This is a genomic window from Brevundimonas sp. SGAir0440, assembly GCF_005484585.1.
Lineage (GTDB): Bacteria > Pseudomonadota > Alphaproteobacteria > Caulobacterales > Caulobacteraceae > Brevundimonas.
On the sequence record NZ_CP039435.1, the window covers coordinates 2183525 to 2239315 of the forward strand.

The 55791-nt window shown below is 63.7% G+C and carries 58 protein-coding genes and 1 tRNA gene (2 of these 59 only partly in view); 38 read left to right on the forward strand and 21 right to left on the reverse strand.

Annotation, left to right across the window (positions count from 1 at the left end; all coding sequences use genetic code 11):
- The 8 genes from E7T10_RS10780 to terL form a co-directional block, all read left to right on the forward strand.
- Nucleotides 1-2362, forward strand: partial view of a hypothetical protein gene (locus E7T10_RS10780; protein ID WP_137721792.1) — the 3' portion only. It extends 1553 nt beyond the left edge of the window; only the last 2362 of its 3915 coding nucleotides appear in the window; the start codon falls outside the window, past its left edge; it ends in the stop codon at nucleotides 2360-2362.
- A gap of 80 nt (nucleotides 2363-2442) precedes the next feature.
- The gene (locus E7T10_RS10785; protein ID WP_137721793.1) at nucleotides 2443-5001 is read left to right on the forward strand and encodes a phage tail fiber protein; all 2559 of its coding nucleotides are present in this window, start codon (nucleotides 2443-2445) and stop codon (nucleotides 4999-5001) included.
- 72 nt (nucleotides 5002-5073) lie between these two features.
- A complete protein-coding gene (locus E7T10_RS10790) occupies nucleotides 5074-5301 on the forward strand; it encodes a hypothetical protein (protein ID WP_137721794.1) in 228 nt (75 codons plus the stop codon).
- 6 nt (nucleotides 5302-5307) lie between these two features.
- The gene (gene pilV / locus E7T10_RS10795) at nucleotides 5308-7710 is read left to right on the forward strand and encodes a shufflon system plasmid conjugative transfer pilus tip adhesin PilV (RefSeq protein WP_137721795.1); all 2403 of its coding nucleotides are present in this window, start codon (nucleotides 5308-5310) and stop codon (nucleotides 7708-7710) included.
- A gap of 3 nt (nucleotides 7711-7713) precedes the next feature.
- The gene (locus tag E7T10_RS10800) at nucleotides 7714-8154 is read left to right on the forward strand and encodes a hypothetical protein (protein WP_137721796.1); all 441 of its coding nucleotides are present in this window, start codon (nucleotides 7714-7716) and stop codon (nucleotides 8152-8154) included.
- A 26-nt stretch (nucleotides 8155-8180) separates the two neighbouring features.
- Nucleotides 8181-8411, forward strand: coding sequence for a hypothetical protein (locus E7T10_RS10805; RefSeq protein ID WP_137721797.1), 231 nt, complete (start codon nucleotides 8181-8183; stop codon nucleotides 8409-8411).
- A complete protein-coding gene (locus E7T10_RS10810) occupies nucleotides 8408-8686 on the forward strand; it encodes a hypothetical protein (RefSeq protein ID WP_137721798.1) in 279 nt (92 codons plus the stop codon). The genes E7T10_RS10805 and E7T10_RS10810 overlap by 4 nt, the downstream gene beginning before the upstream one ends.
- A 65-nt stretch (nucleotides 8687-8751) precedes the next feature.
- The gene (gene terL / locus E7T10_RS10815; protein WP_137721799.1) at nucleotides 8752-10506 is read left to right on the forward strand and encodes a phage terminase large subunit; all 1755 of its coding nucleotides are present in this window, start codon (nucleotides 8752-8754) and stop codon (nucleotides 10504-10506) included.
- On the opposite strand, the gene E7T10_RS10820 is transcribed toward terL, so the two are convergent.
- Genes E7T10_RS10820 through E7T10_RS10835 form a run of 4 tightly spaced genes read right to left on the reverse strand, consistent with a single transcriptional unit; the run spans nucleotide 10503 to nucleotide 12273 of the window.
- The gene (locus E7T10_RS10820; RefSeq protein WP_137721800.1) at nucleotides 10503-10886 is read right to left on the reverse strand and encodes a hypothetical protein; all 384 of its coding nucleotides are present in this window, start codon (nucleotides 10884-10886) and stop codon (nucleotides 10503-10505) included. The two genes, terL and E7T10_RS10820, sit on opposite strands and share 4 nt — an antisense overlap.
- Nucleotides 10886-11293 (reverse strand): hypothetical protein, encoded by a 408-nt coding sequence (locus tag E7T10_RS10825; RefSeq protein ID WP_045811623.1) that lies wholly within the window; start codon nucleotides 11291-11293, stop codon nucleotides 10886-10888. Before E7T10_RS10825 ends, E7T10_RS10820 begins: the two co-directional genes overlap by 1 nt.
- A complete protein-coding gene (locus E7T10_RS10830; protein ID WP_137721801.1) occupies nucleotides 11293-11757 on the reverse strand; it encodes a hypothetical protein in 465 nt (154 codons plus the stop codon). Before E7T10_RS10830 ends, E7T10_RS10825 begins: the two co-directional genes overlap by 1 nt.
- A gap of 3 nt (nucleotides 11758-11760) precedes the next feature.
- Complete coding sequence (locus tag E7T10_RS10835; RefSeq protein WP_137721802.1) at nucleotides 11761-12273, reverse strand: hypothetical protein; 513 nt, start codon at nucleotides 12271-12273, stop codon at nucleotides 11761-11763.
- Between the two features lie 123 nt (nucleotides 12274-12396).
- Between E7T10_RS10835 and E7T10_RS10840 the strand changes: the two genes are divergently transcribed.
- The gene (locus E7T10_RS10840) at nucleotides 12397-12888 is read left to right on the forward strand and encodes a hypothetical protein (protein WP_137721803.1); all 492 of its coding nucleotides are present in this window, start codon (nucleotides 12397-12399) and stop codon (nucleotides 12886-12888) included.
- Here the strand turns inward: E7T10_RS10840 and E7T10_RS10845 are convergent.
- Together E7T10_RS10845 and E7T10_RS10850 are read right to left on the reverse strand one after the other, a co-directional pair.
- Nucleotides 12880-13287 (reverse strand): hypothetical protein, encoded by a 408-nt coding sequence (locus E7T10_RS10845; protein ID WP_137721804.1) that lies wholly within the window; start codon nucleotides 13285-13287, stop codon nucleotides 12880-12882. The genes E7T10_RS10840 and E7T10_RS10845 overlap by 9 nt on opposite strands.
- A gap of 50 nt (nucleotides 13288-13337) precedes the next feature.
- Complete coding sequence (locus tag E7T10_RS10850) at nucleotides 13338-13547, reverse strand: hypothetical protein (protein WP_137721805.1); 210 nt, start codon at nucleotides 13545-13547, stop codon at nucleotides 13338-13340.
- A 172-nt stretch (nucleotides 13548-13719) separates the two neighbouring features.
- Between E7T10_RS10850 and E7T10_RS10855 the strand changes: the two genes are divergently transcribed.
- Together E7T10_RS10855 and E7T10_RS10860 are read left to right on the forward strand one after the other, a co-directional pair.
- A complete protein-coding gene (locus tag E7T10_RS10855) occupies nucleotides 13720-14058 on the forward strand; it encodes a helix-turn-helix domain-containing protein (protein WP_137721806.1) in 339 nt (112 codons plus the stop codon).
- 509 nt (nucleotides 14059-14567) lie between these two features.
- Nucleotides 14568-14975: a response regulator gene (locus tag E7T10_RS10860; RefSeq protein ID WP_082064492.1), complete on the forward strand. Its 408-nt coding sequence runs from the start codon at nucleotides 14568-14570 to the stop codon at nucleotides 14973-14975.
- 651 nt (nucleotides 14976-15626) lie between these two features.
- On the opposite strand, the gene E7T10_RS10865 is transcribed toward E7T10_RS10860, so the two are convergent.
- Nucleotides 15627-15842 (reverse strand): hypothetical protein, encoded by a 216-nt coding sequence (locus E7T10_RS10865; protein WP_045811629.1) that lies wholly within the window; start codon nucleotides 15840-15842, stop codon nucleotides 15627-15629.
- A 527-nt stretch (nucleotides 15843-16369) separates the two neighbouring features.
- Here E7T10_RS10865 and E7T10_RS15765 point away from each other — a divergent pair.
- The 4 genes from E7T10_RS15765 to E7T10_RS10880 all read left to right on the forward strand — a co-directional run bounded on the left by E7T10_RS15765 (nucleotide 16370) and on the right by E7T10_RS10880 (nucleotide 19446).
- Nucleotides 16370-16543 (forward strand): hypothetical protein, encoded by a 174-nt coding sequence (locus tag E7T10_RS15765; protein ID WP_161639019.1) that lies wholly within the window; start codon nucleotides 16370-16372, stop codon nucleotides 16541-16543.
- Between the two features lie 33 nt (nucleotides 16544-16576).
- Entirely contained in the window at nucleotides 16577-17995 is a 1419-nt protein-coding gene (locus E7T10_RS10870) for an ArdC family protein (protein ID WP_137721807.1), read from the forward strand.
- Nucleotides 17992-18441, forward strand: coding sequence for a hypothetical protein (locus tag E7T10_RS10875; protein ID WP_137721808.1), 450 nt, complete (start codon nucleotides 17992-17994; stop codon nucleotides 18439-18441). The genes E7T10_RS10870 and E7T10_RS10875 overlap by 4 nt, the downstream gene beginning before the upstream one ends.
- 309 nt (nucleotides 18442-18750) lie before the next feature.
- Complete coding sequence (locus E7T10_RS10880; RefSeq protein WP_210416084.1) at nucleotides 18751-19446, forward strand: hypothetical protein; 696 nt, start codon at nucleotides 18751-18753, stop codon at nucleotides 19444-19446.
- 356 nt (nucleotides 19447-19802) lie between these two features.
- Here E7T10_RS10880 and E7T10_RS10885 read toward each other — a convergent pair whose 3' ends face one another.
- Nucleotides 19803-20303, reverse strand: coding sequence for a ferritin-like domain-containing protein (locus tag E7T10_RS10885; protein WP_137721810.1), 501 nt, complete (start codon nucleotides 20301-20303; stop codon nucleotides 19803-19805).
- 261 nt (nucleotides 20304-20564) lie between these two features.
- On the opposite strand from E7T10_RS10885, the gene E7T10_RS10890 reads away from it, so the two are divergent.
- The 4 genes from E7T10_RS10890 to E7T10_RS10905 are packed head-to-tail and all read left to right on the forward strand — an operon-like array spanning nucleotide 20565 to nucleotide 21939.
- Complete coding sequence (locus E7T10_RS10890) at nucleotides 20565-21035, forward strand: HNH endonuclease (protein WP_137721811.1); 471 nt, start codon at nucleotides 20565-20567, stop codon at nucleotides 21033-21035.
- Nucleotides 21035-21214, forward strand: coding sequence for a hypothetical protein (locus E7T10_RS10895; protein ID WP_137721812.1), 180 nt, complete (start codon nucleotides 21035-21037; stop codon nucleotides 21212-21214). Before E7T10_RS10890 ends, E7T10_RS10895 begins: the two co-directional genes overlap by 1 nt.
- On the forward strand, nucleotides 21207-21437 hold the full coding sequence (locus E7T10_RS10900; protein WP_137721813.1) for a hypothetical protein: 231 nt from the start codon (nucleotides 21207-21209) through the stop codon (nucleotides 21435-21437). The genes E7T10_RS10895 and E7T10_RS10900 overlap by 8 nt, the downstream gene beginning before the upstream one ends.
- Complete coding sequence (locus E7T10_RS10905; RefSeq protein ID WP_137721814.1) at nucleotides 21421-21939, forward strand: hypothetical protein; 519 nt, start codon at nucleotides 21421-21423, stop codon at nucleotides 21937-21939. Before E7T10_RS10900 ends, E7T10_RS10905 begins: the two co-directional genes overlap by 17 nt.
- On the opposite strand, the gene E7T10_RS10910 is transcribed toward E7T10_RS10905, so the two are convergent.
- Together E7T10_RS10910 and E7T10_RS10915 are read right to left on the reverse strand one after the other, a co-directional pair.
- On the reverse strand, nucleotides 21936-23807 hold the full coding sequence (locus E7T10_RS10910; RefSeq protein WP_137721815.1) for an AIPR family protein: 1872 nt from the start codon (nucleotides 23805-23807) through the stop codon (nucleotides 21936-21938). The two genes, E7T10_RS10905 and E7T10_RS10910, sit on opposite strands and share 4 nt — an antisense overlap.
- A 247-nt stretch (nucleotides 23808-24054) precedes the next feature.
- Nucleotides 24055-24146: transfer RNA gene (locus E7T10_RS10915), tRNA-Ser, on the reverse strand.
- A 139-nt stretch (nucleotides 24147-24285) separates the two neighbouring features.
- On the opposite strand from E7T10_RS10915, the gene E7T10_RS10920 reads away from it, so the two are divergent.
- The 4 genes from E7T10_RS10920 to E7T10_RS10935 are packed head-to-tail and all read left to right on the forward strand — an operon-like array spanning nucleotide 24286 to nucleotide 29091.
- Complete coding sequence (locus E7T10_RS10920) at nucleotides 24286-25770, forward strand: exopolysaccharide biosynthesis polyprenyl glycosylphosphotransferase (protein WP_137721816.1); 1485 nt, start codon at nucleotides 24286-24288, stop codon at nucleotides 25768-25770.
- Nucleotides 25767-27227: a polysaccharide biosynthesis C-terminal domain-containing protein gene (locus E7T10_RS10925; protein WP_371275491.1), complete on the forward strand. Its 1461-nt coding sequence runs from the start codon at nucleotides 25767-25769 to the stop codon at nucleotides 27225-27227. The genes E7T10_RS10920 and E7T10_RS10925 overlap by 4 nt, the downstream gene beginning before the upstream one ends.
- On the forward strand, nucleotides 27224-28156 hold the full coding sequence (locus tag E7T10_RS10930; RefSeq protein ID WP_137721817.1) for a glycosyltransferase family 2 protein: 933 nt from the start codon (nucleotides 27224-27226) through the stop codon (nucleotides 28154-28156). Before E7T10_RS10925 ends, E7T10_RS10930 begins: the two co-directional genes overlap by 4 nt.
- A gap of 2 nt (nucleotides 28157-28158) precedes the next feature.
- Nucleotides 28159-29091 (forward strand): glycosyltransferase family 2 protein, encoded by a 933-nt coding sequence (locus E7T10_RS10935; RefSeq protein ID WP_137721818.1) that lies wholly within the window; start codon nucleotides 28159-28161, stop codon nucleotides 29089-29091.
- Here E7T10_RS10935 and E7T10_RS10940 read toward each other — a convergent pair whose 3' ends face one another.
- From E7T10_RS10940 to E7T10_RS10955, 4 genes are all read right to left on the reverse strand, one after another.
- Nucleotides 29092-29595 (reverse strand): DUF1543 domain-containing protein, encoded by a 504-nt coding sequence (locus E7T10_RS10940; protein ID WP_137721819.1) that lies wholly within the window; start codon nucleotides 29593-29595, stop codon nucleotides 29092-29094.
- An 11-nt stretch (nucleotides 29596-29606) separates the two neighbouring features.
- The gene (locus E7T10_RS10945) at nucleotides 29607-31271 is read right to left on the reverse strand and encodes an FAD/NAD(P)-binding protein (protein WP_137721820.1); all 1665 of its coding nucleotides are present in this window, start codon (nucleotides 31269-31271) and stop codon (nucleotides 29607-29609) included.
- 121 nt (nucleotides 31272-31392) lie between these two features.
- A complete protein-coding gene (locus tag E7T10_RS10950) occupies nucleotides 31393-32094 on the reverse strand; it encodes a hypothetical protein (RefSeq protein ID WP_045811613.1) in 702 nt (233 codons plus the stop codon).
- Between the two features lie 47 nt (nucleotides 32095-32141).
- Nucleotides 32142-33581, reverse strand: coding sequence for a Wzz/FepE/Etk N-terminal domain-containing protein (locus E7T10_RS10955; protein ID WP_137721821.1), 1440 nt, complete (start codon nucleotides 33579-33581; stop codon nucleotides 32142-32144).
- Nucleotides 33582-33702: 121 nt separating this feature from the next.
- Here E7T10_RS10955 and E7T10_RS10960 point away from each other — a divergent pair, with 121 nt between their 5' ends.
- Nucleotides 33703-34452 (forward strand): polysaccharide biosynthesis/export family protein, encoded by a 750-nt coding sequence (locus E7T10_RS10960; protein ID WP_137721822.1) that lies wholly within the window; start codon nucleotides 33703-33705, stop codon nucleotides 34450-34452.
- A gap of 8 nt (nucleotides 34453-34460) precedes the next feature.
- On the opposite strand, the gene E7T10_RS10965 is transcribed toward E7T10_RS10960, so the two are convergent.
- The gene (locus E7T10_RS10965; protein ID WP_137721823.1) at nucleotides 34461-34766 is read right to left on the reverse strand and encodes a sel1 repeat family protein; all 306 of its coding nucleotides are present in this window, start codon (nucleotides 34764-34766) and stop codon (nucleotides 34461-34463) included.
- A gap of 314 nt (nucleotides 34767-35080) precedes the next feature.
- On the opposite strand from E7T10_RS10965, the gene E7T10_RS10970 reads away from it, so the two are divergent.
- Both E7T10_RS10970 and E7T10_RS15945 read left to right on the forward strand, forming a co-directional pair.
- Complete coding sequence (locus tag E7T10_RS10970) at nucleotides 35081-35665, forward strand: RcnB family protein (RefSeq protein WP_137721824.1); 585 nt, start codon at nucleotides 35081-35083, stop codon at nucleotides 35663-35665.
- 162 nt (nucleotides 35666-35827) lie between these two features.
- Nucleotides 35828-36922 (forward strand): RcnB family protein, encoded by a 1095-nt coding sequence (locus E7T10_RS15945; protein ID WP_246845990.1) that lies wholly within the window; start codon nucleotides 35828-35830, stop codon nucleotides 36920-36922.
- Between the two features lie 726 nt (nucleotides 36923-37648).
- Here the strand turns inward: E7T10_RS15945 and gatB are convergent.
- The 4 genes from gatB to E7T10_RS11000 all read right to left on the reverse strand — a co-directional run bounded on the left by gatB (nucleotide 37649) and on the right by E7T10_RS11000 (nucleotide 41552).
- Nucleotides 37649-39142, reverse strand: a complete 1494-nt coding sequence (gene gatB, locus E7T10_RS10985) for an Asp-tRNA(Asn)/Glu-tRNA(Gln) amidotransferase subunit GatB (protein WP_137721825.1) — start codon at nucleotides 39140-39142, stop codon at nucleotides 37649-37651.
- Nucleotides 39143-39144: 2 nt separating this feature from the next.
- Complete coding sequence (gene gatA, locus E7T10_RS10990) at nucleotides 39145-40623, reverse strand: Asp-tRNA(Asn)/Glu-tRNA(Gln) amidotransferase subunit GatA (RefSeq protein ID WP_137721826.1); 1479 nt, start codon at nucleotides 40621-40623, stop codon at nucleotides 39145-39147.
- 2 nt (nucleotides 40624-40625) lie between these two features.
- Nucleotides 40626-40913, reverse strand: a complete 288-nt coding sequence (gatC, locus tag E7T10_RS10995) for an Asp-tRNA(Asn)/Glu-tRNA(Gln) amidotransferase subunit GatC (RefSeq protein WP_039247681.1) — start codon at nucleotides 40911-40913, stop codon at nucleotides 40626-40628.
- A gap of 93 nt (nucleotides 40914-41006) precedes the next feature.
- A complete protein-coding gene (locus E7T10_RS11000) occupies nucleotides 41007-41552 on the reverse strand; it encodes a hypothetical protein (RefSeq protein ID WP_137721827.1) in 546 nt (181 codons plus the stop codon).
- Nucleotides 41553-41625: 73 nt separating this feature from the next.
- Between E7T10_RS11000 and ruvX the strand changes: the two genes are divergently transcribed.
- The 4 genes from ruvX to pyrC are packed head-to-tail and all read left to right on the forward strand — an operon-like array spanning nucleotide 41626 to nucleotide 45319.
- The gene (gene ruvX, locus E7T10_RS11005) at nucleotides 41626-42105 is read left to right on the forward strand and encodes a Holliday junction resolvase RuvX (protein WP_017506485.1); all 480 of its coding nucleotides are present in this window, start codon (nucleotides 41626-41628) and stop codon (nucleotides 42103-42105) included.
- Nucleotides 42102-43025, forward strand: coding sequence for an AEC family transporter (locus E7T10_RS11010; RefSeq protein WP_137721828.1), 924 nt, complete (start codon nucleotides 42102-42104; stop codon nucleotides 43023-43025). The genes ruvX and E7T10_RS11010 overlap by 4 nt, the downstream gene beginning before the upstream one ends.
- Before the next feature lie 39 nt (nucleotides 43026-43064).
- Nucleotides 43065-44048: an aspartate carbamoyltransferase catalytic subunit gene (locus E7T10_RS11015; protein ID WP_137721829.1), complete on the forward strand. Its 984-nt coding sequence runs from the start codon at nucleotides 43065-43067 to the stop codon at nucleotides 44046-44048.
- A complete protein-coding gene (gene pyrC, locus E7T10_RS11020) occupies nucleotides 44045-45319 on the forward strand; it encodes a dihydroorotase (protein WP_137721830.1) in 1275 nt (424 codons plus the stop codon). The genes E7T10_RS11015 and pyrC overlap by 4 nt, the downstream gene beginning before the upstream one ends.
- An 8-nt stretch (nucleotides 45320-45327) precedes the next feature.
- Here the strand turns inward: pyrC and E7T10_RS11025 are convergent, their stop codons facing one another.
- Complete coding sequence (locus E7T10_RS11025) at nucleotides 45328-46260, reverse strand: glycerophosphodiester phosphodiesterase family protein (protein ID WP_137721831.1); 933 nt, start codon at nucleotides 46258-46260, stop codon at nucleotides 45328-45330.
- Between the two features lie 128 nt (nucleotides 46261-46388).
- Between E7T10_RS11025 and plsY the strand changes: the two genes are divergently transcribed.
- Nucleotides 46389-47027, forward strand: coding sequence for a glycerol-3-phosphate 1-O-acyltransferase PlsY (plsY, locus tag E7T10_RS11030; RefSeq protein ID WP_137721832.1), 639 nt, complete (start codon nucleotides 46389-46391; stop codon nucleotides 47025-47027).
- Complete coding sequence (gene dprA / locus E7T10_RS11035; protein WP_137721833.1) at nucleotides 47024-48097, forward strand: DNA-processing protein DprA; 1074 nt, start codon at nucleotides 47024-47026, stop codon at nucleotides 48095-48097. Before plsY ends, dprA begins: the two co-directional genes overlap by 4 nt.
- Here the strand turns inward: dprA and E7T10_RS11040 are convergent.
- Nucleotides 48094-48288 (reverse strand): hypothetical protein, encoded by a 195-nt coding sequence (locus tag E7T10_RS11040; RefSeq protein ID WP_137721834.1) that lies wholly within the window; start codon nucleotides 48286-48288, stop codon nucleotides 48094-48096. The genes dprA and E7T10_RS11040 overlap by 4 nt on opposite strands.
- Before the next feature lie 138 nt (nucleotides 48289-48426).
- Between E7T10_RS11040 and topA the strand changes: the two genes are divergently transcribed.
- The 6 genes from topA to E7T10_RS11070 all read left to right on the forward strand — a co-directional run.
- Nucleotides 48427-51051 carry a type I DNA topoisomerase gene (topA, locus tag E7T10_RS11045; protein ID WP_137721835.1) on the forward strand — a complete coding sequence of 875 codons (2625 nt, stop codon included), beginning with the start codon at nucleotides 48427-48429 and terminating at the stop codon, nucleotides 51049-51051.
- A 199-nt stretch (nucleotides 51052-51250) separates the two neighbouring features.
- Nucleotides 51251-53149 carry a DNA mismatch repair endonuclease MutL gene (gene mutL / locus E7T10_RS11050; RefSeq protein WP_137722615.1) on the forward strand — a complete coding sequence of 633 codons (1899 nt, stop codon included), beginning with the start codon at nucleotides 51251-51253 and terminating at the stop codon, nucleotides 53147-53149.
- A gap of 365 nt (nucleotides 53150-53514) precedes the next feature.
- On the forward strand, nucleotides 53515-53943 hold the full coding sequence (locus E7T10_RS11055) for a hypothetical protein (RefSeq protein WP_137721836.1): 429 nt from the start codon (nucleotides 53515-53517) through the stop codon (nucleotides 53941-53943).
- Entirely contained in the window at nucleotides 53940-54695 is a 756-nt protein-coding gene (locus E7T10_RS11060; protein WP_137721837.1) for a hypothetical protein, read from the forward strand. Before E7T10_RS11055 ends, E7T10_RS11060 begins: the two co-directional genes overlap by 4 nt.
- A gap of 37 nt (nucleotides 54696-54732) precedes the next feature.
- Nucleotides 54733-55185 (forward strand): low molecular weight protein-tyrosine-phosphatase, encoded by a 453-nt coding sequence (locus tag E7T10_RS11065; protein WP_137721838.1) that lies wholly within the window; start codon nucleotides 54733-54735, stop codon nucleotides 55183-55185.
- Between the two features lie 221 nt (nucleotides 55186-55406).
- Nucleotides 55407-55791, forward strand: the 5' portion of a protein-coding gene (locus tag E7T10_RS11070) for a hypothetical protein (RefSeq protein ID WP_137721839.1). It continues 68 nt past the right edge of the window; 385 of the gene's 453 nt are visible here — the first part of the coding sequence; its start codon is at nucleotides 55407-55409; the stop codon falls past the right edge of the window.

Here is a 55791-nt window from a genome sequence, read left to right on the forward strand (position 1 = left end):
CGTGATGTTCGACGCCATGGCGGCGGGCGCCAAGTCGGAGATCGGCCGCGCCCTCAACATCATGAAGATGGCGAAGCAGCGGACCCGCATCCTCAACGACATTCAAGGTCAGATGGACCTTATGGCTGACGCGCTCGGCACGGGCGATCTGGACCCGAAATCACTGGCCGAAGCCCTTAAGAAACTGCGCGAAGCCTACGGCTCGGGCGGCGAACGCGCCCTCAAAGACGAACTCCGCAAGGGCCGTCACATGGGGTTCGGCGACTACCTGTCTTACTACATCGTGGCTGGCTATCTGACGACGCCCGCGACCGCTGTCCGCAACGCAGTCGGCTCCGTCCTTCACGCGAGCATGACAGTCGGCGAACGCTACATCGCGGCGGGCATCACCAGCCCGCTCCGTCGTGGCCTCGGGGGGAAACGCACCTCGGCCGAAGGCGTGACCTTCCGCGAAGCCAACGCCTACCTCTTCGGCATCCACCAGTCTTTCGTCGATGCGACGAAGGCCGGGTTCAAAGCTTTCGTCCACGCCGCCCCCCAGACGGACATCGAAACGAGCGTCGGTCGCTATGCCATGGCCCAGCCGTTCGAGTTCAACGCCGAGCGGGCGGCAAAATGGAAGAAGGGCGGCCTCATGGTCATCCCCGACATGGCGATGACCGGGCTGTTCGGAACCCTTCGCACCCTTGGCATTCGACCGTCCCTCGGGATGGACGAGTTCACCAAGGTCATGACGCGCCGGATGCAGATCAACGCACTGGCCGCTCGCGAAGCGTCCTATCGTTCGGCCCGACTGCGCGGCAAGGAAGCGGATCGCGTCTATGCCAAGACCCTCGACGCCGTGACGCAGCGGCCGACCGCAGAAGCTTTCGTGCGGGCGAAGAACGAGTTCGAGGCGGTCGGCGCAGAATATGACCCGGCCAAATCCTACGCTGGCGACACTCGCCTTGAGGAAGCCGCCGACATTCTGGCGTCTGTCGATCTGCACGAAATGGCGAACGACTATGCGCGGCTGATGGCCTTCCAAAAGACCGGCCCGGCCGTCGAGGCTTTCGAGAAAGCGATGAAATACATCCCAATCGTGAAGGCACTCTACGTCCCGTTCCTCCGCACTCCGCTCAATCTGGTCCGCGCCGGTATGGTGGACCGCAACCCGGCTCTGGCATGGATCACGAAAGAGAACCGGGCGGCGTTCAAGACCTACTTCGCTGCCCTTGATGGACAGGAGAAAGCCCTGTCACGCGGAGGCGCAGAAGCCGACATCGTGATGGCTCGTATGGTCAGCGGCATGGCCCTCATGGGGTCGGCCGCCATGCTGTTCGCCAACGGCGATCTCGTCGGCAAGCGCAGCCCGGCCGAAGAACAGGACGGCATCAAATCCTATTCGATCCGCCTCGGGGGCCGCTGGTATCAATACAGCACCCTGTCGCCGGTCGCGGAAATGATCGGCATTACGGCCGACCTCTATCAGACCATGCGTGACCGCGATCTCGCCGACGACCAATCGACCGCTCTGGCGGGCGGGGTCATGGGCGCGATCATGAACAACATCGTCAACAAGGCCGCACTGCAAGGCGTCGGGGATTTCTTCGACCTGCTGGACCCGTCGTTCTCCAACACGGAATCCTCTCGCGGAGAGGCGATCACAAAGGCCGCGTTCAAGAAGCTGGGCGACTCCCTTGTCCCGGCCATCGTCCGCAACACGGCACAAGCTCAAGACCCGGTAATGCGCGAGGCGTCGGAATTCCTCGACTACTTCGCGCGCAACATTCTGATGTTGTCGGACAGTCTGCCCGAACGTCGGGACTGGCTCGGCCTTCCCATCGTCCGCAAGGACAAGGACGGCGGCTTCATCGAAGCTCTGGTCCAACCGCTCCGCGTGTCGGAACGGGAGGACGACATGGTGCGTCTGGAAATCTCGGCTCTCGCCCAAAACGATCCCGACCTGCTGATGGCGACCCGCCCCGCCGCTCGCTTCAACGGCCAGAAGATCACGCCGAAAGAACATGCCCGCGTTCTGGCGATCCAAGGTCAGGAGTGGCGCGATCCGTCCACCGGCCTGAACATGCATGAAGCCTTGGCTGAACTCGTGAACAGCGAGGACTACGCCAGCTACAGCGACCCGCGTCGCGCCCAATCCATCAAGGACACCGTGTCCCGCTACCGCCGACTGGCGACGGCGGCGATCAAGCGCGGCGACTATCCCGACATGGACCAAATGCTCGACCGCACCGGCGCCGCACAGGCGCAGGACATGGGCGAGAAGAAGGGTTGGGAGCCATACCGGATTGAGAACAAGGCCCGGTCCTACGGCGTCTCGGAGGATGCTCTCGCGAACATCATGAGCTTCGGCGCCGACTAAAACACCCCAGACAATCCACCCGGATCAGCCCGGTCGCTTTCAGCGGCCGGGCCTTTCGGCGTGGCTCAACGAAAGGATCAATGAGCTACCAAACCCGCGTCATCTACAACGTCGTGGAAGGCCAGCGCGAGTTCGACCTCGCCATTCCCTACCTCGACAAGACCCACATCAAGGTCACGCTCAACGGCTCCGCGTCGTTCTTCGAATGGGTCTCCGATAGTCGCATTCGGCTGACCTACCCGGCGATCACGAACAGCATCCTCAAGATCAGCCGCGTCACGCCGATCTCGGCCGCAGCCGTCGAGTTCCAGAACGGCGCCACCCTGACGAAAGAAGAACTGAACCGCGCCGTTCAACAGCTTCTCTACCGGCTCCAAGAGCAAGACGACTTCCTGAACGACAGCCTCGACCGCGCGATGGTCAGGCTCGGGGATCACCTCGGCGTCGTCACCACGCCCGACGCGATCATGGACGAACTGCTCCGGGTCTCGGAGTTGGGCGACGATCTCCTTGACCGTTTCCGAGACGCCCTCGCCAGCATCGACCTTTCGGCCGAACGCATTCTCGAACAGGCGTTTCAGCTTACCGATCAGGCTTTCCGAACCGACACCCTCGACGGCATCGTGTCGAACACGACGGCCCGCACCAACAGCCTCGAACTTCGCGTCGATACGATCACCGATCTGGTGGACTCGCTCGTCAACTTTGAGGACGGGACAGGGATTGCCACGGTCATCCAGAACGAGGCGCAAGAGCGCGTCGCTGGCGATACCGCTCTGGCATCGACCCTCGCCCTCATCGGGGCAAGGAACGGCGCAAACAACGCCTTCGTGCTGGACCTCAACACCGTTCGGGTCTCCGGCACAGAGAGCCTTGCACAACGCCTGTCGGCGATCACCGCCAAGGCCGACGACAACGCCGCCAAGATCATCACGGAATCGACGACGAGGGCGACCGCGATCTCGGCGGAAGCTGCCAAGATCGATGTTCTCATCGCGCGGGCGAACGGCATCGATTCAAGCATCACGGCCGAGCAAATCGCACGGTCGAACGCCGATGGCGCGCTGGCTCAAACCTTGTCGCTGCTGGGCGCCAAGAACGCCAACAATACCGCCTTCCTGCTGGACCTGAACAAGGTTCTCGTCGGTCCCACGGAGTCCTTCACCCAACGCCTGAACCAGATGGTGGCGACGGCCGGGACCAACGCACAGGCCCTCGTCACGAGCGAGGCGACCACGCGGGCCAGCCAAGACCAATCTTTGTCCCAACGCATTGATAGCGTCGGGGCGAAGACTGACGACAACACTGCCGCCATCGCGACCGAAGTCACGGCCCGGACCGACGCGGTGTCAGCAGAAGCGGCGCAGCGAACGGCATTGGCGACGAAGATCGCCGGTGACATCGCGGCGGCGGTCCTGACCGAAACGAACGCTCGCGTTGCGGCCGATCAGGCGGAAGCTCAAGCTCGTCAATCGCTGGCCGTTCAGGTCGGTCAGAACTCGACGGCCATCCAAAACGAGGCCACGGCTCGGGCAACCGCAGACGGGGCCATCGCCCAACAGTTCGCCGTCCTTGGCGCCTTCCGCAACAATCAGTCCATTTTCACGCTGGACCTCAACCGGGTCGAAGTCGGGCCGGGCTGGACGCTCGGCACTCGCCTGTCTGGCATCGACACATCCATCGGAAACGTCTCGGCCTCCGTGGTCGATGAACGCACCGCACGGATCAACGGTGACAACGCGCTCTCCCAGACGCTTCAGACCGTGCAGAACACGGTCGGAGCGCACACGGCGTCGATCACCACGCTTTCGGAGGTGACGGATGGGCTGAACGCACGGTGGAGCATCGTCCTCAACTCCAACGGCCACATCACGGGGATCACAGCGAACAACAACGGTTCGTTTGGATCACTGGCTTTCGTCGCTGACGAGATGTCGTTTGTCGCCCCCGGCGGCGGATCGCCCGTCAAGATCATGTCGCTGGTCAACGGCCGGGTTCGCTTCAACTCGAACGTCGAAATCTACGGCGACCTTCTTGTCACTGGCTCGATCAATCACACGCGACTGGTCAACAACACCGTCAGCAACACCGAAGCCGCCTACAACGCGGCCACGATCACGCTCAACAACACCACGCCGACCCGTATTCACGGCGTTTGGATCGGGGTCGAAAAGGCGGACAGCCCCATCGACATCGACTTCAACGCTTATGGGACATTCACCCACAACGCGGGCGGATCGTTCGTGGCCGTCGTCCAGCTTGTCCGGTCTCGCGGGACTGAAGGCGGGACCGTCATCCAGTCCGTTCAGTTGAACGGCAGCGGCATGGCGAACGACACATGGCAGGGCGCGCTTCCAATGAAGTTCCTCGACCGTCCGGGCGAGGCTGGGAACTGGCACTACTACGTCCAAATCTACTTCAGTTCCGGCATGTCCACCCAGACCGTGACCGCCCGCTACGGCAAGGTCACGGAGATGAAGAACAACACCTCGTCGCTCGGCGGCGGCACTGGCTCGGGCGGCGGCGTCGGATCAGGTGGCGGATCATCGGGAGGCGGCGGCGGCGGTGGCGGCGGCTACGATCCCGACCCCGGCGGCGGCGGCGGCGGCGGCGGCGACCAACCCATCATTACGGCATGACCATGAGACCGGCCTTAACGGGCCGGTCCCACGGCTAAATATCACTACCCCTTCAAAATATTCAGGAGACGCATGGCCCAGACCCAAACCGCTGCGGAGCAGTATCAAACCCTCGTCACTCAAGAAGCCGGTCTGCTGACCGCGAAGGCTCGCCTTCTCGAACAACTTGAGACGACCAACGCCCAACTGACCGCGATCCGCGCGGCCCTCCAAGGCGCCCAACTCGGTTTCAACGTCGCACAGGAAGCCGTCGATAACCCGGCGCCGACCGAACCCGACGCGGCTCCCGTCGAGGAGTAAGTCTGGATGAGCGGGCTGACGATCACCACTCTCGCCCAGCAAGTCCAAGTTCTCCTTGATAAGACGAAGCAGCAGAACTCGAATCTCGCTGCTTGGCTGGGTGGGTCCGCCACGGGTGGACCCAACAATGACGGCCGCTATCCCTTCGTGGATTTGAGCGGTCACGAAATCCTCGTTCCATCGCCCGCATCGTTCAGCGACATGACCTCCGGCCCGGCGGCGCAAGCCTCCGTCGCCAAGGTCGCGGCCGAACTCGCGCGCGATCTGGCACAAGGTCACGCCGACCGTGCAGACGCCCAGCGCATCCTTTCGGAAGCGGCTCGCGGCGCGGCGGTCGATGCGAGAAACCTCGCGCAGGAACATCGCAATCACGCTGGCACTCATGAGGCCAACGCTCGCTATTGGGCGGAACTCGCTCAAGGCTCGGGTCAGTCCACATCGCAGGATCGCGAGATCGTCGAACAGCTTGCAGAGAAGGTTTCCGAAGACGCCGCGCTTGCGACGCAGAAGGCTACCGCAGCCGAAGCCTCGGCCGCGCTTGCGGCGACGTTCGATCCCAACCTGTTCGACAAGAAATCCGACACGCTGGCCGCGTCACGTCTGGACGGCATGATCGACCCGGCTCGCATCCCTGTTCTCGTCGGCCAGACGCCGGTCGTCTCGACGGGTGGGATCGCCAACCTGACCGCTGCACAGCAGAACGGTGTGAAGGCTGGGACATTGGTTGCAACGACAAATGGTCGTCGCTGGGTCTATAGCGGGTCAGGCGCGAAGAATGCCGAAGCCAGCTACATCGAGCAAGGCGACGTGACGCCGGTCTGGTCCGTCATCGCGGACAAGCCGTCCTTCTACCCCTCCAACATCACCAATGTAGCGGGTCTGCAATCGGCTCTGGATGCGAAATCGAACACGGGCCACGGCCACGGCATCGCCGATGTTACGAACCTTCAGGCGGCTCTCGACGCTCGCGCCCTGATCGGCCACGTCCATGCGTGGACGACCATTACGGATCGCCCGACGATCTTCCCGACCGACATCGCCAACGTCAGCGGCCTACAGGCTGCGCTCGACGGCAAGTCGAACACCGGCCACGCTCACGCATGGACTGCCATCACGGATCGCCCGTCGATTTTCCCCACCGACATCGCCAGTGTCAGCGGCCTTCAGGCTGCTTTGAATGCCAAGGGCAACCTTGCTGGCGGGAACACATGGACCGGCGGGCAGACACTCAATGGCGGGATCACCGTCAAGGACAGTCTGACCATGACCGGCTCTGACCCCTATTTCCGACGAGACAGCAACTCGGCGGCTTGGGTTCTGGCTGGCGGACAGGGCTGGACCGACACGGGTGCAGTCATCGTCCTGCATGGCAAGGACCACGCCACAAGGCCCGGTCATGTGCTGATCAACGGCGTCGTTGGCGCCGCGACTTCAAGCCTTCAGATCGACGGTTTCAAAGACATCATCATGAACCGTCGCCCCACCTTCGCCGGGGCTACGCCTTGGGACACGTCCAACTTCACTCCCTCAAGCAAGGTTAGCTGGACTGACACGAACATGGACGGCGGGGCCTACACGGTCGTTCGTCGAAACGGCGACGGGCGCGGCTTCTTCACGGGCCGACTTCACGCCTATTCGCAGACCGCTACAGTTGATGTCTGGAACAGCGGGATGGAAATCCAAGAAGTTCAGAACGTCGGCAATACACAATCCGGCCATGCCTATGCTCCGGCCCTGACCTTCCATTGGAAGAACGTCGCGGCCCGATCCCTCTTCATGGGTTCGGACGCTTGGCTCTACATCGGTGTCCAAGGGGACAAGGGAAACTTCGGCAACCTCGGGGTCAACCGCCTCTCGTCGGACGGCAACGAACTCTGGCTCCAAAAAGCCAAGGTCACGAAGCTGAAAATCCACGAATACGGCATCAACGCCATCGGGAACTGCGACGTGGATGGGGGTGTCTTCATCCGATCCAACGCGCCCACTATCACCCTGCAAGACAGCGATCACCGCTCGGCGATGATCCACGTCAACAGCAACCGTTTCTATGTCCTGCGTGGATCGGGCACGAATGCGACCGGCTGGGAAAGCACGGGCGGTGGCTGGCCGCTGGAAATCAACCTCGACAACAACGACGCCTATTTCGGGGGTCAAATCTACGGCGGCAACAACAGTTGGTTCAGGGTCCGTGGCTCCGGCAACGGCATCTATTGGGAGAACCACGGCGGCGGCTGGTTCATGCAGGACAGCAGTTGGATGCGCGTCTATCAGGACAAGAACATCTACACTGGCGGTCAAATGCGGGCGGTTGATTTCACCTACCCGGACGGGGGACGTGTCGCCCGAACAACCAACTCGCAGTCGGCTCCCTCGGGCGGCAACGACGGCGATGTTCACATCGTGTGGTGACGCATGAGCATCACCGTCAGATCGGGCGGAAGCTGGCGCACCGCCACAGCCGTCCACGTCAAAAACAACGGATCTTGGAAGCCCGCGAAAGAGGTCTGGGTGAAATCGGGAGGGACATGGCGCAAGGGCTGGTCGGCCCGCACCGTCACGATCTTCGTCCAATCCTCCGAACAGGTTCGGACGAATTGGGGCCAATGGAACGAGCAACAGTATGACCGGATCACCTTCGGAATTTCGGTCAATCCCTACCTCGCTCCCTCATCCTATTCGTGGGGCAACGAGGTCTCTGGGACGGCATCAACCGCCGTCTTCACCGGGCCGACCTACAACACCAACGGCTTCATGTATCAGAGCTTCGGCAACGCCTACTGCTCGGTAGTGATCGGCGGTCAGACCTACGAACTATCGCTCGATTTTCAATACACCTCCGGCGATCAAATCTAATCCTCCCCCCACAATCGAAAGGTCTAATGGACCCCACTCACAACACATCGAACTCCGACCCAGCCTTGGTGCTGATCCTCGGGGAAATCAAAGGCCAGCTTGGCACCTACATGAAGTTCATGGAGACCTTGCAGGGAAAGCACGACAACCTCGAAACCCGGACGCGCGCACTCGAAAACGCGAAGTTCTGGCTCATGGGCGTCGCCGCCGCGCTCGGCGGTCTGGCGGGCTTCCTCGTGGACCTCTTCAAGTCATGAGCAACCGCGCTTCTGAAAAGGCGATGGACCAGCTTCATGCCGTCGTCGCCCTCCTGCTATCGAACGAACTCTCCCGCGCCTCCATCCGCGCCGAAGAGAACCCAAGCGACCCCAGCAAGGCGATCTCGCCTCAACTGATCGCCCAAGCCATCAAGTTCCTCAAGGACAACGGCGTCGCAGCCTCGGCGACATCGCCGCGCCTCGACGATCTCACGGCGAAACTCGCAGACCTCGACCTCGACGACGAGGTGCTGTGGGGGATGACGCCCCAATAACCCAAGCCCCTCGCAGACCGACCGCTCGCCTTCACCGGCGGGCGGTTGGGTCATGCCATGACTGATTGAAACAACGCCCCGAAACGCCTCGCGAAAAGCTCCAGCGATCCTTCATCAACTTCGTCCGTTACGTCTGGCGATACGTCCTCGGCCTCCCCAAGCCGACCCGCATTCAAGAGGACATCGCTCGCTACCTCGAAAGCGGCCCGACCCGCCGCGCCATCGAGGCCCTTCGCGGGATCGGCAAGTCCTTCATCACCTGCGCCTATGTCGTCTGGTGTCTGTGGCGCGATCCGCAGAAAACCGTCCTGATCGTCTCGGCCGGTGAAAGCGGTGCCGCAGACAACGCCAACCTCATCAAGTCGATCATCTTCCACGAGGCGGGCGACCAGCTATGGGCCGAACTGCGCCCCGGCCGGGACCAGCGATCCTCGACGCTGGCGTTCGATGTCGGCCCGGCCAAGTCGAACAAGCAGCCCTCGGTCAAATGCCTCGGGATCACCGGACAACTGGCGGGCAACCGCGCCGACATTTTGATCGGCGACGACGTTGAGAACCAGCGGAACTCCGCGACCGAGGATCAGCGCGACAAGCTGCGCCACGCCACGTCCGAATTCGGCAAGATCATCAAGCCTCTCGATACCTCCGAGATTATCTACCTCGGGACGCCGCAGACCGAAGAGTCGATCTACAATGACCTTCCCAAACGCGGCTACGACATCCGCGTCTGGCCCGCGCGCTACCCACTGAAATCCAAGCTCCCGAACTACGGCGACACCCTCGCACCGCTGCTCCGGGCTGACATCGAAAAATGCGGGACGCTCTGTGATCCCACGGGCCTGTCGCTTCTGGGCGGCGCCCCGACCGACCCTGACCGCTTCACCGACGCCAAGCTGCTCGAAAGCGAGATGGACGGCACGGCGGCCGAGTTCATGTTGCAGATGATGTTGGACACGTCGCTGTCCGACGCCGAGCGGTTCCCGCTGAAGACCTCCGACCTGATCGTCATGAACGTCGATAAGAGTCGGGCGCCGGTCGCACTCTCCTACACGTCCGCCGACGATAAGCAGATCAAGGACGTGATGCTTCCGAACGTCGGCTTCACCGGCGACAGGTTCTTCTCACCCTTCAACGTCAGCGAACATTGGGCCGACTACACTGGCAGCGTCATGCACATCGACCCTTCGGGCACGGGTGCGGACGAGACGGCGTTCGTCGTCACCAAGTTCCTCAACGGCAAGGTCTTCGTCACCAAGTGGGGCGGCGTCGCCGGTGACGGCGGCTCGCCCGAAACCCTGTCCAAGCTTGCGACCATCGCGGCCGAACAAGAGGTCCGTGCCCTCATCGTGGAGGACAACTTCTCGGACGGCATGTTCCGCCGACTGCTGACCCCCGTCCTGCTCGCCAAGCACACCTCGAAATGGCGGTGCGGCATCGAGGGCGTGAAGGTCCACGGCATGAAAGAGCGGCGCATCGTCGGCGCCCTTGAGCCGGTGATGAAGCAACACCGTCTGGTCATCGACCGAGAGGTTCTGAAACTGGACCTCGCCGTCCCCGACCGGATCAAGTCAGGCGTTTTCCAGATGACCCACATAACCGCCCAGCGCGGTGCATTGAAGCACGATGATCGGATCGACGTGCTGGCCTTGGCGGTGGACTATTGGAAGCAGCACATGGCTATCGACGCCGCACAGGCCGAGGCCGACCATCGCAAGAAGCTGGATCGCGAGTTCGAAAAACGCTTCTTCGCGGGCACCGCGAGCGGCCAGCTATTGAATAAAACTGGACGACAGCGCGGCGCCGGAAGGCGGATGATTTAGGTAGCGATCACGCGCTCGGAGAAAAACATCTTGAACAGCGTAGCGGCCTCCTTCTTGCGGATGCGGACCACGAAATAAAGCAGGTTCGTGTGGGGATAGGCGAGATTGAAGGTCCGCATGGTCGATGGCGGATCATTCGCGTTCAGCCAGTCAAAAGCCTCTTGGATCAGTTCATCATCATCGGTCACGAACTCGATCAAAGTCGATGGCGACGTGTCCTTCGCAATCTCGGCCATCCATTGGCGGGCGGTCTCGATATTGTCGATCATGAGAGACGGATAGTTTGGACTGGTCGGATCGCTGGAAGTCGTCGCATCGGCAAATGCCAGATTGATGCGGGCCTCCAGCCAGCCCTGCGTGTCGTAGAAGCCGTCCTTCATCACTTTCCTCCCCGCTCAATAAGAGGGTGGTTGCCGTGCAGGACTTTGCTGACCGTCGTGTCGGCCAACCCGAGTTCGGCGGCGACATGCTTATTTTTCCGGCCCTCGTCAGAGAGCATAAAGATTTTCAGGATGATGTCGTCCGTCATCCTTGCGCGATGCGGCCAGTTCTGACGGACCTGACGGGGCGTCAGCGACAGAAGTTCGGCCACCTCACTGATCGTCATTCCCTTGTCACGGGCGTTCTTGATTTCCAGAGTGACGGACGACCGAACCGAACCTTCCTCCGCGCCTTGTCGCGTGGTCGCTTCGATCACGAGTTTCAGGAGTTCGGCTTGGATGGTGTGCGGGCAGTCATGCCGCGTCGCGATCACCGCGATCTTGGCCGCAAGGGCTTGGGCTTCCATCATCGTTCTCCAAAAAGTTTGAGAATGGTTCCGGTGCGCTTGGCCCAATCAAGATAGCGGCGGGTGTCCTTGCCCCTAACGATCTCGATATCAAAGGACCAGTCTTCATCGCCGTAGGGTCCGGTGAATGCGCGAAAGCGTTCGTAGTCCCGCTGGATCACGCGAACTTCGAACCATGGACCTTTGAAGAAGAAATCCGTGAAGTAGCCGTGGTGGACGGTGACGACGCCATTGTTGAACTTCGCACGGGTGACGCCTCGAAACGGTTCTTCGAGGTCGAAGCGGTCGTCGCTGACGATGACCGTCTTCCAAACGCCGTCTCCAATCTCGGGGTAGACGGCTTTCGCCAGCTTCGAGATCGCGGGATCAGGATTGAAAGGGTCGAGCGACCGCAGCGTCTTGATTAGATCAAGCGTCGTGGCGAGAGTCGGGTGAAACGGACTGGTGATCTGGTAGGCTTCCATGTTTCAGCCCTCCGCTTTCGAAGGGTTCACGGTCGTCCACCACCGGGCCATCTTGCCGAAGGCGTCAGCGTCGTCGGCGTTCATGCCGCAGAAGATCGCCACCGCTTGAAGATGGTCAGACAGACGAATTTCATCCTCGTCGTCGTCATAGCTCTCACCGAATTCGACGACCGAGACGACGACAAGTCGGGTCCACCAACCGTCACCCTCAACCTTCACGGTGAAGCGCGTGTTGAACTCACAGGCAGGGTTAGGGTCTTTGTAGGCTTCCCATTTGGACACGCTGTATCCGCGCTTGCCCTTGAACGCATTGCGGTAGACCGTGAGGACATCACCCATCCCGAAGCCGGAGCTTTGATGATAGATCATGCCCTCTTCGGACCAGTCGAACGCGACCGCCGCGATGGCCGCCATACGCTCGAAAATGATCTGGTTGATGATGCCTTGGTGGTAGCTGTTCGGCTTAAAGCCTGAAGCGAACTGATTTTCGGGCACGGGTTCGTAGTAGGTCGTCAAAGTTGGGCCTCCGTTCGAGTGGACGTATGACCAGATTAAAACTCACCCTCCCGAAATTGGCCGGGTTAACGTCGCATTAAGCAAGCAAACCCATGTTATGATTAGTATTTCAGGCGAGCGGTCATGGATTTAGAACAACATTGGAGAGAGGCTCGGCGCCTCCGCGCTAAACGAAAACCTGTTCCGAACTCGCCGGAACTCAACGCTCTATTTCGCGAAGCCATTCTCGAAAAGCTCCGAAATCCTCGTCGCGACCTGTCCAACGCGGCCTTCGCCAAGCACCTGAACGAACTCGGTCTGATGACCTTCCAAGGACGGTCGTGGGACGCTGACAGCGCGCGCCATTACCGTCAGGCCCTTGAGACCGACATCGCCCGTGCTGGCGCCGAAATGGATGAGGAAGACCAGAAAGAGCCGCGCCGCATCAAGGCGATCCGCGACTATGCGCTGGCCGCACTCGCCCGATCAAACACTCCCGGCCAGACGCTTCAGGAACTGGACAACGACATCATACGACTGCGCCTCGATCTTGTTGAGGATCGAAACGCCGGAATGCATGAGATCGAGAGAGCGGTCTCGCTTCTTGAACGGAAGCGCGCCAGCCGGTCAGCCTGATTTCTTCGGAGCCTTGCGGGCCTTCACCTCCGATAGCTTCGCAGCCGTCAGGGCTTCGACCTGTTTCTTCAATGCTTCGATCTCGCCAGCTTGGCGATAAAAACCAATTGAGAGGTCCGACACGACACCGGACAGGCCGCGCGGCGTGAAGCCATCCTCACGCTCCCGCGCGTCGCCGAACGTGCAGTTCCCAATCTCACTGTCCAGACGATCCAGCTTCATGCGAAGCGTCTCGACATTGTCCGATACGACGCCCTCGATGGTCGTCATGCGAGCATTGGCCTTCACGATGTGGTCAGCCAAGGCCGCATTGGTTTCCTCGACAGCGAGACGCAGCGAGGCGACTTCGGTCGAGAGTTTCGGCAGGTCGATGCCGCCGGTCAGAATGGAAAGGATCATGCTGATATTTAGTCAGCGGCGATCCGACTAATGCCCGACCAGAACGTCAGTCAGAGAGGCAGGATCACAGCCCGCTCGTAGCCGGTATGCCCGTCACTCGTCGGCAGAATGACGAACTCGTCCGTAGGCCGATTGATGAGGGCGCGAACAAGGTTCGTGAACTCTTCCGCATGTTCGATGTCGCGAACGAGTATGAAGCCGCCGTCGCCGGTCGGCTCCACATTGTAGGCGGTTGACCCCGCCTTAAGGCGTTCAAGCAAGCACCCCATAACGGCGGCTATTAAAACTTCAGGTTGGCCAAAAAGTCCAGTCCCATATCAATCGCCAATTCGCCACTACGCTTGTGACGAAAGCTTTCGAAGTTGCTGTGACCAATATGCCAAGGTATCGAATGCAGCGACTTTAGTGCTGGAATCGGCATACATACGGATCATGTCTCGCATCACCCTGTCACCTATCGATATTCAAATTGGCAAAACAATACGCGACCGCCGCGTAGCTCTGGGCCTTACTCAGTCAGAACTTGGGGGGGCTATTGGCGTCTCGTTCCAGCAGGTTCAGAAATATGAGCGCGGGGCAAATCGAGTTGCTGTTTCAACGCTGTTGCAAGTCGCCGGTGCTTTGAGATGTAGCGTAGCCGACCTCTACGGCGATCCCGTCTTAACAGGGCAATCACCCTCGGAACGAGCCATTTTGAAACTGTGGTCGCAGTTGAATCAGAAGCAGAGCGATGCTGTCGCAGCTATGCTTCAACAGTTCCTGACGCGCTAAACATGTTGTTCTCGGCTCGTAGGAGCGGGTCGTAAGAATGAAGATGTGAGACCATTTGTTAGCTGCCACTCGATATGCTAACAGTATCGCCGCACTTTGGTTCAGTCTCCATAGTCGTAGTCTTTCTGAGAGGAAACTACCTATGATCGGCTTATTATCGCGCCTTCGCAATCCGTCAGAGATACACTCCGTCGAGCCGGGCGGGGACGGTTTTGGTATTATAGCCAAGCCTGACCGCTTGTCCGATTTCTCGATGCTCGTTCGAGACGCCATCAACGATCCAGACCCATCTTACGCGGTTTTTGCTACCCGGATGACGGAAGGCACAGAACGATTATATGAGCGCGCATATATTCTCCCCTTCGACGAATAGGCTTGGCCTGATCGTCGCGGGCCTCGATTGCAAGGCGTTGTTTTAACGTAGGTTAATGACGCGCTCGGTATTCCGAGACACATCGCGAAACTGCCGAGGCACTTTTGCGTTATGGCAGGTTCCGAATGGTGTTGTCATGACCGAAGTTGTCTGTGTTTTCGTCGTTGACGACGATCCACTTGTGATGATGACACTCGAACATGCGCTCGAAGACGGGGGTTTTGTTTTTAAGACGGCTTGCTCGGCAATCGAAGCGAAAGCCCTTTTCGACACCTGCGGCGCCGAATGCCGCGCTCTGATTACAGATGTAAACCTTGGGAGCGCGGCAACAGGTTGGGATGTCGCCAGATCAGCGCGGGAAATGAACGGCACTTTGCCCGTCGTGTATGTGACTGGCGACAGTGCTCATGAGTGGCGGGCACAGGGCGTCCCCGATAGCATTCTCATCGAGAAGCCATTCGTTTCTGCACAAATCACAAACGCGGTAGCGTTCCTACTAAATGCTCAAAGCCAGCTTAGCCAAACTTTCCCTCAACGGCCTTGAACCGACCCGCTTCTGTCGCGGCTATATCGCATATGCTCGCACCTCTTGGTGGAGCGAAACGCGGTGAATAGCGACGACGACAAGATCAAACGCGAGTATATACGCAAAGTGTGGGCTTTATCCGCGAAGCCCTTCTTGAAAAGAATTTATTTTGCCGAGCTAAGCTACTGGGGAAGGCAGTCTACTGGAATTTGATGGCTTTGAAAGCTGACCCTAACGTCATGGTTGTCAGGGGCAAGCCTATCCCACCCGATGACTACATCAAACCAGAGTAGATTAACTGATTATCCATTTAGCTCGGTTCGCTCACGATGACGCTTCAGTTTCGAATGGAACGACCACAGCACGGACATACCTCCCGAGCGCATCAGTGACGGGCTGCGCGACCACTTTATCACAGTGACCGACAGTAAGCTCGTCTACAAATTTTACAAAGGCACTCTCCTGACCATCCTTCGGAGAGATTACCCAGCACTTTCCAAGTGGCTGAGCTTCAAATATTACCGAACCTTTTCCAATGGATTTAAGTAAGTTAATCATCGGCACCCAACAACGCGACACTCTCGACACTCGTAGATAACCGGCCGATCCTTAAAGATTCAGCTAATGCGAAAGGCCCTCGCGCAATGCGAGCCGCTCGATCCGGCACAGTCAGAGTGGCATTACCGTAGCGCGTTCGTAGCCTAACTTGCCGTCAGTGATGGGGAAGATGGCGTATTCATCGCTTTGATGAAACGTTAGTTCATCAATCATCTTGGCGAACTCCGCTTCCTGCCCCCGTTTTGGGACAATAACGAATCCCTCGCCGAAGACCTCGACATCGAAGATCGGCGATCCGCTTTTAATGTTTGCCAAAAGGTTCTTCATTGGCGTGATTATAAGTTTCGGGGGTCATGCCTGTCGAGAGCTTAACAGGACAATGAGAGTTATGACCCGGATTGAAATTTGGGTCACACATCCGAAGTGGGGAATATACGCATCCCGCAACTGTCAGCCCCCCCCGTGGGGGCATCGTCCGGGGACCGTCAGGGCCGACGCTGGCCAGCATAGGACCGTATAGGAAATGCGCGGGGAGACTCGTTTCCGATTCCGACGCGATGCCTTGGCACGGTTTCGGGCACGGTCTGCACTACTCTCTCGCTAACCGCTTGAGATCGCTTGCCCTCGTTCCCGTAAGACAGGGCACACAGGGCGATCACGCATCGTCAGGCCCGATGCTCCAGCACATCGAGCGACGATCCTCGCGCGTGATCTAAACGCGCGCGCGATGGAGCCACGACCGTTCGCGGGTTAGACCCTGCCTTTTTTCGTTGACGACATTTTTTGCGTTGACAGTGCCTATTCGTTGATTCACGTTTGGGGCATCGAATGCATAAACGCAAAGGTTGACCTCAATGCTTACTGAACTGCCCGGCGACTTCACCCGCCTGATCGAACTGACCGGCGGCCACTATGACCTGACTCTCTGGATCCGCCCCGATGTCGATCTCGACTCCACCTTCGAAGCCATCTGCGACGTGACCGGCGACCGCCTGTCGGTCAACGGCTGGCTGTTCTGCGAAGCCTAATACCCGCGTCAACGCAAACAACGGATTAGAACAATGAAAGCTGACATCTACCAAACCGTCACGGATTCCATTGTCGCCATGCTGGAGAACGGCGTCCGCCCTTGGGCGCCGCAATGGGAAGCCGGATCGTGCGGACTTCCTGCGATCCCGACCCGCGCCAACGGCGAGGCATATCGCGGGATCAACGTCGCCCTGCTTTGGGGAGCGGCCGAAATGAAAGGCTATCGTCACCACACTTGGATGACCTTCAATCAAGCCAAAGAGCTTGGGGGATGCGTCCGCAAAGGCGAGAAGTCGTCGCCGGTGATCTATTGGGGGTCGTATTCCAAAGAGGACGAAACCGGCGAGGAAGAAACCCGGCTGTTCGCCAAGGGCTATGCGGTTTTCAACGTCGAGCAAATCGACCATTTGCCGGAACGCTTCTATGAGGCCGCGCCTGTCGCCGCGACGGCCGAACGCATCAAGCTCGCCGATCAATGGGCGGTCGGGACTGGCGCCGAGATCAGACACGGCGGGGCTAAAGCGTTCTTCTCGCCCAAGTCCGATCACGTCCAGATGCCGCCATTAGAGGCGTTCTATGAGCGCGAAGCCTATTACGCGACGCTCGCCCATGAACTGACGCACTGGAGCGGAGCCAAGGCCCGGCTTGATCGCCAGTTCGGAAAGCGGTTCGGCGATAAGGCGTATGCGTTTGAGGAATTGGTCGCCGAAATGGGCGCCGCCTTCGCCATGGCTCGCCTTGGGATAGCCGTTGAGCCTCGCGAGGATCATGCGTCCTATCTGGCGTCATGGCTCAAGGTTCTGAAATCGGACAAGCGCGCCATGTTCACGGCGGCGAGCAAGGCTCAAGCCGCTTGTGACTTCCTCTTTGACCTCGCCGACAAGGCCCCAAAACAGGCCGTAGAGCGGCCTTGGATGGCCGATGGCGTCATCTATCTCCCTGACCTGTCGGGAGGCTCCAGCGCGCCGGAAATCGAGTCCCATGGCGACGATGACGACACAGACCCGACGCCGCCTGTTGCGCCTAAACGTCCGCCTGTCTCGACCGATGTCGCGGCCGGGTTCCTGTCCAAGCTGACGGCGTTTGCAGGGGGAGGCATTAGTGCCTCCCGCCCGTTCCATCCCCGCCGTGATCCAAGCCTATGCGAGTTCCTGTCTATCCGGGGCATCTGCGACGATGGCGGGGAGCTAAAGGCCCGCGATCTCGACCGCTGGCATCGTGAAGCCCCGTTCCGTCGCCGCCTTGTGCGGGCCGATGGCGTGTCGCTGGAGACTGCCGCGCGTCTGGCTTGGGAGGCCGGGTATTTCGATGATGTTGCGGTTCCGGCTTGGGATAGCTCCGACAACATGCACCCGGTGACGGAGGCGATGTTGCTGGCCGCTCTGGAGCGCGAGCTACGCGCCGACTATCAGCACCTTTGGGCCGACCATGATGCGGAGTTCTTTGCGTGAGCCTGAAAGTCTCATTCATCCTTGTGGCGACTGATGACGGCTCCGGCCGTCATCAGGCGGCCTATGCGGACAGCATGTCCGAGATCGAGGCCATGCTGACTGGCGTCCTGACTGACGTAAGCTTCGAGCGTCACATGATCGACGACGAGAACCTTGCGGCCACAGTCCAAAACATGCGCGACGTGACCATGCTTCGGGTCGCAGCATCTGACCTGATCCGCCGGGAGGGGTGGCAAGCACAGACGGAAGATGGTCGCTGGCTCCGACACCGCGCGGATGGACCCGCCATGATCGGCTGTGTCAGCAGCTATCAGAAACCGGAAAGCCGCTACTTCCTATGGGGCATCAACATCGAGCCGGAATGGCATCAGAAGCTCGTCGCAGACGGCACGGCCGAAAGCGAGGAGAAGATGCGGGCTTGGTTCGATGCGAGATACTACGAATGATCGCCCTGACCCTCTTGGACCGTCGCACCCGCGAGGCTTTCACCGTCGTCGTCCCTGACGGTTGGAAGCCTGACGCGACGGTCTATGACATCACCCGGCGGGGTCGCCCTGCCGCCGGGTATCGTCGATCCGAGACACTGACCGCCGAAAGATATGGCGGCCATCCAGCACATCCGACTAAATAGTCCTCATAACCTGTTTCGCCGTGTGCAAGACGTGCAAACAGGGCCGTTTAGATATTGGATAAATATGGATGGGATCGTATATTCGTTTCTGTCATCAAATCCGAAAACTTGAGGCCCTGCGATCTTGCACATCGCGGGGCCTTTTGTTTTTCGGATTTTTATGGACAACCCCTTTGCAGCCGTTGTGGCTGAACTTGACTACCTCGGGAATGACAACGCTCTCCTGAACTCTGCCCTCTACAAGAACCCTGACTTCGTGGCGTGGTGCGAGAGGATCGCTGACCGTCAGCACAAGGTCCGCGCATCGGCCGTGACGCCCCTGCCCGCGTTGGAGACGATCTTGGCCCTTGAGGCGACAGTCTTTGACAACGGTCCTGAACCGAAGTTCCGACACAAGATCACGCTCCAGACCTACATGGGCGATCATCCCAACTGGAAGCGTCCGAACTGGAAAGGGACGGCGACGCTCTGGCCGCACGATGTCGCCGTGAAGACGGCGAAGAAATCGAAGGCGAAGTTCTCGGAAGCTACGCTCGCCGTGGTTGAAGCTCTGGCCGGTCAAGGCTCCGGTTTCGTGGGCGTCTTCATGCACACGGGCGCCGGGATGGGGTCTACCTACAACGATCAGCACGTGGTCTGGATCGACATGGAGACGAATGAGGCAATGATCTATTCGCCGAACGCCCACTTCTGGCTGGCACCGTTCGACAAGCTGGACGCCAAGGGCAAGCCGCTCAAGAGCAACGGCATCCTGCATTCGCGGTCATCGTCGGCCGACACTCTGGATCACTGGTCAACGGGCGAGCCGGTTTCGCTTTAACTATTCGCCGGGAGTGATGCTCCCTCTATTAATACCCCCTAATACTAATATATTAATAGAGGGAGCACCCCTCGGCGAATACGGCTTTGGTCGGTTCCCTCTAATAGAGAGCATCACCTGACGGTTCGCCCAACAATAGGGACATAGGCTTGCCCCCGCCTCGTTCCTCGTCGGCGCCAAACCATTTCTCTAATAGAGGGAGTGGGGTTGCGGCGCGGTAGTCGAGGGCGGATCGGGTCGGTGCATCACCCTGTGAAGGATGGCGACCCAAAAAAGAGCGGTGACCGAGGTCACCGCTACAGATAGTTTGCTTCGCCTTCGTTCAACACCGGTTGATGACGCGAGTTCCTTACGAATCAGGCGGACTTCTTCATCGCTTCAGCGTTAACGGCGGCGTCTGCAATGGCCGTGAGGTCTTCATCGGTTTGGGACTCTTCATTCAAGGTCTCTTCGAGCAAAGCGGCTGCGTCAGTTAGGCCCAGCACGTTCGCCCAGCGTCGCAGAGTGCCGTATCGGGTAATTTCGTAGTGTTCGACTGCTTGCGCGGCGGCCAGCAGACCCGCATCCATGGCAGGATTATCCTTATATTCCTCCATGATCTCATCGCCCTCGGCGAGAATGCCTTCGATGGCGTCGCACGTCTTTCCTCGCGGAGCCTTCCCGATGATCTCAAACACCTGTTGCAGACGTTCGATCTGCCCCTCAGTTTGATCCTTGTGCTTCTCGAACGCGGCCTTCAGTTCGGGCGACTGGGCGGCGCGAGCCATCTTGGGGAGCGACTTCAGGATTTTCCGCTCAGCGTAATAGATATCCTTCAGGGTGTCGTGGAACAGAGTGTCGAGTGTTTTCTCGGCCATAACCATATCTCCGTTGGGTGAGACACATAAAAGCACAGCTAAGCGGGTCAGTTCCTTGCGTCGGTGGTTCGAAATGAGGCCAGCGCGCGATTAACCTCCCGACAGCGTTTCCCGCGTCGCTGACTAAATAACATCACAACCGTTCCGGCGAGAGCAAGTCGCGGATCGGGCCGATGTTTGAAACGCGCGCATAGTCTGAACAGCTTGTTCGTTTCCAGAAAGAGGCCCTGCCGATCTTGCTCATCGGCGGGGCCTTTTCGTTTGGAAACTGAATTGGAGAAATGTCGCAAATGCGCTGATGCGTTGACGCCGGGAGTAAACTGGTCAGCGTCACGAGTAAGGAAGCCTGACCGAATTTGCAGCCCCTGCAACTCGGCCGCCGCTGCGGTCTGGAACCGAGCGCACCCCGAAGCGAGGCAAGGCACACAGAAGGTCTATCGCAAGAACCACCTCGACAAGCTTGCTTCTGACAATAATCGCCGTCGCGCGGTGAAGCTGGCCGCTCTGTCCCCGGATCGAGACGAAGCCAAGATCGCGGCTGTATATTCGCTGGCCAGTCGCCTGACTGCGCGGTTCGGCCGCCCTTACCACGTCGATCACCTTGTGCCGCTCGCCAAAGGTGGGCTGCACCACGAGGACAACCTTGTGGCCATGCGGGGCGACTACAACTTGGCAAAGAAAGACAAGATCATCCCATCGGTCATCTCGTTTTTTGGCGGGGAGGCCGCCTGATGCACTCGGCCTTCCAATACAACGGCAACCCCGTCACCGCAGCCGAAGCCGCAGCGATCATCACCGAACGCCGAGCGGAATGGCATCGCAAACGGTTGGACCGTGCGCGAGATCGCGACGCCCGCGACGGCGCAATTCTACGCCAACTTTGGTCGATGATCCGGGGGCGCGATGTCTAACCGCGTCTACACCGATGCCGAACTGACGCCACGGATGCTGGCTCAGAAGCTGGACCTCTTTTGCCGCGCCGACGCCAACGCGCAGAACACCCGATCCGAGATCAGCAAGACCCGGACCCGGCTGCACGAGCTTGAGAACCTTCTGATCACGCTGGACGCGGAGATCGAGGACGCCGCCGAGTTCGCATCGACTTACTTCCTTAAACGTGGAACGCTGGATTGAAGAAGCGAATGACGAGGGCGAGATGAATTTCACTGCACCGCTGATTTTGATCGCCGCGCTCGCTTGTTTTGGCCCGGCTGCGGCGCAATCCCAATCCGAAGTGCCGCTCTACGTTGGAGAGGTGACTGCGGCGAACGCCGAGAGGTTCACGTCTACGCTTTCGAATCAGGTTGATAAAGTCGTTGGCTTGCAGATTGTATTCGGCACAATCAGCGAAGGCGACGTGCTGACGGACGGCTCTCTGAACGGCGGTGCCTATATCTCTTTTGCCAATTCGTATGCGGGGGGCGTCCAGATCAACATCCCCGACGCCTATTTGAGGCATGGCGAATGGGTCGCTGACGGCTTCTACACCATCAAATACGGAGGGATGGGTCAGGGCATCATGGGCTACTACCTGCGCCCGGCAGACGAGGCAGCGATCCGACTCTCGGAAAAGCCCATCGTCCAGCGTCCAGTCGAGGCATTGCCGCCTGTCGAGCGCACGAGAACCGCTGATTAGGCTTCGGTGATGGGTGGCTCGCCTTCGTCCGACACGTCATTGGAAGCGGCAACCTCCTCGACCCCATCACCGCCCGAAGCCGCCGCCTTATCCTCAGCAGTTTCGGCGACGAGCGACGCAGCATAAGCCCGCGCCGCTTCGATCACCCTCGTTTGGAATGATGGACTCTTAGCAACTTTGTCAGTGCCCCCCGCATCGGTGAACAGTCCAATCACCGCGCCGATAGCGTGATTGAACTCGTCGGGCGATGGTGAGTAGCCTCTCCACATATGGGCCGCTTGAAGGCTTGCCTTAAATTTCGCAGCACTCAGGTAGGCAAGGATGTGGAAAATGACATCGTTCTTGAAACTTGACGGTGCTGATGCATAGGACGCGATTAGCCGCGTCATGATCTCGCGTTTGGCGACGATGATGTTGAGGAAGCTGTCCAGAGGATATTTGTCCGAAAACAGACTGATGTAATCTTCGTCTGATTTCAGGAGCGTGGTGGGGCGGCCTCTCGCATCTGCGGGGCGGAAAAGAATGGCGGCCATCAGGGCTTGAGCCATTTCAGCCAGCGTGACGATCTCGGTCACTTTCTTTCCGGCAATGCGATACTGGTTCTTACGACGCTCGTAGTAGAGGCCATTACCCTTCAAGTGGTCTTCGATGTTGCGGTGAACGTGATCCATTCCGCGCAGGTAGGCTTTCGGAATATGTGTCTGGCTATTCGTCGCCTTGATCACCTCATCGCGGGCCTTCTCACTCGATGGCTGGATGATTTTCACCAGCAGGATTTGCTGGCGCCGCTTTTCCTTGATCTCCTCGGCAACCAAGGGATCGGTCATGAAAGCGTAGATGACATTCGAAGTTTGAAGACCATTCACCAGAAGTGGGTCCGTTAGGGTGAGAACTTCCCCCTTCTGATCGATGTCGCTGGCTACAATGGTGATCCCATTGTTGAACCACCAGAAGTCGCCTTCATCGAGTTCATGCAAGGTCTTCTTGATGGCTTCGTTGACCTCGGACTTGCCGAGAAAGTCGCGGACGTTAGCATCGAAAAAGCTGCGGATTAAAACGCCATGGTCGTCGGTTAGAAAATCGATGAAGGCGCCGATTGTCGTCAGGCATGCAAAGGAGTCAGCCGTGCTGGACGAGATAACTTTATGGTTCGCCAAACGCTTTTGCCGGGTGCGCGGCAGGCGAGACAGCGCGATCAGTTCCTCCGCGCCGACGAATTCAAAATTGACGTCTTTAGTCCCAGCCGCCTTGCTGATTTGATCGCTCAAAGTCTGGGACGTCTTGATGACTGTCTCGTGGATCGCGGCCGTTGATGCCTTTGTGACATAAAACACGGTCGTAGCGACCCGGATCGTTCGACCAGACGTGTCGAAGAGAACTCGGCGCGCTACTGCAAACAAATCCTGTAGCTTGGTGCTGTAGCCTGCGATGTAGCCGTCATAGGTCTTCGACAGGTCGAGCAGATCGGTGACAGTTGCTCGGATGATTTTCAGGGGGTTCTCTTCAAATCCCGTCGTGTTTTTTGATTGAATGAGGATCAGGTCCACGTCGAGCGGGCCTTTATCGGGAATCTCTTCGCCTTCCTCACCGCGCAGGCTGGCACCGTTGACGATGACATACATTGCGTCGATTTGACCATCGAGACTGCCATCTGTGAGACCGGCGTCGATGTCATCCTTGGACAGATCGAACTTTAGAAGAACCTGCTCGTGCGCGACGCTCATGAACGCTTCGTCGAGATTGGTCGTCCCAAGATCGTCGGCCCGTGATTTCACGAGGCCATCGGTCAACGCTTGATATGTGTTATTTGCCATCCAGCCGATCTCGCGTGTTTCACCTGATTTATCAACCGCAAGTTTTGGAGGCATTGACCTGTCAACCGCGCCAGATCGTGCCAAGCCCTCAGCCGAGGGCCTGAAAATCGTGCCAATCGTGCCAAACCGTGGGTCACGATGCTGATTTCGTTTACGAAAATAGAGAGCGGGGAAACCGTGCCAAGGCCCAGATTTCCCCGTTGAAACCGTGCCAACCGTGCCAAAAACGAGCCATCTGGCGCGTGTGGCACGGCACGATCCGGCCAGATAGCCGTAAGTTATTGGTTTTGCTGGGAATGAATGGCGGAGACGGAGGGATTCGAACCCTCGGTACCCCTTACGGGGTACGACGATTTAGCAAACCGTTGCCTTCAGCCACTCGGCCACGTCTCCTGCGAGGGCGTCGATAGCGGAGGCTGATGCGTCGCGCAATCCGGTTCGAGAGAAAGCGTCCACGTTAACGCGGCATAGAGGCCAAAGCGGCAGTATCGCGGCCATCATTCGCCCCCCCGGATCGCTTCTGGACCGCCTGTTGCTCGACCGTCCCGCCAGTCTCGCCGCCGACACGCCGCTGAAGAGCCGGCCGTCGCGTGGGCCGTTCCGCCCGGAGATCTGGCTGAATGCGCGCGAGCGTTCGTCCGTGCGGCTGTCGGCGCATTATTTTCGGCTGATCGACGTGTTGATGGTCTGCGGGCTGGCGTTCAGCGCGGTCCTGGCGATCCAGCCGACGGGCTTGGCCTCGATCACGGTCGGCGACGCCGCGCCCGTGGTCGTCGGCGCCGTTCTGGTGCTCGTGCTGATGCGCGCGCTTCAGCTTTATCGATTCGGACACGACACGCCCTGGCCTCTGCATATGGCTGGCGTTGTAGGCGTGGGCGTCGTCTCGGCCGGTATTGCGCTCGTCTTGGGTTGGACGCTGGACCGGCCGGCGCTGGACGTCATTGCGCCCTGGGCGCTGACGACGACGGGCGCCCTGGCGCTGTTGCACGGCCTGTGGCTGGTCGTCATTGCGCGGTGGCGTCGGCTGGGCGTGCTGTCGCCCAACATCGTCATCGTCGGCGCGACCCGAAACGCGCGACGTCTGATCGAACAGGCGTTGGAGCGGCGCGACATGAATGTGCTGGGCGTGTTCGACGACCGGCTGGCCCGATCGCCCGACAGCGTCGCCGGCGTGCCGGTACTGGGGACGGCCAAGGCTCTGTTGACCCACCGGCTGACGCCCTATGTCGATCGGATCGTGTTGGCCATCGATCCCGAAGCGGGTCAGCGCGTGCGCGACCTGACGCAGACCTTGAACGCCCTGCCCAATCCGCTGACGGTCCTGGTCGATTCGGAGTTGGGACGCGACGGGGTACTGAACAGGCTCGCCAATGCGCCTCTGGCGTCCCTGGACGGTCCCGTCGATCCCGACAGGCGAGCCTTCAATAAGCGGATGCAGGATTTGCTGATCGGCGCCGTCGCCCTGGTCGTCGCTGCGCCCATCATGGCCCTGGTCGCCTTGGCGGTGAAGCTGGACAGCGCCGGCCCCGTCTTCTTCCGCCAGCGCCGCCATGGCTTCAATCACGAGACCATCGTGGTGTGGAAGTTCCGCTCGATGCGCCACGCCGCCGCCGACGCGACCGCCAGCCGCCAGGTCTGCGCCGACGACGACCGCGTGACCCGTGTCGGTCGCTTCATCCGCGCCACCAGCCTGGATGAGCTGCCCCAAATCTTCAACGTCCTGTCGGGCGAGATGTCCCTGGTCGGTCCCCGCCCCCACGCCATCGGCATGAAGACCGGCGAGACCGAATCCGCCCTGCTGGTCGCCGAATACGCCCATCGCCACCGCATCAAGCCCGGCATGACCGGCTGGGCCGCCATCAAGGGCTCGCGTGGACCGGTCGATACCGAGGCCCAGGTGCGCGAGCGCGTCCAGTTGGACATTGAATATATCGAGCGCCAATCCTTCTGGCTGGACCTGTGGGTCATCGCCGTCACAATCCCCGTTCTGCTGGGTGACCGGGCGGCCGTGCGTTGAGCGAGAAGCGCATGTTCTGGCGCGGCGTCTGGGGCTATCTGCCGGCCCAGATCGTCCAGGGGGTCGTCGGTTTTCTGACGATCTTCGTCTTTACGCGCCTGCTCAGCGCTGATGACTTCGGCCATTACGCCCTGGCGTTTTCGGTCACGACCCTGGCCCACACCGTTACTTTCACATGGCTTGAGGCGTCGATGGCGCGCTTCTGGGCGGCCGAGCGCACGCCCGAGGGCATGGCGACCCATTTCGCCAGCCTTTACCGCACATCCTTCGCCACCATCGCCGTCTTCATCCCGATCGCGGCGCTGATCGTGTGGCTGGCGCCGCTGACGCCGGCGTTCAAGATCGCTGTCGCCTTCGGCCTGGCCGGCGCGCCGGTGCGTAACCTCGCCAAGCTGGCGCAGGAGCGGTATCGCGCGGCGGGCGAGGTGTCGAAATCCGCCGCCGTGGACATCGGGGTCGCCGTATTGGGGTTCCTGGTCGGGGCCGGGTTCGCCCTGGCCGGCGTCGGCGCGGCGTCTCCTCTGCTGGGCCTGGCCATCGCCCCCCTGTTCGCCCTGCCCTTCATCTTGCCGGGCGAGTTGCGCCAGGCAGGGGGCGGGACCGTCGATCGCACGCGGCTGAAGGCCTATGCCCTCTATGGCTATCCCATTGCGGCGTCGCTGACCTTGGCCTTGGTGCTGGCCTCGACGGACCGGTTTCTGCTGGCAGCCTTCATGGATGCTGCGGCGGTCGGCGCGTATCACGCCAGCTACAGCCTGGCGAACCGGACGCTGGACGTCATCTTCATCTGGCTGGGCGCGGCCGGGGCGCCGGCCATGGTCATGGCGCTGGAGCGCGGCGGACGCGAGGCGCTGCGTCAGACTGCCATCGAACAGGGTTCGACTCTGATCCTGATCGGCCTGCCTGCCGCCGTGGGCCTGTCGCTGGTCGCGCGACCGCTGGCGGAGTTGATGATCGGCCAGGATCTGCGCGCCGCCGCTGCGCTGGTGACGCCGTGGATCGCGGCCTCGTCCTTCCTGTCAGGGATGATCGCCTACTATTTCGGCTTCGGCTTCACCTTGGGCAAGAAGACCGGCCTGCTGCTGGTGACGATGGCGATCCCGGCGCTTTGCAACGTGGCCCTGAACCTGGTCTTGATCCCCCGCATGGGCGTAACCGGCGCGGCCGTTTCGACCGCCGCCAGCTTCGGCATCGGCTTGATCGCCTGCATTCTGCTCAGCCGCCGCGCCATCGCCCTGCCGATGCCGTGGGAGGCGCTGATCCGTTGCGGGATCGCCTCCGCCGTCATGGCCGGGGTCGTCTGGTTCCTGCCGCCCATCGGCGGTTTCTTGGAGCTGATGATGGACGCGAGCGTGGGCGGCTTCGTCTATGCCATCGTCGCCCTGACGCTGAACGCCGCCGGGGTGCGTGACGTGCTGCTGCGCCTGATCCGCGCGCGCCGGAGCGTGACGGCATGAGCGCCCATATCTTTGACAACACCGCCTGGTCTCAGGCGACGCCGACGATCTCGGTCCTGATCCCCTTCCTGCGCGACGATCCGCAAGAACTGTTGCGCCGACTGGACAGCGAGGCCCCCGCCCTGTCCGGCGCGGTCGAGTTGATCCTGCTGGACGACGGCACCGCCGACGCTGATCTGACGACCCGGCTTCATGCCACCATCGACGCCCTGCGACTGCCCGCCCGCCTGATCACCCTGGCGGCCAACGAGGGTCGCGCCAGGGGCCGCAACCGCCTGACCACCGCCGCGCGCGGCGAGGCCTATCTGTTCCTCGACAGCGACATGCAGCCCGACACGGCGGCCTTCCTGCAAAACTGGCTGCGACTGGTCACCGACAGCGCGCCCGCCGTGGCCTTCGGCGGCTTCTCGCTGGATCAGGCGCCGACCGACGCGCGGTTCGCCGTCCACCGCGCCCTGTCGGGCGCCTCGGAATGCTTGCCGGCGTCGGAGCGCGCCCTGACGCCTGAGAAATACGTCTACACCTCGAACCTACTGGTGCGCCGTGACGTCTTCGCCGCCGAGTCCTTCGATCGCGGTTTCAGCGGCTGGGGCTGGGAGGACGTGGAGTGGGCTATGCGCGTCTCGCGCCGCTTTACCGTCGTCCACATAGACAATCCCGCCACCCATATGGGCCTGGACACGGTCGAGGATCTGGCGCGCAAGTTCGATCAGGGCGCCGGCAACTTCGCCCGCGTCGTCGCCCTGCACCCCGCCCTCGTCCAGACCTATCCCAGCTACAAGGCCGCGCGCGCCCTGAAACGCCTGCCCGCCCTGCCGCTGGCGCGCCGCCTGATGAAACAGGCCGCCTTGACGACGGCCCTGCCGGTCAAGGCCCGCGCCTTCGCGCTCAGGCTCTACCGCGCCGCCGTCTATGCGGACGCCGTATGACAATGCGCGATGTCGCCGTCATCATCCCGACCCTGCGCCGCCCCGACAGTCTGGAGCGGGCCCTGCGGTCGGTCTTCGGACAGACCGGATCGTTGCACCGCATCGCCGCCATCGTTGTCGCCGACAACGACCCTGATGGGTCGGCCGCCCCCGTGATCGAACGGCTGCGCGCCGAGGCGCCCGTGCCCCTGACCTACGCCCACGCCCGCATCCCCGGCGTGGCGACGGCGCGCAATGTCGGCCTGGCCGCCACAGACGCGCCCCTGATCGCCTTTCTGGACGACGACGAAGCCGCCTCTCCCGGCTGGCTCGCCGCCCTGCTGAGCGCCCAAACCCAGACCGGCGCCGATGTCGTCTTTGGCCCCATTCGCGGACGGGTGCCGGAAAACACCGGCTGGACCACCACCTATCTGGAGCGGTTCTTTGGCCGGGACGGCCCGCGCGAAACCGGCCTGACCGACGAGATCCACGGCTGCGGTAACAGCCTGATGGTGCAGGCGACCGCCCTGCCCGGCGAGGCCCCGTTTGACGTCGCCATGAACGAGACGGGCGGCGAGGACGACCGGCTGTTCACCGCCCTGTCGGCGCGCGGCGGTCGGTTCGGCTGGGCCGCCGAGGCCTGGGTGGATGAGTTCGCCCCGCCTCACCGCGCCACGCTGACCTACGCCCTGACCCGCGCCTTCGCCTATGGCCAGAGCCCGACCCAGATGGCCGCCGACCGCCGCGACTGGCCCGGCGTCGTCAAATGGATGGTGGTCGGACTGGCCCAGACCGGCGTATGGGGCGCCGCATCACTTCTGGCCGCCCTCCTGCGCCGCCCAAACCGCGCCTACACCTACGACCGCTGCGCGCGTGGTCTCGGCAAGGTCTTCTGGACCAAAGGCTTCGAGCCGAAACTGTATGGCGCGGCGATGCTGAAGCGCCCCACGGCCTGATCAGCGGATCGGCATGTAGCGGCAGGTGAAGTCCGGATCGCCGCTCATCAGGCTGGGCTTGAGGTGGATGTAAAGACGTTCGGCGCCTGCGACGTCGTCCAGCGCAAACGCCTGTTCGGCCTCATACATCTCGTCCCGGTGCGCGTCCGTCCAACCCTTTGCCAGTTTGATAGCCCGCGCCTTGGCTGCCGGCAGGCTGTCAGCGACGACGAAGACATTGCGGTGCTGCTCGGCGAAGGCGACGCCATCATAGCCGCCCAAGTTGACGTAGTAGAGCTTTTCCTTGCCCTCGAACGGTGTGGGAAGCAGGCTGATGTCGTAGCCGTCCGCCTGCGAAATCTCCGACCAGCAATCGATGTGCAACGTCCCTTCGCGTCCCCACCACTGCGCCAGCAAGGCGTCTTTCGTCGCTTCGATCGACGGGGCGACGAGGAAACGCATATCGTGCACCTCGATATTGGCGCCGGGGTGTTCCCCGCCGATGTAGATCGCAAACAGCTTCATTCGTCCTCGCGTCAGGCCGCCGTATCGGCGTGATCGACCGCAGGCTTTGCGGTATTCAGGATCAACGCCAGTCGCCGACCGACGATCCCGCCCATTTCGTGCGAACTGGTGATCCCTTGCGCAAAGGGATGCCGCCCCATGATGAACGGCAGGCTGAGACAGAACAGCCGATCCGTCGGCAGGGGCGCATCGACCGGCCGGAAAAGGTCATCGACAGCAATCCCCCGGACCACGTCGGGCGCATCGTTGGCGACTTGATCTCGAACGATCCCCTGCTCGAGAAGGGACAGGAACGGAAACTGGATGCCGCTCAGGGCCGCCTGACCCGTCGCCTCGATGAAGATCGGGAAATGGCGTGTCGTCCCGCCTACGGCCACGCGCGCGCCGCCTTCGGGACAGCGCGTATCGACGTCGTGATCGTCGCCCAAGGCGATGACGTCCAGCCGCCCGGCGGCGTGCAGCGCCAGCATCCGCTCGATCGATTCATGCGGCACGCCGGCGTAGATATCGACGAAGATCGGCTTGAAGGCGCGGCTGAACCGCTCGAACTCGGCGCTGTCCAGATGCGGCACGATGACGGCGACGATCTCGTGCATGCGCAGGATGCCGTCGCGCCAGGCCACCGTCACCTGTGCGGCATGATTCGCCTGCGCCTCCTTCAGGTTCGCAGCGGCCCAGACGAACGGATCGACCGATGCGCGCCGCGCGAAATAGGCCTCGGCGAAGGTTTCCAGCGTCGCCTCATGCAATCCGGTCTCGGCGGCGTAGTCCGGATCCAGATGGCTCAGCTCGGTTCGAAACAGGTCGAATACGGCGTCCAGCAGCCCGTCAGGGCCGCGCGCCACAGCCGCAGCGACAGCCTCGGGCGTGCAATAGGTCAGCGGCCCATGCGGCAGCGGAAAATAGAAGTCCGCCTCGGGCAGCAGCCCCTTTCGCGACATCATGGCGATGTGAAAATCCTCGGTATCCGGCGCGGGCTGATAGATCAGCCGATCATCCCGCCGAACGAAGTCGCCGTGGGACGTTGCCAAGGCCACGGCCGCATCGATGGCCGTCAACGACGACCCCCGAATGCCGATGCGTGTCGCCGGAACATCCGCAAGGACCGACGCAGGCCATGGGCTTAGAAAATATCCGGGCTGGGCGTCCGGCCGCGACGGCCACTGGTGACCCGTCGCCAGAACCACATGGTCGAACACAGCCTTGGCGACCTTCTGCGACGGCGGCGACGTGAAGGTCAGCTCGATCCCATCTTTGCGGTTCGCCGCGTCGATGACCCGACATCCCGTCCGCACATCGATGAGAACACCCTTGGCGCGGGCCTGCTGAACCAAGGCGGCGAACTGACTTTCGAAATACCGCCCCAAGGCGACACGCGGAACGAACGTGCGCTCATCGAGAGACGCCCCATCCACGTCCAACTCTGCCAGTTCGGCGGGCGTTCGTGCCGACAGCCAGTCGGCCAGCGTGTCCTGCAATGGCGGGATTTCGATGCTGGCGATGTTCGACAGCATCGCCGGATCGTTCCAGTCCGGGCTGTAGGGGCCGCCGCACCCGGCCGTCTCGCGCGCCTCGAACACCGTGATCTGCGCCGAGACGACGCCTTGGGACAGCAGGGCATGGAGGGCGTAAAGCGTCGTCGGCCCCGCGCCGACGAATGCGACGGACTTTGTCATGGCCACACAATGCGCGACGCACGCAAAGGCGCCGCATCCGCACTCGATTTCAGCGCAACCGCTTCATTTTCCAGCCGAATGTGCGGAATCCGACGTCTGAAACGTCACCTCAGAAGCGGCTTCAGCCCATCAATCGCTGCAGGAACCCCGGCGCCTTGTAGGTCGAGCGGTTCATGACCACGCCGGCGATCTTGCCCCCCACAGCCTCGATCTCGTCACGCAGGATGACTGGCGCGTGGGCGGCGGTGCTTTCGGCGGCGATCACCAGAACCGTCATGTCCACGAAGGGCGCCAGGATGATCGCCATGTCGTTGCGGTCAGCGGCGGGCGCGTCGATGACGATGGTGTCGGCGTGGGGCCGCAGCGCCTCCCAATAGCGGGGCTCTCCGACCGCCTCGACCCGGTGTCCGGACCGCAGCGCTTCCATGTGGAAATGCGTGACCCACAACCGGCCGCCCAGGCACGACCGCGCCGTCAGCAGCCGCGAATCCGGCACCGGCTTGCCGTCGCGACCGGTCACGCGCGGCGTCACGGCGTAGAAGCTTGAGCCGTCGGGCGAGCCTTGCGCGGCCTTGCCGACCTGGCCGAACCGATCCGGCTCGGCTGACACCGTCTCAAGCTGCCCCTGCTGCGCCAAATCGCCGTCGATCAGCCAGACGGGCTTGCGCGCTCGCACCGCCGCCAGCCGCGCGAACTCCCGCGCTACGGTCGAAACGCCCTCGCCGGTGACGGCGGACGCGAACTGGATCACGCGTGCGCGGTGCGCCGGCGCCGGTCCCAGCGTCGCCCAAAGGCCCGCCATTTCTGAAGTCAGATCGACCATCGAATCGCCAAGGCGCTCCCTAAGCCCTCAGCCTAGCACGAGTTTCGCTAAGCCGCCTTGGCCGGCGCGACGGCGAGAACCGGCATGTCCAGGGTGCGGCTGACCGAGGCCGGGGTCGTGAAGCCGCGACGCGTGAACACCCGCAGCAGGCCGACGCACAGGGCGGTGAAGCCGGCGAACAGGAAGACCGCCGCCAGCAGCGGGATCTTCAGGCTCTTGCCCGTCGCCGGCGGCTGGGCGCGCTCGATGACGGTGACGTTGTCGGCACCGGCGGCGACCAGGGCGTTATCGGCGCGGCTCTGGGTCTCACGTTGCTGGAACTCGCGGATAGAGGCGCTCAGCACTTCGCGATTGCCGGCCAGGGTCGTGTTCTCGGACTCCAGCGCGGTCAACCGCGCCTGCCGCGAACGGATATCGGCCAGCTGCCGGTCCAGAACCGCCAGACGCGCCGCCAGCGAGTCGCGCTCGGCCCGGGTGTTGATCCGCGTGGTTTCAAGCTCGGTCCAGACGGGGTTGGGTCCGGTGCGGACCTCCTTGGCCCCGACGGCCGTGCCGGTCGCGACATAGGCCTGCAGCTGATTGATCCGCGCCTCGATGTCCTTCACCGGCTGGGCGTCAGGCTGATAGCGCGACAGCAGTTGCTCGCGCTCGGTGCGCAGTTGCAACACCTGGTCCTGGGCCGAGATATTCAAATCCTGCTGCAGCGCCACCTCCGCCGGGGTTGCCGCCTGCTGCGCGATCAGGGTGTTCAGCCGTTGGGCGGTCTGGTTCAGCTGGCTCTGCGTCGACATCCGGTCGGTGAAGACCGTCTGATAGGTCGCCGCCAACGTCGCCTTGGCCGCCGTGAAGTCGCCGATGTCGTTGGACGCCAGGAAGGCCTCGTAAGCGCGATCCGCATTGCCGAGCTCATCCTCGAAGGCGATGCGCTGGCTGGCGATGGCGGGCGTCTTGTCTTGGAAGACTTCCCGACGATAGATCAGATATTGCTCAATGATCGTGTTCAGGACGCGGGCCGCGCGTTCGGGATCGTCGGCCTTGTAGGTCAGGTGGATGACCGCGCTGCCCGGCGCCGTGGCGACGCCCAGGCCGCCGCCGACGGCCTTCAGCGCAGCGGACCGCGCGGCCTGCGGACTGCCCTTGGGCGGCTCGCCCAAGATGGCGGCGGGCCCCAAGGTGTCCACGACCTTTTGGCGAACGGCGCTGGAGCCCAGGATGGCGGCTTCGGAATTGGCGACCTCGTCGCCCTGCGGCGCCTGGCCCCGCTCGGCCGTGCCGACGCGCGGCTGATAGACGTATTCCTGCCCCACGCCCGCAAACACTGAGCCGGTTGCGGTGTAGCTCTTCTTCAGCGTCATGGCGGCGGCGAACCCCAGCCCGAGGATCACCACGAAGACGACGATCATCAGCAGCAGTTCGCGGAACAACAGGCCGATCACGTCCAGAACGCCGTAGCGCGGCCTTGTGGTGACGTGTGCGGTGGAGCGCATCGGGCGGGCCGAATCCCTTGAAAGGCGTGTGGTCCTCACCCTTCGCCCACCGGCGTTAACCGATGATTACCCATAACCGGCGAGGTTGCCCGATATCCCTCGTCGAGGCCGACCGATTCCCATGCTGACCGATCGCCGCCTGTTTCTGCTGACCCTGGGTTCAGCCTCCATCGCCGCGTCGCTGGCGGCCTGCGGCGGCGCCGGCGGCGCTGGCGATCCCCGGCGCGTCGACCGGTCGCCCTACGACGCGCTCGCCGGCCTGCCCTTCGCCCCCTGGACGGATCAGGAGCCGGAATATCTGCTGTATCCCGGCGATGAGATCGAGGTGGCGACGCCGACGGCTTCGGAGCTGACGCGCACGCTCAAGGTCGGTCCCGATGGTCGCATCGCCCTGCCCCTGATCGGATCGGTCATGGCGGCGGATCGCACCCTGCCCCAGCTTCAGCAGGTCGTCTCGGCGGCCTATGCGTCACAGCTGGTGCGCCCGGTTGTCGAGGTCACACTTCGCCAAGCCGGCCCGATCCGCGTTTGGGTCGATGGCGAGGTGCGCAACCCGGGCGTCTTCGAAATGATCGGCGATCTGGACGCCTATCAGGCGGTGATCCAGGCCGGCGGCTTCGCCCCGACGTCGCGTCAGGACAGCGTGGCCCTGATCCGTCGCGGTCCGGGTGGATCGCGCATGATCCGGGTGGTGGACCTGCGTCCGCGTCGCGGCGAGGTCGTGCCCTTGCGGCGTGGCGACATCGTCTTCGTACCGCGGTCGACGCTGGGCGAACTGGCGGCCTTCTTCACCCAGGTGCGCGCCGCCCTGCCGATCGGCTTCAGCTATTCGATCAACGGATCGAACGGCAACGGCTACGCTCAGTTCTAGCTGGTCGTTTAGGCGACCAGCTGAACCACGCCCTGGTCAATGTAGCGTCGCGCGGCCTTCTGGGCTTCGGCGATCTCCTCGCGTTCCATCTCCAGGCTCATCTCGCGGCGATAGACGCGCGCCTCGATCGAACCCTTCATGGCCGCCAGGTTGAAGATCATGTGGGCCGACACCCTGTCCATCGGGCAACCGCCCGATCCGGCCGAATACATCATGCCCAGTTTGAACAGGTCGTCGCCGGACATGTCCGCGGTCGGCAGGGGCAGACCGTCGTCGTGGGCCTGCAGGTCGTGCGCCATTTCTTGCGCGTTCATCACCGTATCTCCTCAACGGGCGCCCTTCTGGGCCCGCCTCTGAGACGCCATCAAATACCGGTGGTTTGAAGTTGAAGTTAACAGCGAAACGGGTCGCACGTACTTTTCAGTAAAGCAGAAATGAATACTTCCGACACGATTCAGACCTCGGAAATCTCTGATAAATCTCTCGTTTACGCCTCGCCGGAGCGGCCTACGCGCGCTGCAAACCTGACGGGATCGTTCAGCGGGCATTCAGGCGCGGAATCCGACCTTGCTCATCATTAACGGGTCGGATCGGCACATCCGTCGGCGGCCCAGAATGGAGCACGAAGATGAACCGCCTCACCAAGGCCGCCGTCGTCGCCCTCGCCCTGTCGACCACGGCCGTGCCGATGCTCGTTCAGGCCCAGGACCGCGACCGCCGCGAGTATCGTCAGGATCGTCGTGACGACCGCCGCGACTTCCGACAGGAACGCCGTGAAGATCGCCGCGACTGGCGCGACGGTCGCTACGACAGCCGTCAGGATTATCGCCGTGATCGCCGCGACGACCGCCGCGACTACTGGGCGGAACGCCGAGAGGATCGTCGCGATTGGCGCAACGACCGCTGGGACCGCAATAACAGCAACTGGTGGCGCGGCCGCTCGGACTTCCGTGGCTACAACGGTCCGCGCGCAGGCTACTGGTACGCCCCCAGCTACGGCTACTATCGGGTCGAGCCGCGCTACAGCAACTATCGCTGGCGCACCGGCGGTTATCTGCCCTACCAGTATCGCAACTACTATGTCCGCGACCCCTATGTTTACGGCCTTCGCGAAGCGCCGCGCGGTTATCGCTACGTCCACGCCGGCAACGACATCCTGTTGATCGCTGTGGCCAGTGGCCTGATCGCCAGCGTCCTCTCGGGCGTCTATTAAGCCTCGTCATAACCGGACGATCGAACCCCGCAGGTCCTGCCTGCGGGGTTCTGCTTTTTCGGACAGCCCCTTGATTGCGAACAGTGTTCAGCCTGGGTTCATCGCCACGGATCGATGATCGCCTCAAGCCGCCGCAGACCCGGCGTGCAGGAACCAAAGACCATGAAACGCCTCCTGGTGGCTTTCACCGCCATCGCCGCCGTCGCCGGCCCGCTTGCAGTCCCGATGCAGGCCCTCGCCCAGGAACAGGAACAGGCTCAGCAGGAACGGCCGCAGCGCGAAGGGCGCGCCCGCGGCATGAACCGGCCCGAACGTCCGCAGATGGGTCGTGAGGACGGACCGCGCGAGCCTCGCCCCGAACGTCCCAGTCGCCCCGCAAACGATACGCCCCGTTTCGAGCGCCCGTCGGGTGGCGAACGTCCGAATGCGGGCGGCCAGCGTCCGGATCGTCCCGAAGGCGGTTGGAACCGGCCCGATCGCCCGAACACCGGCGGCCAGCGTCCCGACCGGCCCGAAGGCGGCTGGAACCGCCCTGATCGCCCCAACGCCGGCGGCCAGCGTCCCGACCGGCCCGAAGGCGGCTGGAACCGCCCTGATCGCCCCAACACCGGCGGCCAGCGTCCCGACCGGCCCGAGGGCGGCTGGAACCGCCCTGATCGCCCCAGCACAGGCGGCCAACGTCCCGACCGGCCCGAGGGCGGCTGGAACCGCCCTGATCGCCCGAACACCGGCGGCCAACGTCCAGATCGCCCCGAAGGCGGCTGGAACCGGCCTGATCGGCCCGATCGCCCAAATGCCGGCGGTCAACGCCCCGACCGTCCTGGAAACGGCTGGAACCGTCCCGACCGTCCGGGCTCGGGCTGGAACAACGGTCGTGACCGCGACCGTCAGCACCGGGAGTTCCGCCAGCGCTTCAACGGCGATCAGTGGCGGCGCGACTTCTATCGCAACCACCGCTCGGACTGGTGGCGCAACGATCGGCGCTTCAGGGGTTACAACGGGGTGCGCGTCGGCTTCTACTTCGCGCCGGGCTGGGGCTACTACAGCGTGCCGCGCTCCTACTGGGGTCGGTCGTGGTCGGTCGGCCAGTATCTGCCGGACGTCTTCTGGCGCTACCAGCTGAACGACTGGCGCACCTACGGCCTGGGCTATCCGCCGGAGGGCACACGCTGGGTCTCGGTCGACAACACCCTGTATCTGATCGACGAATACGATGGCTATATTATCGACGTCATCCGCGACGCCTGGCGCTGGTAGCGGCCTGACGTTTTTAAACTTCCGCCCGATGGCCCCGCGCCGTCGGGCTTTTTTATTGCCCCGCTTCGCTGAGATTGCGAACCATGACCCTGGCGTGACCTTGGCCTGATGCGACATCTTGTCAGGCATCACTCGATCGCAAGGTATTCGAAGCCCTGCGCTATGCCACAAACGCCGCTTGGCCGAGATCAGCTTCAGCAATCATCGCTTGAAACGACTTGAGACCCGCTGGACGAAAATCGGCCGCGATGCGCTCCGACGCTGCCCTTCGTCGCCACTCACGATGACGTCCGGACGCGTTTCCGGATGCCGTTTCAATCGAAGGACATGTCCCGATGAAGATCGCACTGACCGCTTTGGCCGCCTCGATGCTGCTGGCCGGCGCCGCAACCGCCCAGCAAGCGCCCAGCGCACCGCCGCCGCCTCCGCCCCCGCCGGTCGATCATCAGATTCCGCACCACCCGGCCCCGCCGCCGGTCGATCCCGCCGTGCCTGCGCCGCCAGCGCCCCCGGCGCCGCCCCCTGCCGATGAGTCTGCACCGCCCCCGCCGCCTGCACCGCCCGTTCCGCCAGTGCCAACCGACCCGGACGCCCCCGTCCCGCCCGCGCCTCCGGCTCCCCCCGCACCGCCGGCGCCGCCCGTCCCGCCATCGGCCTGAGCCTGGAAATGGAAAAGGCCCTGCGGATCGCTCCGCAGGGCCTTTGCTTTTCGTCCGACGCCTCGCCTTACAGGCCCAGCTTGGCCTTCAGGATGTCGTTGACCGCCGCCGGATTGGCCTTGCCGCCCGTGGCCTTCATGACCTGACCGACGAACCAGCCGATGGCCTGGGGCTTTTCAGCCACGGCCGCCGCCTTGTCCGGATTGGCGGCGATGATTTCGTCCACGGCCTTTTCGATGGCGCCGGTGTCCGTGACCTGTTTCAAGCCGTGCTTCTCGACCACCTCGGCCGGCGAACCTTCGCCGTTCCAGACGTGATCGAACACCTCCTTGGCGATCTTGGACGAGATGACGTTCGTCTCGATCAACTCCACCAGCTGCGCGACGTGCGCCGCCGGCAGCGGGTTCTGGCTGAAGTCCTTGCCCTCGGCCGCCAGGCGCGCCGAAACCTCGTTGGTGACCCAGTTGGACACCAGTTTGGCGTCCCGACCCTTGGCCGCGGCTTCGAAATAGTCGGCCTTCGCCTGTTCCGAGATCAGTACGATGGCGTCGTATTGCGACAGGCCATAGTCCGCCATCAGGCGCTTGCGCTTGTCGTCCGGCAACTCGGGCAGCGACGCCTTGATCTCGGCGATCCAGGCCTCTTCCAGATCCAGCGGCAGCAGGTCGGGATCGGGGAAGTAGCGATAGTCCTGCGCCTCTTCCTTGGACCGCATCGAGCGCGTTTCGCCGGCCGTCGGGTCGTACAGGCGCGTCTCCTGAGTGATCGAACCGCCGTCCTCCAGAATTTCGATCTGGCGGCGCGCCTCATACTGGATCGCCTGAGAAATGAAGCGGAAGCTGTTGACGTTCTTGATCTCGCAGCGCATCCCCAGATAGCTGAAGTCGCCCGTCTCCTTGAACTTGTCGTAGTTGCCGGCCCGGCAGACCGACACGTTCACATCGGCCCGCAGATTGCCCTTCTCCATGTCGCCGTCGCAGGTGCCTAGATAGATCAGGATGGTCCTGATCTTCTTCACATAGGCCACCGCCTCGTCCGGCGTGCGCAGGTCGGGACGCGAGACGATCTCCATCAGCGCCGTGCCGGCCCGGTTCAGGTCGACGTAGCTTTCGGTCGGCGACAGGTCGTGGATCAGCTTGCCCGCATCCTGCTCCAGGTGCAGCCGCTCGATGCCGACGTTGAAGAAGCTGCCGTCCTCGGCCTCCACCTCGACCACGCCTTCACCCACGATGGGATAATAGAGCTGGCTGATCTGATAGCCGGTCGGCAGGTCGGGATAGAAGTAGTTCTTGCGGTCGAACTGGCTGCGGCGATTGATCTGCGCGCGCAGTCCCAGGCCCGTCTTCACCGCCTGTTCGACGCAGTGTTTGTTCAGCGTCGGCAGCATGCCGGGAAAGCCCGCATCGACCAGCGACACCTGCTCGTTCGGTCCCGCGCCGAAGCCGACGGCGGCGCCGGAGAACAGCTTGGCCTTCGACGCCACCTGGGCGTGGATTTCCAGGCCCATGACGATCTCCCAATCGCCGGTGCGGCCTTTGATGGTCTTGATATTGTCGCTCATGCTCACCACCACTTGCCCGGCTTGGCCGTGAAGCCCGCCGCCCGTTCCAGCGCGGCGCCGACCTGGAAGACCGTCGCCTCGTCCAGCGCCTTGCCGATGACCTGAAGCCCCAGCGGCAGGCCGCCGGCGTCCACGCCCGCCGGCACCGAAATGCCCGGCAGGCCGGCCAGGTTGGTCGTCACCGTGAAGACGTCGTTCAGATACATGGTCAGCGGGTCGATCTGCTTGTCGCCCAGCGCGAACGCAGCCGACGGCGTCGATGGCGTCAGGATGGCGTCCACCTGGCCCCAGACGTTGTCGAAGTCCTCGGCGATGCGGCGACGCACCTTCAGCGCCTTGACGTAGTAGGCGTCGTAGAAGCCGGCCGACAGCACATAGGCGCCGATGGTCAGGCGACGCTGGACCTCCTTGCCGAAGCCCTCGGCGCGCGAGGTCGCGTACAGATCGTCCAGCGACTTGAAGTCCTCCGCCCGATGCCCGAACCGCATCCCGTCGTAGCGAGCCAGGTTCGACGACGCCTCGGCCGGCGCCACGATATAGTAGGTCGGCAGGGCGTATTTGGTGTGCGGCAGGCTGATCTCGACGATCTCGCAGCCGGCGTCCTTCAGCCAGGCCACGCCTTGATCCCACAGGGCCTGGATCTCGGCCGGCATTCCGTCCACGACATATTCGCGCGGCACGCCGATGCGCAGACCCTTGACCGACTTGCCGACCGACTGGGTCCAGTCGGGCGTCGGGATGTCCAGACTGGTCGAATCCTTGGCGTCGAACGAGCACATGGATTGCAGCAGCAGGGCCGCGTCCTCGACCGTCTTGGTGATCGGCCCGGCCTGGTCCAGCGACGAGGCGAAGGCCACCATGCCGAAGCGGCTGGCGCGGCCATAGGTGGGCTTGATCCCGACCGTGCCGGTGAAGGCGGCGGGCTGGCGGATCGAGCCGCCAGTGTCCGATGCGGTGGCGGCCAGGCAGAGATTGGCCGCCACGGCCGAGGCCGAACCGCCCGACGAACCGCCCGGCGTCAGCTCGACGTTCGAGCCGGTCGACTTCCACGGGTTCTTCACCGGGCCAAAGGCCGAGGTCTCGTTGGACGAGCCCATGGCGAACTCGTCCATGTTCAGCTTGCCCAGCATGACCGCCCCGTCGCGCCACAGATTGGCGGTGACGGTCGATTCATAGGGCGGTACGAAGCCGCGCAGCATGTTGGAGCCGGCCGTCGTCTGCACGCCCTCGGTGCAGAACAGGTCCTTGATCCCCAGCGGCGCGCCTTCCAGCGCCCCGCCCTGGCCGGCGGCGATGCGGGCGTCGGACGCGCGCGCCATGTCCATGGCCTTGTCCGCCGTCACCGCGACATAGGCGTTCAGCGTCGGGTTCGAGGCCTCGATACTGGTCAGGAAGGCCTGGGTGATTTCGGCCGAGGTGAAGTCCTTGGCCTTCAGCCCGTCGACGGCGCCCTTCAGGGTCAGTTTCGTCAGGTCGCTCATGACTATTCGACCACCTTGGGCACGACGAAGAAGCCGTCCGCCGACTTGGGCGCATTCGACAAGACCGCATCGACCTTGGCGCCGTCGGTGACGACGTCGTCGCGCAGGCGCAGCGGCTGGGCGACGTTCGAGGTCATCGGCTCCACGCCTTCGACATCCACCTGATCCAACTGCTCGATCCAGGCCAGGATGCCGTTCAGCTCCTGCGCCAGCGGCTCCAGCCGGTCCTCGGGGGTCTTGATGCGGGCGAGATGCGCAACCTTGCGCACCGTCGCAGCGTCGATGGCCATGCGGCCCTCCAACACAAAATGAAAACGAAGCGGTCGGATTAGCCGCACGCTTTGGGATTCACAAGGATCAGCCGCCCGTCGTCAGGCGTGATCTCACTGCGACGTGCTGACGGACACCGCGTTCGGCGGCGACTCGCCGCTCGGGGGGAAGTCGATCTGAACCGTGCGCTCCACCTTCAGGATGTCGCCGTTCGGCCCCGCCGTGTCCTGACGCACCGCCAGGACCACGCGCCCGGCCTTCGCCTCGACGACCTTCCATTCGGCATAGTCGCCCAGTGGATAGGCGCGCCAGCCCTCGGCCGAACCGCCGAACAGGGCGAAATAGGTCACCAGACCATTCACCGCCGGGTCGCCGCCTGACAGGCTGAAGACCTTGGCGTTCTGGTCCGGCAGGGCCTGCAACTGCGACACGTCGGCCGCCGTGCCGATCTCTTCGCGTGCAGCAGCCGCGCGCCGTTCGGCAGGCCCGACCGGCTTGGTGGTCGGGGGCGTGACTGCGCGTGTGATCACGGCCGGCGTCGGCGCGGCTGCCGCGATCTGAGTATCCTGTGCGGTCTCGGTCTTGGCCGGCGCGTCGGACTGTCCGCACCCGCTCAGCACAAGCCCGAGAGCCGTCATCGCTGCTGTCGCTATGCGCATATCATCGTCCTTCCTGTCCACCATCGTCACCATCGCCTTTGACTTCGGCCCGCGCCAGTCCTAACCGCAGGCCGTGCCCGTTCTCGACCTCCTCGACCTGCCCGCCGCCTGCCCGCCTGACACGCCGTGGATGGGGCTGGATCTGGGCGAGAAGACCATCGGCGTCGCCGTGTCGGATTCCACCCGGCTGATCGCCTCGCCGCTGGAGCTGATCCGCAAGTCCAAGTTCACGCAGGAAGCCGAACACCTGTTCAAACTGATGGCGCATCGCAAGGTTTCGGCCCTGGTCATCGGCCTGCCCGCCAATATGGACGGCACGGAAGGTCCGCGCGCCCAGTCGTGCCGCGCCTTCGCCCGCAACCTGGAGCGGCTTCGGCCCGTCAACATCGCCTTCTGGGACGAGCGCCTGTCCACCAGCGCGGTCGAGCGCTTCCTGATCGAGGATCTGGACCTGAACCGCAAACGTCGCGCCCAGGTCGTGGACCGCACCGCCGCCGCCTGGATTCTGCAAGGGGCGCTGGATCGGGTTCGGGACCAGGCGACCTGGGTTTGACGGCCCTGATCGCCGGCGTCCTGCCGGTCTTTCTGATGATAGCCCTGGGCTACGGCCTCAGAAAGTCCGGCTTCCTGCCCAACGAGGCGTGGCGGCCGATCGAGAAGCTGTCGATCAACATCTTCTACCCGAGCTTCCTAATCCCCGCGATCTGGCACGCCGACCTCGCCGGCGGCGGCGCGACCGTGGCGGGCGCCGCGGCGGTGGGCGCGACCCTGATCGTGGCGGCCGCGACCCTGGCGTCCAAGCCCCTGATCACACTCGATGGTCCGGCCTATACCAGCGTCTTTCAGGGCGTGATCCGCTGGAACAGCTTCGTCTTCGTGCCGGTGATCCAGTCGGTCTATGGCTCGGAAGGCACAGCGCTGGCCGCGGTCGCCATCGCCTTCATCATTCCCGTCACCAACATCGCCTGCGTCGCCGTGCTGGCGAAATGGGGTTCACTGCGCCGCGAGCCGTCAGTGGTCGGGCTGATCAAGTCGATGCTGGCCAATCCGATTCTGCTGGCCTGCCTGATCGGCCTGGCGCTGAACCTGTTGCGCGTGCCGCTGATCCCGGGCCTGTCGGATGCGATGGACCTGCTGGGCGCCGCCGCCCTGCCGCTGGGCCTGATCGTCGCCGGGGCGGGTCTGTCCTTCGCCGAGGTCAAACGCCGCCGCACCACCATCGCCGCTGTCAGCCTGGTCAAACTCGGGGTCATGCCGCCGCTGATGTGGTTCATCGCCTGGGCCCTCGGCGGCGACAGCCTGGCGCAGGGCATCGCCCTGATCTGCGGCGCCGCGCCCGGCTCGGCCGCCTCCTACATCCTGGCGCGCCAGATGGGCGGCGACGCCCCCCTGATCGCCGGCGTCATCGCCCTGACGACCGTAGGCAGCGCCGTGGTCATTCCCATCCTGCTGGCCCTGTTCCACTTCACCTGACTGGCGTTCAGACCGAGTCGCGCCTATAGCCGCGTCTCGATGACCCAGCCCGCTCAAGTCACCGATCAGACCATCCGCGACCGGCTGGTTCCGTTCCCCAAACCGCACTTCCTGGCCGCATCGGACCTCGATCCGTATGTGACGCCGCAGTTGCTGGACCTGGGCGACGCCTTCGTCGACTTCAATCGCCAGTCGTCCAAGGCCCTGGACCTGCTGCACGGCCGCACGGTCGTGAACCTGTTCTTCGAGAACTCGACCCGCACCAGCTCGTCGTTCGAGATCGCCGCAAAGCGGCTGGGCGCGGACGTCGTGACCATGCCGGTCGCCTCTTCCTCGGTGAAGAAGGGCGAAACCCTGATCGACACGGCGGTCACCCTGAACGCCATGAAGCCCGACATCCTGGTCATCCGCCACTCGGCCTCGGGCGCGGCCGAACTGTTGAGCCAGAAGGTCGGCTGCTCCGTCGTCAACGCCGGGGACGGCCGCCACGAACACCCGACCCAGGCCCTGCTGGATTTGCTGTCCATGCGCCGCGCGTTCGGCGATGTGACCAGCCTGACCGTCGCCATCTGCGGCGACATCACCCACAGCCGCGTGGCCCGCTCCAATGTCGCCCTGTTGCAGATGATGGGCGCGCGCGTCCGCCTGATCGGCCCGCCGACCCTGGTGCCCGGCGACGCCGACCGCTGGGGCTGCGAGGTCTTCCATGACATGCGCGAAGGTCTGAAAGGCTGCGACGTGGTCATGATGCTGCGGCTTCAACTGGAGCGGATGGCCGGCGCCCTGGTGCCCTCGACCCGCGAATATTTCCGCTTCTGGGGCCTGGATCGCGAGAAGCTGGCCTGGGCCAATCCCGGCGCCCGGGTCATGCACCCCGGGCCTATGAACCGCGGCGTCGAGATCGATTCCGACGTGGCCGACGACCTGGACGTCTCCCTGATCCAGGATCAGGTCGAGATGGGCGTCGCCGCCCGCATGGCCGTGCTGGCCTCCCTCTCCGCCCGTTGGGGAGACGCCCGATGACCACCGTCGCCATCAACAACGCCCGTCTGCTGGACCCCGCTACGAACTACGACGGCCCAGGCGGCCTGCTGATCCAGGACGGCCGCATCAGCCGCGTGATCCACGGCCCGACGCCGGACGTGGCGGCGGATCAGATCATCGACGCCGACGGCCTGTGCCTCGCGCCCGGCCTGATCGACATCCGGGTCAAGACCGGCGAACCCGGCGCTGAACCGAAAGAGACGCTGAAGTCCGCCAGCCTAGCCGCCGCCGCCGGGGGCGTGACGACCATCGTGGTCCAACCCGACACCGATCCCGCCGTCGACGACCCGGCCATGATCGACTTCATCCAGCGGCGCGGCGCGGCGCTGAACCTGGTCAACGTCCGCGCCGCCGGCGCCGCGACCAAGGCCCTGGACGGCCAGCGCATGGCCGAGATCGGCCTGATGGACGAGGCCGGCGCCCTGTATTTCACCGACGGCGACAAGGTGATCGTCAACAGCCGCACCCTGCAACGGGTGATGAGCTACGCCGCCGCCTTCAACGCCCTGATCGCCTGCCGCCCGGCCGACCCCTGGCTGACGGAAGGGGCGGTCGCCGCCTCGGGCGAACTGGCCACCCGCCTGGGCCTGTCCGGCAGCCCCGCCATCGCCGAGCGGATCGGGCTGGAGCGCGATCTGGCCCTGGTGGAACAGACCGGCGCGCGGTTCCTCGTGGATCAGCTTTCAACCGAGGGCGCGCTGGACACCCTGGCCCGCGCCCGCGCCAAGGGGCTGGAGGTCGCCGTCAGCGTCTCGATCAACCACCTGTGCTTCAACGAGGTGGACATCGGCGATTATCGCACCTTCTACCGGCTGGACCCGCCGCTGCGCTCCGAAGCCGACCGCCAGGCCCTGATCGAGGCTGTGCGGGAGGGCCTGATCGACGTCATCACCTCCGCCCACGCCCCGGCTCCGGCCGAGGACAAGCGCCGCCCGTTCGCCGAGGCCGCACCCGGCGCGATCGGCTTGGAGACCCTGCTGCCCGCCGCCTTGACCCTGCATCACGAAGACGGTCTGGATTTGCTCGACGTGCTGCGTCCGCTGACCCAGGGCCCCGCCGCCCTGCTCGGCCTCGACGCGGGCGTCCTGGCCGAGGGCGCGCCGGCCGACGTCATCCTGTTCGACGCTGGCGCGCCGGTCATCATCGACGCCGACACCCTTCACTCCAAGTCAAAGAACTCGCCCTTCGACGGCCGCCGGCTTCAGGGCAAGCTGATCGGAACCTGGGTGGCGGGACGCAAGGTCTTATAAGGCTCAGATCAGCGCGGTCGCGCGCACGTCGCGGCCTTGGCCACTTCGGCGCCCAGCACCGACTTTACGGCCAGCGGCGTGTCGGTGGCGATCACGGTGACGCCCTGGCCCACCAGATCGCGGTATTCCGAAACGTCCCCGTCGGCGGCGTAGCGATCGTCGCGGCGCACGCCCTCGGCGCCCAAGGTGCCGAACTGAACCTCGACCCCGGCCTCACGCAGGGCGCGCCACAGCGCCGGGCGCTCCTCGCGCGTGCCGGTCCAGGCCAGGATCTGCGCCGGGTTAAGCCCGCTCAGATCATCCACACCGCTCAGCCCGGCCGAGATCATCATCTCCGGCGCCATGGCCGCCACCGCCCGCGCATCGGCGTCGTTGTAGGTGATCAGGATCACCCGGTTTCCGGCCCGCGACCGGCGCACCTGATCGATCACCGCTCGCGCCAGATCGACCGTCGTCTCGCCGTCCGCGGGCTTCAGGTCGATGCTGGCGATGGCGCCCACGCGTCCGGCGGCGTCCAGCGCCTCGCCCAGCGTCGGCGGCGCAGCGCGCGTCAGGGCGCCGTTCGACGCCTTCAGCCGCGCCTGTTTCACCTGGGCCAGCGTCAGGTCCGCGACCCGGCCGCGTCCCGTCGTCGTCCGGTCCATGGTGTCGTCATGCATCAGAACCAGCTGCCGGTCCTTGGTCAGGACCGCGTCCAGTTCCAGGATCGCATTGGGGATCGCCCGGCCTGTCGCCTCGATGGCGGCGATGGAGTTCTCGGGCTGGTCCAGCGCCGAGACCGCCCGGTGCGCCGAGATCGCCACGCCGCCGTCCCGAACGCAGTCGAAATAGGCCGCCATCGCCGGACCCGACGACGGCGCAGACGCCATCGGCGGAGCGCCCACGCAACCTGTCGTCGAAAGCAGCAGCAGGGTCGCGGCGGCGGCGGAAATACGGGTCATGGATCGGCTCCGGAAAGACGCGCGGACCAAACGCTGCGCCGATCATCGGGTCAAGAGGTCGGATCGCCCTTGCTCCCGGCCGCCCCGCGACGCATTTTGCCGCAACGACACGCGGGGAGCGAATCAACGTGCAGGATCTAGTGGCCCCGGCTCTCGGGACCTTGGCGCTGGTGGCGCTGGGCGGCTATCTGCTCGGCTCGATTCCGTTCGGCGTGGTGATCACGCGTGCAGCCGGCGCCGGCGACGTGCGCAACATCGGCTCGGGCAATATCGGCGCGACCAATGTCCTTCGTACCGGCCGCAAGGATCTGGCCCTGGCCACCCTTTTGCTAGACGCGGGCAAGGGCGCGGTGGCGCTGCTGATCGCCCGTCATCTGTTCGGCAGCGAACTGGCCGGCGCCATCGCCGGCGGCGCAGCCTTCCTGGGACACCTCTTTCCCGTCTGGCTGAGCTTCAAGGGCGGCAAGGGCGTCGCCACCTTCTACGGCCTGCTGCTGGCCGCCGCCTGGCCGCTGGGCCTGATGGCGGGGGCGGTCTGGCTGCTCTGCGCCTTCCTGTTCCGCTATTCGTCGCTGGCGGCGCTTATTTCATCGGCGACCGCGCCGCTGCTGGCGCTTCTGCCGCTCGCCGTCGTCGGCCTGCCGGTCAGCCTGCCCATCCTCGCCCTGACCGTCTTCGCCGCCGTCCTGATCTGGGTTCGACATCACCAGAACATCGCCCGGCTGCTGAAGGGCGAGGAACCGCGCATCGGGGCCAAGAAGGCGTGAGCCTGGACCCGGCCGAACGCTTCGCCCGGCTGCGGCTCGCCCGCACCGACCGCATCGGCCCCGTCGCCTTCGCTCAACTGATCGGCCGCTACGGCTCAGCCCTCGGTGCGCTGGACACCCTGCCCGATCTGGTGCGCAAGTCCGGCGCCGCCTCCGTTCCGCCGCCCGTCGAGACGGTCGAACGCGAAATCGCCGCCGGCGACGCCATCGGCGCCCGCCTGCTGGTGCTGGGCGATCCCGACTATCCCGAGATGCTGGCCGCGCTCGATCCGCCGCCGCCGATCCTGTGGACGCGCGGTCGCGTCGATCTGCTGAACCAGCCCAGCGTCGCCATCGTCGGCGCCCGCATCGCCTCGGCGGGCGGTCAGCGGATCGCACGCGGTCTGGCGCAACAACTCGGTCAGGCCGGTCATGTCGTCGTTTCGGGAATGGCGCGCGGCATCGACGCCGCCGCCCACGAAGGCGCCCTGGCGACCGGAACCGCCGCGGTCCTGGGGGGCGGGGTGAACGACATCTATCCGTCCGAACACGCCGACCTCTACGCCCGCCTGACCGAACAAGGCTGCGTCGTCTCCGAAAGCCCGGTCGGCGCTCGCGCCCAGGCACGCGACTTCCCGCGCCGCAACCGCATCATCTCCGGCCTGTCGCGCGGGGTGGTGGTCGTTGAAGCCGAGGTCCGGTCCGGTTCCCTGATCACCGCCCGTCTCGCCGCCGAGCAGGGCCGCGATGTCTTCGCCGTGCCCGGATCGCCTCTGGATCCCCGCGCGCGCGGTCCGAACGAGCTGCTGCGCCAGGGCGCCATCCTGTGCGAGGGGATCGACGACATCGACCGCGCCTTCAACACCCTGCGCACCCTGCGCGAGCCGCCTGCCGATCCGATGCGATTCGACGGCGACCTCGACGACGCCTTCCTCGACCGCGTCGCCGCCCTGCTGTCGCCGACCCCGACGCCGCGCGACGAGATCGCCCGCGCCCTCAACGCTCCCGTGTCCCAGATCGCCGCCGCCCTGCTGGAGCTCAGCCTGACCGGCCGCGCCGACCTGCTGCCCGGCGGTCTCGCTTCTCTTTAGGTCGGCGGATGACCGGCCACGCCCGCCGCCTGTTCCAGCAAGCCGGCCAGCCGCACGTCGCCCTCGTCCCGCGCCAGCCGCGCCATTTCCAGCGCCATGGCGCCGATGTATTCCCGCGTCGGAAAGGCCGCCGCTTCGATATGCGCCTGGCGATCCGTTTCGCAGGCCGATTGAGGTTGCGCCGTCGCCATGATCGTCTCCGTTGCCAAGAACACAATCTAACCGCGCTTCATTAAAACACAACTACCCTGGAATGTAAGACGACAGGTGCGATTGACTCACGGCTCCGCTCCAACCACGTTCGCGCCCCTTCCCGAGACCGGACCGTTATGAACCTCGTCATCGTCGAGAGCCCCGCAAAGGCCAAGACCATCAATAAGTATCTGGGCTCGGACTATGAGGTCCTGGCCTCGTACGGCCACGTCCGCGATCTGCCGTCCAAGGATGGTTCGGTCCTGCCCGACGACGACTTCTCCATGCATTGGGAGGCCGACGCCAAGGGCGCCAAACGCCTGTCCGAAATCGCCGCGGCCGCCAAGCGCGCCGACCGCGTCATCCTGGCGACCGACCCCGACCGCGAAGGGGAAGCCATCAGCTGGCACGTGCTCGAGGTGCTGAACAAGAAGAAGGCGCTGAAGGACACAGAGGTCCAGCGCGTCACCTTCAACGCCATCACCAAGTCCGCCGTGCTCGACGCCATGGCCAATCCGCGTCAGATCGACATGGAGCTGGTCGAGGCCTATCTGGCCCGCCGCGCGCTGGACTACCTCGTCGGCTTCACCCTCTCGCCGGTCCTGTGGCGCAAGCTGCCGGGCGCCCGCTCGGCCGGCCGCGTCCAGTCCGTGGCGCTGCGCATCGTCGTCGATCGCGAGATGGAGATCGAGAAGTTCAAGGCTCAGGAATACTGGTCCATCGAGGCCGACCTGAACGCCGACAGCCCGCCCTTCACCGCCCGCCTGGTCAAGCACGCCGGCAAGCGCATCCAGCGCCTGGACATCAAGGACGAGGCCACGGCTTCCGCCGCCCGCGCGGCCATCGCCGCCGGCGACTTCACCATCAATGCGGTGGAGAAGAAGCCAGTCCGCCGCAATCCGGCCCCGCCCTTCACCACCTCGACCTTGCAACAGGAGGCGGCGCGCAAGCTCGGCTTCTCGGCCCAGCGCACCATGCAGGCGGCGCAGAAACTGTATGAGGGCGTCGACGAGACCGGCGGCCTGATCACCTATATGCGGACCGACGGCGTCCAGACCACGCCCGAGGGCATCGCCCAGGCGCGCGAGGTCATCGGGCAGCAGTTCGGCCCGGCCTTCGTCCCGCAAGAACCGCGCTATTACAAGACCAAGGCCAAGAATGCTCAGGAAGCGCACGAAGCGATCCGGCCGACCAACATCGCGCGCCATCCCGACAGCCTGCGCCTCGAATCCGATCTTCAGCGCCTCTATGAACTGATCTGGAAGCGGATGGTCGCCTCGCAGATGGAGGCGGCCCGGATGGACCGCACCACCGTCGACATCGAGACCGCCGACGGCCAGACGGGTCTGCGCGCCACCGGCCAGGTCGTCACCTTCGACGGCTTCCTCGCCGTCTATGAGGAAGGCCGCGACGAAAAGCAGAAGGGCGCCGAAGACGACGAGAGCGACGACACCAGCCGCCTTCCCGCCCTGAAGGAAGGCGCCAAGGCCAAAGTCGACGCCATCCGCACCGACCAGCATTTCACCGAACCGCCTCCGCGCTATTCGGAAGCCACCTTGGTCAAGAAGCTGGAAGAGCTGGGCATCGGCCGCCCCTCGACCTACGCCTCGACCCTGTCGACCCTGCGCGACCGCGAATACGTCCGCGTCGACAAGAACCGCTTCTATCCCGAGGACAAGGGACGGCTGGTTACGGCCTTCCTGGAGCAGTTCTTCAGGAAGTGGGTCGAATACGACTTCACCGCCGCGCTGGAGACCCAGCTCGACGAGGTCTCGGCCGGTCAGCTGGACTGGAAGGTGCTGCTGCGCAACTTCTGGCAGGACTTCCACGCCGCGACGCAAGCCGCCGGCGAACTGCGCACCACGGCCATTCTGGACGCGCTGAACGAAAGCCTGGGCGCCCATATCTTCCCGGACAAGGGCGACGGGACTGACCCGCGCGAGTGCCCCCTGTGCCATCAGGGTCAGCTCAGCCTGAAGACCAGCCGCTTCGGCGCCTTCATCGGCTGCGATCGGTATCCCGAGTGCAAATACACCCGCCCCGTCGCCAGCCCGTCGGCGGAGGACGGCTCGGCCGAGAGCGGCGACCGCGAACTGGGCGTCGATGCGGAAACGGGCCAGCCGGTCCAGTTGAAGATCGGCCGTTTCGGCCCCTACGTCGAAATCACGCCGCCCGAGGGCGACAAGCCCAAACGCTCGTCCCTGCCCAAGGGCTGGTCGCCGGCCTCCCTGACGCTGGACCAGGCCCTACGTCTGCTGGCCCTGCCGCGCGAGGTCGGGGTCCACCCCGAGGACGGCAAGATGATCACGGCGGGCCTGGGCCGTTACGGACCCTTCGTCCTGCACGCCGGGACCTACGCCAATGTGTCGGACATCGACGAGGTGTTCGAGGTCGGCCTGAACCGCGCCGTCGCCCTGCTGGCGGAAAAGCGCGCCGGTCGTCCCGGTCGCGGCGCGGCGGCGGCGCCGCTCAAGGACCTGGGCGCCCACCCGGAGACGGGCGAGCCGATCCACGTCATGGCCGGTCGCTTCGGCCCCTACGTCAAGTCCGGCAAGATCAACGCCACCCTGCCGAAGGGAACCGCGCCCGAAGACCTGACCCTGGAAGACGCCCTGCCTCTTCTGGCCGCCAAGGCCGGCGCCGCGCCCAAGAAGAAGGCGCCCGCCAAGAAGGCCGCCGCTCCGAAAAAAGCGACCGCCAAGAAACCGGCCGCCAAGAAGGCTCCGGCGAAGAAGGCCGCCAAGTCCAAGACCGCAGATTGATCCCTCTCCCGTTGGGAGAGGGCTTGAGCGCCCGAGAGCGTCAGCGATCGGCCTTTGCGCGAAAGGGTGAGGGTCGCGGCGTTGCGAACTGGCCTACCGCCCGACCCTCACCCGGCCCTTCGGGCCACCCTCTCCCAACGGGAGAGGGAAAGGATCGTGCATGGCGCGAATCCCCCCCGCGCCCTATCTTCGCCTGCTCATGCCCATCCGCCGCCTTTCCCCCGAAACCGTCAACCGCATCGCCGCCGGCGAGGTGGTCGAGCGGCCGGCCAGCGCCATCAAGGAACTGGTCGAGAACGCCCTGGACGCCGGCGGGCGCAACATCGAGATCCAGGCCGACGGCGGCGGCCTGTCGCGCATCCTGATCGCCGACGACGGCAAGGGCATTCCGCGCGAAGAACTGCCGCTGGCCGTCGAACGCCACGCCACGTCCAAGCTAGAGCCCGACGACGCCGGCGACGTGGATCTGTTGCGCATCCACACCCTGGGCTTCCGGGGCGAGGCCCTGCCCTCCATCGGTTCAGTCGCCCGCCTGTCGATCACCACCCGGTCGCGTGACGAGACCGACGCCTGGGCCATCACGGTCGAGGGCGGCGAGACCCGGCCCCTGGCCCCCGCCCCCTTCCCCGGCCCGCACGGCGCGCGGGTCGAGGTGCGCGACCTGTTCTACGCCACCCCCGCCCGGCTCAAGTTCATGAAGTCCGAGCGGTCCGAGGCCATGGCCATCTCCGAAGAGATCAAGCGCCAGGCGATGGCGCATGAGGCCGTCGCCTTCACCCTGTCGCTGGACGGCAAGGTCACCCTGCGCCTGCCCGCCGAACATCCCGGTGACGAAGGCCGGCTGCGGCGGCTGTCGGCCCTGCTGGGCCGCGACTTCGAGGCCAACGCCCTGCTGATCGATCAGGAGCGGGACGGCGTGCGCCTGTCGGGCTACGCCGGCCTGCCTACCTATTCGCGCGGCAATGCGGCGCATCAGTATCTGTTCGTCAACGGCCGCCCGGTGAAGGACCGGCTGCTGCAAGGGGCCCTGCGCGGCGCCTACGCCGACTTCCTGGCGCGCGACCGGCATCCGGCCGCCGTCCTCTTCCTCGACATCGACCCGCTCTATGTCGACGTCAACGTCCATCCGGCCAAGGCCGAGGTCCGGTTCCGCGATCCGGCCCTGGTGCGCGGGCTGATCGTCGGCGCCCTGAGGCACGCGCTGCACGCCGCCGGCCACCGCGCCTCGACGACCGTCGCGGCCGACGCCCTGTCCAGTTTTCAGGTGGGTTTCCAGCCCCACACCGGCGTGACGCACAGTGGCGAGTGGCGAGGGACGAGCGCCGAGGGCTGGTCCGGATGGGCCGGTTGGAACGCGCCGGCTTCCCAGACCGCCCAGGTCCTGCCCGGCCTCAACGAACGCAGCGCCCGCGTCGAGCCGTCATGGGACGGCCCCTCATGGCCGTCGCAGCCCGCCCAAAACCGCGACCTCGCCACTGGCCACTCGCCACTCGCCACTCAGCCTCACGACCCCCTCGACTATCCTCTAGGCGCCGCGCGGGGTCAGCTCCACGCCAACTATATCGTCGCCCAGACCCGCGACGGCCTGGTCATCGTCGATCAGCACGCCGCCCACGAGCGGCTGGTTTATGAACGGATGAAGGCCCAGATGGCCGAGGGGGCCGTGACCCGCCAGGCTCTCCTGACGCCCGAGGTGGTCGATCTGGACCCCGCGGAGGCCGAACGCGTCGCCGGGCGGGCCGAGGAACTGGCCGAGATGGGCCTGATCGTCGAGGCTTTCGGCGCCGGCGCCGTCCTGGTGCGCGAGACCCCGGCCATGCTGGGCGACACGGACGTTCAGGGCCTGATCCGCGACATCGCCGACGACCTGTCCGAACACGGCCAGGCCCTGTCGCTCAAGGAACGCCTCGCCGCCATCTGCGGCACCATGGCCTGCCACGGCAGCGTCCGCTCAGGCCGCGTCCTCTCGGCGCCGGAGATGAACGCCCTGCTCCGCCAGATGGAAGCCACCCCCCACTCCGGCCAATGCAACCACGGCCGCCCGACCTATGTGGAGCTGAAGCTGCACGATCTGGAGAAGCTGTTCGGGAGAAGGTGAGAAACCTAAGTTGCGCCACGTCCAAATCTGACGTGCGGCTCAGCTATCCGTGGGTCAATAGGAGGACGAGATGGCTACACCCCGTTGTATGAAATGCGATAGCCCTACATTTGAAGTTACGATGACCGAGCCTCGGAACTCGCGATTCAAGCTCCTTGCGGTTCACTGCGGAAGCTGCGGTGCCGTGGCGGGCTTCATGGACTACCACAACATTGGTCATCTTCTGTCCAAGATTGCTGAGAAGCTTGGCATCCGCTGAGGCGTTGACGGCAGAAGGCTGTTCCGCTCGATATCGCGCGCGCAAGAATCGGCGTTAACCCTTTGATCCTTCGTGATGGTAGTATCCAACGAACTGGAGATCGCAGATGACTCGCGACGAAATGATTGTTGCAGGGCTTAGCGCTTCCGAACCGGGAGCGACTTTTTCACCTGTTCAGCTGCAAAAGCTCTTTTTTGTCCTAGACCGAGAAGCTGCAAAGCCACTCGGTGGACCACATTTCAATTTTCAGCCCTACGACTATGGCCCTTTTGATCGCGCGCTATACGATCGGATCGATGCTCTTCGTGATGAAGGCCTTGTGCAGACCTTTAATTCCGGCCGGTATAGACTTTACTCGACTACACCGGCGGGAACCGCGCGCGGGATTGAAATCCTCGGCAGCATTGACCCGCAGATGAGAGAGTATGTTGCAGCAGTAGCCAGTTGGGTGCGCCGCCTTTCTTTCTCCGATTTAGTGTCTGCAATTTATGAACGATATCCGGATATGCGGGTAAACAGTATATTTCGCGGATGACTGTAGTCGTTGCGTTCCTCTGCACAGATGGTGTTGTCGTTGGTGCTGACAGCATGCTTACGCCATCGATGGGTGGCCAAGGCGTGGGCCATCACAAGGGTCGAAAGGTTGGCCGGATTGATGGTGAGCAAATATTTGCCTTCGCAGGAGATCAAGGCCTGGGTGCAAGATTTCAAATCATGGCCGCTGGAAGCCATGCCCTAGCAAACCAAGTCGGTCATCCGATTGATTACGCTCTCGCGTTGACGAACTCTTTGACGCAGCAGTTCCACAACTCAGGTGCCACGCCATCGCACGTCAATGCGGTCGTCGCTTTCCAACATAATGGCAATTCTCATTGCTGTATGTTCGAGGGAGCAATCCAGCCACGTTTGCTGGATGAACATCATTTTTACGCGGCGCTCGGCTCTGGGAAACTATCAGCGGACCCATTCCTCAGATACCTTGCTGATATCTTTTGTCCCCAAGGAACCATGCCAACTGTGCGCTTGGCTACATTCTTAACAGCTTGGACAATCCAGCATGTCATCGAGACAAATCCCGGAGGGGTCGCTGGCCCTATCCGGATGGCCACTATCGAGCAAACACGTGGTGCAACAATCGCTCGAGACGTTCCCGCGGATGAAATCGATCAGCATCTTCAAGCTATGGAAAGTGCGGTTCAAGCATTACGGGACTGGTCCCAAGGCCTCCATAATAATGGACCTCAGGCGCGAGAGGCTGAACCGCCCCCCGTACTCGGTCAGGCATAACTGAGATAGTTGCCGAAGAGTTTGCTCTCTAATCCAAATGCCCTCCTTCCTCTTCGTCTGCCTCGGCAACATCTGTCGCTCGCCTCTGGCCGAGGCCGCCCTGCGCGCCGAGGCTGAGCGGCTCCGGCTCGATCTGATCGTCGATTCCGCCGGGACCGGGGACTGGCATGCGGGCGAGGCGCCGGACCCGAGAGCGCAGGCGACGGCGCGGCGGCATGGGGTCGAGATTTCGGGGTTGAAGGCGCGGCAGGTGACGCAGGCGGACTTTCGCCGTTTCACCCATGTGATCGCCCTGGACCACGAGAACCTGAAGAACCTGCGCCGCCTGCGGCCCGACGACGCGACCGCCGAGCTCAGCCTGCTGCTCGACCACGTCCCCGGCCGCGAGGGCCAGGCCGTCGCCGACCCCTATTTCGGCGACGACGACGGGTTCGAGATCACCTGGGCCGAGGTGACGGCCGCCGCGCGCGGCCTGGTCGCCAAATTCTGACACCCTCTCCCGTTGGGAGAGGGCTTGAGGCTCGCGGAGCGCAGCGACGCGCCAAGCCGAAAGGGTGAGGGTCGGCTGCTTTAGTTCTTCCCTTGCGACGGCTGACGCCGACGGATGGGCCCGACCCTCATCCGGCCCTTCGGGCCACCTTCTCCCACTGGGAGAAGGATGGGAGACTCCCACGTCCGCGTCTGACGTAGCGCCGGTCTATGGCTGGGATCATGACCGAGCCCTACCGCATCCGTGAAGCCGCCATCTGGGCCCAGGCCCGCACCGACTATCTGTCGGGTCTCAGCGCCGAGGCCGTGTGTCGTCGCCACGACCTGGGCCTGTCCGCCTTTCGCCGCCGCGCCCGCAAATACGGCTGGCGGCGCAGCGATCAGGTCGAACCGCCGCCCGGAGAGCTGGACCTGAACCTCTATTCCGACCTGGACATGGACGACCTGGCCCGCACCGCGCGCCTGCGCTTCGCCGAGGCGGCCGAGGGCGGACGCGCGTCGGACGCCCGCCGCTGGCGCGCCCTTGCCGACGAACTGACCCGCGAGGCCCGCGCCTTCGACCGAGACTTCTTCAGGGGCATGAGCCGCGAGGAGGTGACCGCCTTGA

Coding starts and splice junctions, on each gene's coding strand:
- E7T10_RS10785 (WP_137721793.1), top strand. CDS start 2,443: ATGAGCTACCAAACCCGCGTCATCTACAACGTCGTGGAAGGCCAGCGC.
- E7T10_RS10790 (WP_137721794.1), top strand. CDS start 5,074: ATGGCCCAGACCCAAACCGCTGCGGAGCAGTATCAAACCCTCGTCACT.
- pilV (WP_137721795.1), top strand. CDS start 5,308: ATGAGCGGGCTGACGATCACCACTCTCGCCCAGCAAGTCCAAGTTCTC.
- E7T10_RS10800 (WP_137721796.1), top strand. CDS start 7,714: ATGAGCATCACCGTCAGATCGGGCGGAAGCTGGCGCACCGCCACAGCC.
- E7T10_RS10805 (WP_137721797.1), top strand. CDS start 8,181: ATGGACCCCACTCACAACACATCGAACTCCGACCCAGCCTTGGTGCTG.
- E7T10_RS10810 (WP_137721798.1), top strand. CDS start 8,408: ATGAGCAACCGCGCTTCTGAAAAGGCGATGGACCAGCTTCATGCCGTC.
- E7T10_RS10820 (WP_137721800.1), bottom strand. CDS start 10,886: ATGAAGGACGGCTTCTACGACACGCAGGGCTGGCTGGAGGCCCGCATC.
- E7T10_RS10825 (WP_045811623.1), bottom strand. CDS start 11,293: ATGGAAGCCCAAGCCCTTGCGGCCAAGATCGCGGTGATCGCGACGCGG.
- E7T10_RS10830 (WP_137721801.1), bottom strand. CDS start 11,757: ATGGAAGCCTACCAGATCACCAGTCCGTTTCACCCGACTCTCGCCACG.
- E7T10_RS10840 (WP_137721803.1), top strand. CDS start 12,397: ATGGATTTAGAACAACATTGGAGAGAGGCTCGGCGCCTCCGCGCTAAA.
- E7T10_RS10845 (WP_137721804.1), bottom strand. CDS start 13,287: ATGATCCTTTCCATTCTGACCGGCGGCATCGACCTGCCGAAACTCTCG.
- E7T10_RS10855 (WP_137721806.1), top strand. CDS start 13,720: ATGTCTCGCATCACCCTGTCACCTATCGATATTCAAATTGGCAAAACA.
- E7T10_RS10860 (WP_082064492.1), top strand. CDS start 14,568: ATGACCGAAGTTGTCTGTGTTTTCGTCGTTGACGACGATCCACTTGTG.
- E7T10_RS10865 (WP_045811629.1), bottom strand. CDS start 15,842: ATGAAGAACCTTTTGGCAAACATTAAAAGCGGATCGCCGATCTTCGAT.
- E7T10_RS15765 (WP_161639019.1), top strand. CDS start 16,370: ATGCTTACTGAACTGCCCGGCGACTTCACCCGCCTGATCGAACTGACC.
- E7T10_RS10870 (WP_137721807.1), top strand. CDS start 16,577: ATGAAAGCTGACATCTACCAAACCGTCACGGATTCCATTGTCGCCATG.
- E7T10_RS10885 (WP_137721810.1), bottom strand. CDS start 20,303: ATGGCCGAGAAAACACTCGACACTCTGTTCCACGACACCCTGAAGGAT.
- E7T10_RS10895 (WP_137721812.1), top strand. CDS start 21,035: ATGCACTCGGCCTTCCAATACAACGGCAACCCCGTCACCGCAGCCGAA.
- E7T10_RS10900 (WP_137721813.1), top strand. CDS start 21,207: ATGTCTAACCGCGTCTACACCGATGCCGAACTGACGCCACGGATGCTG.
- E7T10_RS10910 (WP_137721815.1), bottom strand. CDS start 23,807: ATGCCTCCAAAACTTGCGGTTGATAAATCAGGTGAAACACGCGAGATC.
- E7T10_RS10930 (WP_137721817.1), top strand. CDS start 27,224: ATGAGCGCCCATATCTTTGACAACACCGCCTGGTCTCAGGCGACGCCG.
- E7T10_RS10935 (WP_137721818.1), top strand. CDS start 28,159: ATGCGCGATGTCGCCGTCATCATCCCGACCCTGCGCCGCCCCGACAGT.
- E7T10_RS10940 (WP_137721819.1), bottom strand. CDS start 29,595: ATGAAGCTGTTTGCGATCTACATCGGCGGGGAACACCCCGGCGCCAAT.
- E7T10_RS10945 (WP_137721820.1), bottom strand. CDS start 31,271: ATGACAAAGTCCGTCGCATTCGTCGGCGCGGGGCCGACGACGCTTTAC.
- E7T10_RS10950 (WP_045811613.1), bottom strand. CDS start 32,094: ATGGTCGATCTGACTTCAGAAATGGCGGGCCTTTGGGCGACGCTGGGA.
- E7T10_RS10955 (WP_137721821.1), bottom strand. CDS start 33,581: ATGCGCTCCACCGCACACGTCACCACAAGGCCGCGCTACGGCGTTCTG.
- E7T10_RS10960 (WP_137721822.1), top strand. CDS start 33,703: ATGCTGACCGATCGCCGCCTGTTTCTGCTGACCCTGGGTTCAGCCTCC.
- E7T10_RS10965 (WP_137721823.1), bottom strand. CDS start 34,766: ATGAACGCGCAAGAAATGGCGCACGACCTGCAGGCCCACGACGACGGT.
- E7T10_RS10970 (WP_137721824.1), top strand. CDS start 35,081: ATGAACCGCCTCACCAAGGCCGCCGTCGTCGCCCTCGCCCTGTCGACC.
- E7T10_RS15945 (WP_246845990.1), top strand. CDS start 35,828: ATGAAACGCCTCCTGGTGGCTTTCACCGCCATCGCCGCCGTCGCCGGC.
- gatB (WP_137721825.1), bottom strand. CDS start 39,142: ATGAGCGACAATATCAAGACCATCAAAGGCCGCACCGGCGATTGGGAG.
- gatA (WP_137721826.1), bottom strand. CDS start 40,623: ATGAGCGACCTGACGAAACTGACCCTGAAGGGCGCCGTCGACGGGCTG.
- gatC (WP_039247681.1), bottom strand. CDS start 40,913: ATGGCCATCGACGCTGCGACGGTGCGCAAGGTTGCGCATCTCGCCCGC.
- E7T10_RS11000 (WP_137721827.1), bottom strand. CDS start 41,552: ATGCGCATAGCGACAGCAGCGATGACGGCTCTCGGGCTTGTGCTGAGC.
- E7T10_RS11015 (WP_137721829.1), top strand. CDS start 43,065: ATGACCCAGCCCGCTCAAGTCACCGATCAGACCATCCGCGACCGGCTG.
- pyrC (WP_137721830.1), top strand. CDS start 44,045: ATGACCACCGTCGCCATCAACAACGCCCGTCTGCTGGACCCCGCTACG.
- E7T10_RS11025 (WP_137721831.1), bottom strand. CDS start 46,260: ATGACCCGTATTTCCGCCGCCGCCGCGACCCTGCTGCTGCTTTCGACG.
- E7T10_RS11040 (WP_137721834.1), bottom strand. CDS start 48,288: ATGGCGACGGCGCAACCTCAATCGGCCTGCGAAACGGATCGCCAGGCG.
- topA (WP_137721835.1), top strand. CDS start 48,427: ATGAACCTCGTCATCGTCGAGAGCCCCGCAAAGGCCAAGACCATCAAT.
- mutL (WP_137722615.1), top strand. CDS start 51,251: ATGCCCATCCGCCGCCTTTCCCCCGAAACCGTCAACCGCATCGCCGCC.
- E7T10_RS11055 (WP_137721836.1), top strand. CDS start 53,515: ATGACTCGCGACGAAATGATTGTTGCAGGGCTTAGCGCTTCCGAACCG.
- E7T10_RS11060 (WP_137721837.1), top strand. CDS start 53,940: ATGACTGTAGTCGTTGCGTTCCTCTGCACAGATGGTGTTGTCGTTGGT.
- E7T10_RS11065 (WP_137721838.1), top strand. CDS start 54,733: ATGCCCTCCTTCCTCTTCGTCTGCCTCGGCAACATCTGTCGCTCGCCT.